This is a genomic window from Virgibacillus sp. W0181 (assembly GCF_051846915.1).
GTDB lineage: Bacteria > Bacillota > Bacilli > Bacillales > Amphibacillaceae > JBPYCR01.
In genome coordinates, this window is the sequence record NZ_JBPYCR010000022.1 from 1 (window position 1) to 48,539 (window position 48,539).

Below are 48,539 nucleotides of genomic sequence, written 5' to 3' on the forward strand. Positions count from 1 at the left end.
TTTGTCGCCATGAGTATTGTGGGAATGAAAGGTGCGATTATAACAACTAATATCCATTTTTTTCAAAAAGAGAAGGATGGCTTATTAAGTGCACCCTTCTACATTAAATTTCGTTCCTATACCATTTAAAATGTTATTGATAAATCATAAATAAAATGAAATTCTAAGAAAAACAAAGAAAACAGGCGAACAAGTTAGTATATAGAGGGAGTATAATTTTTGCGCGTAGGTGTCTAGCTCTAGCGCCTACCCCCTCGAGGTCTTAAGCAAGAATTCCCTGTGGCAAAAACCACCACTGTGATTTCTTGCTTAAGCTTGTCGGGGGTGAGCAAGGTGCTTGCGCTTTTCTAAATGATCGTGAAAAATAATGATGCAAATGAGTAAAACGTGATATAGTAGATGATGGTTATACTTGGTCGTTAGGTCATAAAGTATAAATTATTGTTCAAAATAATGAATACAGATTTGGATATAGGGGTTTGCTTATGGAAAATGTATTTAAAAAAATGATTCTAATTACAATTGGTTCTTTTATTTTTGCCATCGGAATTAACTATTTTGCTATTCCGAATGGATTGGCAGAGGGTGGTATGATCGGTATAACGATTATACTTTACTATTTGTTCGGCTGGTCTCCCGGTATCATTAACTTTATATTAAATGCGATACTAGTTGCGATCGGTTTTAAATTGCTTCAGCGATCGGAAATGGTTTATACAATTAGTGTTATTATTTTATCCTCTTTTTTCATATGGCTGACTGAAGGTTGGGGAGCTCCGTTATCAACTGACTCGCTACTTGCACCATTGTATGCCGGGCTTTTAATAGGAATCGGCCTAGGGGTTATATTTCGAACTGGTTCGACGTCGGGTGGTACAACGATCATTGCACTTATTTTAAAGAAAAAATTTGGTTGGAGCATGTCCCAAGGGGTATTGCTCATGGATGTACTCGTTATCGCTGGTGGTTCATTTGTTATCGGACTGGAAAAGACACTGCTCACGCTTATTTCCGTTTATGTCACTTCAAAAGTAATAGATTATTTGGTTGACGGCTTGAACGTCCGAAAGGCGGTTACGATTATTTCGGAAGATGCCGATGAAGTACTGGCAAGTATTAATAAATATTTTAAACGAGGAGTAACTGTCTTTCCTGCAGAAGGTGGGTATACAAAGCTTGATAAAAAAGTATTGTATGCTGTGGTGGATAGACAAGAAATGGTGCGATTGCAACGTCTTGTGGAAAAAGTAGACGAAAATGCTTTTGTTGCCATTCATGATATTAAGAGTGCGTTTGGTGGCGGATTTAGATAATCTTGTAATATTGTATTCGGTGTAGCAAACAAATTAACTGAAAGCTAAAATCTACGCCAAATAAAACTTGCTATGTAAAATCTCATCTTTGACACCTGAAACCGCCATAAATGCTGATTGTACAGTGTTTATGGCGGTTTTTTAAATGGCTAAAACTGCGTACTATTTTCCTTTTTTGGTTTGCTTAAAAATTTTTTTCATATTTTTTTGGGTAACGATCTCAAAATCAGTCCTAAAGCCAAATGCATCATGCAATGCATCCGTGATTTTTGTTCGAGTAAAAGTTGGTATGTATCCTTCTCCATCCAATTCGCGCATGGTCATGTTCCTCAATGTGCTGACTAAATCAGGGCAGGTAAAACGTTCATCCAATTTTTTCTCCAAAATGCGGTACATCAATAAGGATAAAAAGCATGTTAAAAAGTGTGCTTTAATTCTAGTTTCTCTTTGTAAATATACAGGCCGTGCTTGAAATTCACTTTTTAATATCCGGAACGTTTCCTCAATTTCCCATCTTCCTTGGTTAATTTTAATTATTTCTTCAATTGGTGAGTCCAGATTGGTACATACTGCATAAAATCCATCATACATGGATTCTTTATCAATTTGTTCTTGATTCAAAACCGCCTGGGTTTTGTCCGCAATCTCCCCATTTTCCGTCACATGAGTGGATTTAATAAATCTTTTTGGATCATTTTGGTTCGGTTTATTCAGTGAGCTCGGTTGGTCTATTTTTTTAATCGCCCGTTCAATCTGTTTTTCCCGAATGGACGATTGGTACCGCTGGTAACCAGGTGAATAGGTGACAATTAATTTTTGTTCCAAGTCATTTTCCTTTATCCGTCGCTCTTTGTAATACGTCCTTGTATCATTTTCGAGATGGCGAATATCATCCAAATTAACTTTTTGATTACTCCCGGGTAATCGCCAACCTTTGGGATCTAGAGCCCATTCCTTCAGGAATTTTTTTAGCTTTTTGATCGATTGTGTGGTGACAAATGCGCGTTCACCATACGTATTGTATAACCGATTCTTGTTCGAGGAAAGACCGGCGTCCGTGCATACGACAAACTTCGAAAGATTAAAGTCTTTCAAAATGCGTTTCTCCAAGGGTTTTAATGTTGGTTGTTCATTGGAGCTTCCGGGTGTCATGCTGAAAGCTAGTGGAAGACCGGAACCATCCATAAATAACCCCATTTGAACGATTGGATTCGGGCGATTTTCTTTGGAAACGCCATATTCCCTAAAATCATCCTCCTCTTCAACCTCAAAGAAGAAGTTTGTACAGTCATAATAAAGAACTTGTGTGTTTCGCTCCATCACATTCAAGCTATTTTTATAAACTTTCTCCTCAATAAAATCGGATTGTTCGGCGATGACGCTGAGTGCTCGGTATATCTGATGCGACTGAAAATGTGCAGGTTCCAATAAGTCCTTTGCGTGTTCAAATGTCCCTTTTTTAGAAGTGGGATGCAGAATGCGCAAATAGAGAAGACGCGAAAGAATCTCATTTAAATCATAGTTAAATCCATATTTTTTTGAAACTTCCTGACAAATTTTATCCAGTTTTAGTTCGTGATAAATCGATTGTAAAAAAAGATACCCCGTATTGAAGAGCGTTTGTTTATCTAGTCCTATTTGCTTGCTAGGATTGTATTTCGCAATGATTTTGTGGTTATTTTCTTTTTCTTCAAGGGTTAACTTTTTGGCATATTCTTTAGCCCAAGTGTAGGGATCCGTACCGGGATGTCTTTTTAAAATGTCCTCGTGATTTCCCAAGGATTCAACCACTTTGGATGTTCTTTTATTGTCCCGATAAATATCCTTAATCACAAAATAGGATATAGAGTTTTTAGAACGGCTTACTTTAATACGCATCGAATCGCTCCTCGCAACACCTTTAATTACTTATATTATATTATATCATGTTACGAAATATTACGAAAGAATAAAATGGAAAAATTGACAAAAAAATTAAGCCATATCAAGGCTTATGTCCATTTTAAAAGTTTTAAACTGTCAAACTCCCGTGCGTTTGGTGGCGGATTTAGATAATCTTGTAATATTGTATTCGGTGTAGCAAACAAATTAACTGAAAGCTAAAATCTACGCCAAATAAAACTTGCTATGTAAAATAAAACTATGCTAAAGTATAGAATAGAGGATTTGGGTGTTACAGGAGGTGGCGGTTTACATGAGCGGTATAATTAATACGTTATTGATTATTGATGCACTTATTATGATCGTTTTTATATTATTGCAATCAGGTAAAAGTGAAGGATTATCAGGAGCAATTTCCGGCGGTGCAGAGCAACTATTTGGTAAACAAAAAGCGAGAGGACTGGATTTAGTGCTTCATCGAGGCACGGTGGTTACGGCAACCTTGTTTTTTGTATTGGCCTTTACAAGTGCATATATTATATAATTACATGGTCCCTTATCACAAAACGTGGTAAGGGTCTTTTCACATGGTCAAAAATATAAAATTTTATGTATTGCTGTCTAGCTTAAGCGCCCAGCCCCTCGAGGTCTTAAGCAATAACTCTTCGTGGCATAGTCCGCCACTACGATTTCTTGCTTAAGCTATGCCTGAGGCTGACCAGGGCGCTTGCGCTTTTCTTATTAACGTTTAAGAAGGTATGTAATATGGGCAAAGTATACATAGTAGTCGTTAGGAGTGGATCAGCATGAAAATAAAACAACCGGAACCTTTTACGTTTGAGGCAGGCCCTCGAGCTGTTCTGTTACTGCATGGTTTTACCGGACATTCCGCAGATGTGCGAATGCTTGGGAGATTTTTGGAGAGTAACGGTTATACATCACATGCCCCAATTTACCGCGGCCATGGTAAAACACCGGAGCATATTATTGAGGCAACACCAGCTGATTGGTGGGAGGATGTAAGCGAGGCTTATGAACACTTACTGAAATTAGGTTATGAAGAAATTGCCATTGCAGGGTTATCAATGGGGGGAGCACTTGGATTAAAACTCGCGGCTAATAAACAAGTAAAAGCAGTTATTCCAATGTGCACTCCGATGTTTTTTGACAACAAAACGGAATTAACGAAAGCATTTACTGGTTATGCTAAACAGTATAAACAGCTGGAACAAAAGGACGAAAAGACGATTGAACATGAGGTAAATGAGCTTCTTCAAAATTCTACAAATATGTTTTCAGAACTCGGGCAATTTATTAATGATGTAAACAGTCAGGTTGATTTGATTTATACACCAACGATGGTTGTACAGGCGCGTAAAGACCAAATTATTAATCCGGAAAGTGCGGCGTATATTTATGATCACGTTGAAGCCGATCATAAATTGATCAAGTGGTATGAAGAATCCGGGCATGTTATTACACTTGATCAAGAAAAAGAACAACTCCATGAAGATATATTGCAGTTTTTGGAATCACTCGATTGGGTAAAGTAGTATATAGAAAAATGGGGTACTCGGAAAAAGTGTGGAAGAAATATAGTTCTTACATTCCCACTCTTGGAATATACTCGCTTTCAGCGGGCGAGTGGTGAGCCTCCTCGTGCTACGCACTGCGGGGTCTCACCGATCTCATACTTCCCGCTGGAGTCTCGCATATTCCAATCGCTATAATTGTGCATCATTTTTAACTTTTCACGCGATATTCCGAAGTACCGAAAAATGTCTGAAAGAGGTGAATAGGATGAGTGAGCAGATGAAAGAAAATGTAAAACAGTTTTTTAAGGAAAATGGAACACGCCCTTTATCCATTGCAGAATTGGAAGAAGTACTTGAAATTGAATCATCGGTTGATTTTAAAGAGTTAGTAGTATCATTAAATGAACTTGAAGATACGGGTGAGCTTGTTCGTACGCGTAAAAACAGATTTGGACTTCCGGAAAAAATGAATTTAATTCGTGGTAAAATTCAAATGCATAAAAAAGGTTTTGCTTTCTTACTTCCGGATGATGAAGAGCAGTCTGATGTGTATATTAACCCGACGGATTTGAATGGAGCAATGAATAACGATAAAGTGCTTGTTCGACTTGAAAGAAGAGCGGGCAATGATAGTCGTCCAGAGGGGACAGTTATTCGCATATTAGAGCGTGCCGTTCTTCAAGTAGTGGGAACGTTTGAAGATAATCGTTCTTTCGGATTTGTTATTCCAGATGATAAGCGAATTCCAAATGATGTATTTATACCGAAAAATAGTACAGGCGGCGCAATTAGTGGCCATAAAGTAATTGTACATATCACGAAGTATCCGGAAGGCAGAAAAAGTGCAGAAGGTGAAGTTATCCATATCCTTGGTCATAAGAATGACCCCGGAATTGATATTGTATCCATTATTTATAAACACGGCATAAAGCTAGATTTTCCGGAAGAAGTAATGGACCAAGCAGCGAAAGTACCGGAAACTATTAAGGATGAAGAGCTAAAAGGTCGTCGTGATTTGCGCGAGGAAGTTATTGTTACTATTGACGGGGCAGATGCAAAAGACCTTGATGACGCGGTGACTGTAAAACAGCTCGATAACGGCAATTATAAATTAGGTGTTTATATTGCTGATGTGAGCTATTATATGCAAGCAGATTCACCGATGGATAAAGAAGCATTTGAAAGAGGGACAAGTGTTTATTTAGTGGACCGGGTAATCCCAATGATTCCACACCGTCTTTCCAATGGTATATGTTCATTAAATCCGCAAGTCGATCGCTTAACGCTTGGTTGTGAAATGGAAATTAATGCTTCAGGCGAAATTGTTGGTCATTCGATTTTTGAAAGTGTTATACGAACAACAGAAAGAATGACTTACACTGATGTTAATAAAATTTTAGTTGATAAGGATGAACAAACACGGGCTAAATATGAAAACCTTGTACCGATGTTTGAACAGATGGAAGAACTGGCTGCCATTTTACGCAAAAAACGATTTAATCGAGGAGCAATCGATTTTGACTTTAAAGAAGCTCAAGTCATTGCTGGTGAAAACAATAAAGTAGAAGATATTGTTATCCGTGAGCGGTCTGTTGGAGAAAAGCTCATTGAAGAGTTTATGTTGGCTGCAAACGAAACCGTTGCAGAGCACTTTCATTGGATGGATGTTCCATTTATTCACCGAATTCATGAAGAGCCGGACCAGGGCAAACTAGAGCACTTTTTTAACTTCCTCGGTGGGCTTGGTTATCGTATTAAGGGACGTGTCGAAGAAATTCATCCGCTGGAACTTCAAAAGGTATTAGAAAACATGAAGGACAAGCCGGAAGAAATGATTGTTTCAAAGCTTATGCTACGCTCGATGAAGCAAGCGAAATACGATCCGCAAAGTATCGGTCATTTTGGATTGTCGACGGAATTTTATACGCACTTCACATCTCCAATCCGCCGGTATCCGGATTTAATTGTCCATCGATTAATTCGTACGTATTTATTGGAAAATAAAATGGATCATAAAACGATCAGTAAATGGAAAGACAAGCTTCCTGAAATTGCGAGACATACATCGGACAGGGAACGTACGGCTGTTGATGCAGAAAGAGAAGTTGATGATTTGAAAAAGGCAGAGTTCATGCAGGACAAAATCGGGGAAGAATATACCGGTGCGATCAGCTCTGTTACTAATTTCGGGTTGTTCGTTGAATTAGAAAACACAGTGGAAGGCCTTGTCCACGTGAGCTATATGACGGATGATTATTATCATTTCGATGAACGAAGCTACGCAATGATTGGGGAAAGAACCGGTAATGTTTATCGAATTGGGGAAGAGGTTGAAGTAAGAGTAATTAGTGTGAACTTGGATGAACGTGTAGTTGATTTTGAGCTTGTATAATAGATAACAATTTAACATTTTCCGAATTAAAAAGAGAAGGTACTCATCCACCATGTTTTTTCGCAAGTCAAATACATGATGGGGAGAGTCCTTCTCTTGTCAAAAAAACTACTACAGATGTGATTAAGTGTTGCGTTTCCACTGATTATTATACTAAATAAACTCAGATGGATAAGTCCTAATAAGTCAATGGTGCGACGTTCAATTCATTAATGATCAGCTACAATTACTTTCGCATCTTTATTAAAAGGGTTAACAACTACATGGGGTACGTCATCAGGAATAATGAATGCGTCTCCTTCATTCCATTCTGAAATTTCTTCACCCAATTTAATTTTAATAGCTCCTTCAGCTACATAAAAGGCATGTCCATCATAACACGTATGATCTGCTTCATATCCTGTTGGATAGATAACGACGCGTAACCGTTGATTGTCTGTTTCCAACCACCGTGATAGCGCACCAGTGGAATCTTTATCAGGTGTAAATTGTTCATTGCCTTTACTAATATGTACTTTTGATAGATTTTGTGACATATTATATTCACTCCTTATATGATGTTAACGCCTCTTCTTTATTATAGGACACAACACCCCCTTATTGGAAATAATTGAATAAGTCTGAAAAGGGAAATGGACGGAAACCTTTATATGGAGTATGTTATAGAATATATTATCGGAAAATGTCTTAGGAAAAATGGATGGTATAAAATTTGGTTCAGTTATACTAGACACCATAATTGGCATAATTGTTCGTTTTTGATAAGATAAGGTTCACGAAGTAGTAGGAGGAAGTTTACGATGGCAAAAGGATTTGACAAACCACTTGCACAAAACAGAAAAGCATCCCATGATTATTTCATTGAGGACACGTACGAAGCAGGTCTTGTCTTAAAAGGGACTGAAATAAAGTCCATTCGTGCAGGCAGGGTCAACTTAAAAGATTCGCATGTTCGCATTATAAATGGGGAAGCGATGCTTGTTAACATGCACATTTCACCATATGAACAAGGAAATCGGTTTAACCACGATCCAACCCGCTCGAGAAAACTACTGTTACACCGAAAGCAAATTGATAAACTTATTGGCGTAACTCAGCAGCAAGGATACGCGCTTATTCCGTTAAAAATTTATATTAAAAATGGCTTTGCAAAAGTCTTAGTCGGTCTTGGAAAAGGGAAAAAGAAATATGATAAACGGGAAGATTTAAAACAAAAGCAATTGAAGCGTGATATTGACCGGGCAATGAAGGAAGTAAATAGATAGCCTCTACTCAACAGCTGTCGTAGGATTGATTGCACATAGAGCGTTAAGCGATAAGTTTTGTAATTATTTCCAGCGGTTGAATATTTCCTTCAATATGCTATAATAGTATTTGCAGTCAGATGAACGATTCTGCATGATAATACTCAATTTACCGAGCGTTTCTCTATTTAAGGGGACGTTACGGATTCGACAGGGATAGGTTGAGCTTTGATTGCGCGTCGAGGTTACGTCTCGTAAAACGTTAAACGCCTATAATAACTGGCAAAGAAAACAATTACTCTTTAGCTGCTGCATAAGCAGTGCTAAAGGACTCTTCCTGTTATCTCCCGTGTAACAGATAAAGAGTCTCACTGAAGCGGGATAAACGTTCATCCACCGTCTGAGGATAGAGCGTTGAAACCAATCAGACTAGCTGCCTTGTAGCCCGTTGGCAGGCCTAGAGGTTAGCGAAATATAATATGTCAACTACACGCGTAGATATCTAAGTGTCGATATCCTTGGACGTGGGTTCGATTAGTAAATAGTCGCCTTTTGTGGCAACACAAAAGTGAAAATTCGGCTTTATCGGTGAAACCTAAGTTGCTTTTCAGTAAGAAACGACCTGTAAGCAATACGGCAATGCCGAGCGGTATGTGGAGTGATCCAACAGCCGTGTATCGACTTATAGGCTGCCCGTTTGTTGGTAGTACTAGGATACGAAATCCTGCCTGTTATCAGGTAAATATACATTTCGTATAAGACGCCGAAGAACCTAAGTAAGTGGTTCAAGATATAGTCAGTGCCATGACGAAAGCATGGAAGAGCATGTCCCACCGTCTCCATATATGAATTGTATACGATTTTCAAAAGTGTCAAAACCCTTGATATATGAGGGTTTTTTCTTTTTGTAATTTTATTTGTTTACACTAGGTATCAAACAACCATAGTCATTTATTTCAGGAATCACCTTTAGGATTAAGGTAATTTTCAAATTTCAGTACTGCTTCCTCTTTTGCTTGTTCAGTAAGGTGCGTGTAAATGTCCATCGTTGTTTTAATATTTGTGTGGCCTACTCGATCTTGCACTTCTTTTATCGTTGTTAAGCGCATTTCAAATCGTGCCGGAATTAACAAGGCAATTCATCCACACCAATTACGGCATAGTTATGCTACACACATGGTTGATGATGGTGCGCCTTTGGAAGTGATCCAAAGCCTGCTTGGTCATGAAAAGAGTGAAATGACAAGAATTTATGCCCATCTTAGTAGTAAATTAAGGTATGACTTTTATAACAAATATTTTTGATAAGCTACTTAAGTTAAAAATGTATGAGCATTTATGTTACTAAGATAATAATGTATAATAAGGATACAGCATAATGGAGGTGTGACGTATGTCTATTCCTGAAAAAATTATAAAAGAAATTGATATGTTGAGTGAACAAGAAAGACAAAAGGTACTTGATAAAATAAAGGAAAAATATATGACTCCCGATGTAATTTTGTTAGGGGAAAACTACTCCTGGTGGGATAATGAGGAGGATGACATATATAATGAGCAATAACCTGAAGCAGGGCGAGGTTTGGTTGGCAGATGTTAGTTTTAAAGGCGCATCAAATCAAACAACGCCCTGTTATTATTGTTGGAAATGAGTTGGCGGCTAAGTGGTTAAATCACCACAACGTTATCAAACGTAGTCAAAACCGAAGTCAAAATTTATAATGACGGTTGAAACCTCTTTAAAACACTGCTGTAACAGCATTCTCAGAAAAAGAAGTTCAACCCCCGCCATCTCCATCAACTTTAAATGTTGGTGGTTTTTTGTGTTTATAGTTAAACATCAAGAATTTAATTAAAAAAGGGTATTTTTTGTCTTAACATATCGTTACTGTACTTTCCATTTTTAAAAATCTATGCAGCACGTTTTCTTTTTTGTTGCTACTTCCATGGCTTTAGCTCGTTCATAGTTGTCCCATCCATGATAATTAAACGATCGTCATTTGTTTTAATGGCGCTTAACGTTTGAGTCTACCCCTATATGGGAACAGCCATCAGTGAGTAAATAAACGATATTTGTATGGTACAGGAAAACATCTAATGCATATTATAGCTGACTTATTGAAAATTAAGATAAAAAAAATGAAGTAGAAATGGGAAGTTTATACTTCTTGGCTACCCAGTATGAAACCTTGGTAATAGGATAGAAGAGGTGAATTAATTGGATCAACGTAAAAAAATTACAAAACAAGCGGAAGAACTGAAAGATGATTTAGTCAGTTGGAGAAGAAGGTTTCATAAACACCCTGAATTAAGTTTTAAAGAACATAATACTTCTTCGTTTGTAGAAGAGCAATTGAATAACATTGAAGGAATGAAGGTAGAAACTGGAATTGCAGGAGCAACTGGTGTTTTGGGTACACTAACTTCAGGAGAAGGACCGACTATTGCAGTACGGGCTGATATGGATGCATTACCAATCACAGAACAAAGTAAGAAAGATTATTCCTCTCAGAACAGGGGGGTCATCCACGCTTGCGGACATGATGCGCACACTGCTATTTTGTTAGGCGTAGCAAATGTGCTGGGAGAAAAATTTCAGCAAAATGATATAAAAGGAACTGTGAAGCTGCTTTTTCAACCTGCTGAGGAAAACCCTGATAATCAAGGGAATACGGGGTCGAAATATGTGGTAAGTGAAGGAGTGTTAGACGAAGCTGATGCGGCTTTCGCACTTCATATGTGTCCTTGGCTGGAAGCGGGAGAAGCACAAGTAAATGCTGGATACAGTATGGCGAATAACGATATGTTTAAAGGAACTATCACAGGCAGTAGTGGTCATGGAGCTTACCCGCAACAGAGTTGGGATCCGATTTGGATGACCGGACCTGTCATGCAAGCACTTTATGGTATTATCGCAAGACGGGTTTCTCCGCTAAAAGCTGGTGTAGTAACGGTCGGTAAGATTCACAGCGGCTCTTCTACAAACGTCATTCCGGAAAAAGCAGAAATCGAAGGAACGATACGCAGTTACGATCCTCAGATTCAACATTTTTTAACGGATAAAGTGAAACAGGCATTTTCGGTAGCAGATTCTTTAGGCGGGCAATCGAACGTAGAAATAACGCATGACGAGCCTGCTTTACAAAATAATCCTGATGTCATTGATTGGTTAAAACAAACCATTCAAGATATTTATCCGGATTTTTCTATTTATGAAGGGCCGTATGGATTGGGAAGTGAAGATTTTAGTTATGTGACACAGGAAATGCCGGGAGCAATGTTTTTCCTTGGCTGTAAAATAGAAGGGGATAAAGAACGGGACTTGCATACATCAGATTTTGACATTGATGAAGCTTGTCTCCCTTATGGCGTTTCCATTTTAGCTGAAACAGCTTTAAGGTATCTGGACGGCACTTACACTTTAAAAACTAAGAAAAAACAACAAAATAAAACAAAGCAAAAGAAACAGAATTAATAGGCAACAGTTTCTGTAAAAGATTACGAATAGATACAGAAGAGGTGATAAAGGAATGACGATGGAAAAGTTAATTGAAAAGATGTTAATCGGTGGAGAATGGACAAGTAAATCTGAAAAAATTGAAGTATTTAACCCGGAAACAAATCAAGTCATCGGTACAATACCGAATAGTACAGGTGAAGATATGGAAAAAGCCATTCAAAAGGCGAAAGAAGCCAAAGAAAAAAATGGTATGTTGCCTGTTCATCGACGGATAGACATTTTACAAAAAGCGGCTGACTTGGTAAACGATAGAAGTGAATCATTTGCAAACATAATAGCGTTGGAAGGGAGCAAAACAATAACAGAAGCTCGTGCTGAAGTAGGACGTACTGTACGCATTTTACAAATGAGTGCAGAAGAGGCAAGGCGAATCAATGGAGAAACGATTTCTTTTGACCAAGTACCGGGAAGTGAGAATAGAGAAGGGTACTACAAGTATTACCCAGTTGGTATCATTGGTGCTATTACTGCTTTTAACGACCCGCTCAATCTTGTCGCCCATAAAATAGGGCCTGCCTTAGCTGCTAGCAACTATATTATTGTTAAACCGACATCAAAAACCCCGTACAGTGCGCTTCATCTGGCAGAAGTTCTTCTGGAAGCAGGGCTTCCTCCAAGTATGCTATCCGTTGTTACGGGAAGCGGAAACGAGTTAGGTGAGCCTCTCGTTAATTCCCCGGATATAGGAATGATTGTATTTACTGGCGGTCTGGAAACGGGGGAACAAATAGCCGATCAAGGCGGAATTACGAAATTACAAATGGAATTAGGTTCCAATTCCCCTGTTATTGTTGCAAAAGACGCAAAAATAGAAAACGCTGTAGCAAGCAGTGTTGACGGAGCATTTGCCGCTGCCGGACAAAACTGCAATGGGGTTCAACGTATTTATGTTCATGAGGATATTTTTGAAAACTATACCAAAAAATTCGTTGAACAAACGAAAAAATTGAAGATGGGCGAGAAAATGTCTGAAGACACTGATTTAGGTCCACTGATAAGTGAGGATGCGGCGAAACGCATTGAATCATGGGTAGAAGAAGCGAAAGAAGGCGGGGCAGAAATACATTGCGGTGGAGAACGCGATGGCGCATACTACGCCCCGACAGTATTAACGAATGTACCGATAGATTGTAAAATTGTGCACGAAGAGGCATTTGGCCCGGTTGTCTCCTTGTTTCCTGTTGCTAATTTTAAAGAGGCGATTGAAAGAGCTAATGCGGTGAATTACGGTCTTCAGGCCGGAGTGTTTACACAAGATATTGACAAAGCGCACGAAGCCATTGATAAATTAGTCGTCGGCGGAGTAATGATTAACGACAGTAGCGATTATCGTATCGACTCTATGCCTTTTGGTGGTCGTAAAGGTTCCGGTATTGGACGCGAAGGAATTAAGTATGCGGTCGAATCTATGTCCGAGAAAAAAGTGGTTTGTTTTAATCTGGAAAAATAAATGGGTAATGGAGATAACAGTGACGCTCATCTGTTTAGCGGGAAGAAGTTGAATGTTTCTTCAAAGTTTAGCTAAAGGATTGTTCTGTTTTTGACTGTTATAAAGCGGAATATTCCTAAGAACCTGACGACGAATCAGAGATGACCTATTGATGTGGTCTTTTAAACTTAAAACACATCATTTAAGTATGATTTAACGGAGGTATTAAAATACTATGGCACTTAATAACAACAATTCTAACCAAGATATGGACATTATTAAAAAGCATGAATCACAAGTACGAAGTTACAGCCGTAACTTTCCTGCAGTCTTACAGAAATCTAAAGGCTATAAAATATGGGATAAAGAAGGCAATGAGTATATTGATTTCTTTGCTGGTGCTGGTGTTTTAAATTATGGACATAATAATGACAAAATAAAGCAAGCTTTACTTGATTACTTTGAAAACGATTATATCGTGCATAGTTTAGATATGTTTACGGAACTCCGAGCGAATTTTTTACAAAAATTTAATGAAACGATACTAGCTCCTAGAGGCTTAGATTATAAAGCAATGTTTGCAGGGCCTACAGGAACAGACGCAGTGGAAGGTGCTTTAAAGCTTGCCCGTAAAGTAACTGGACGGACAACCATTATGAACTTCACTAATGGATTTCACGGTGTTACCTTAGGATCGCTCGCAGCAACAGGAAACATCGGAAAGCGACAAGGTGCTGGAGTTCCTCTTTCAAACACCGTTTCTATGCCTTATGACGGATACTTGCCTACGCAAAAATCTTTAGATTTGGTTGAACGCTATATCAAAGATGGTGGAACTGGTGTTGAACGTCCTGCTGCGATGATTTTTGAAACGGTTCAAGGTGAAGGTGGAATTCATGCAGCAAGTATGGAGTGGATTAAAGGAATCGCACATATTGCGAAAAAATATGATATTCTGTTAATTGTCGATGATATCCAAGCAGGGAATGGACGTACCGGGACATTTTTCAGTTTCGAACCGGCAGGGATATATCCGGATATCGTAACCGTCTCTAAATCAATTGGTGGTTATGGTATGCCACTGTCTTTCACGCTTTTCAAAGAAGAATTGGACATTTGGGAACCGGGTGAACACAACGGTACTTCCGTGGATTTAATCCTGCGTTCATTGCAGCGACAGAAGCTTTATCCTATTGGGAGAATGACGATTTAGCCAATCATGTGAAAGAAAACGCTAGATTGCTTTCTAATTTCACGAAAAAAGTAGAAAAAGAGTATCCTAAATTACAAGCAGAAGCTCGTGGACGTGGTATGTTCCAAGGAGTCGCCTGTGGTTTAGACGGTGCGGCTACCGAAATTATTAAAGAATGCTTCAACCGTGGTCTTGTGATGGAAACATCAGGACCGAATGATGAAGTATTTAAATTTCTGGCCCCGTTGATAATTGATCAAGAAGGATTAGAAAAAGGTTTTGCAATCATTGAAGAAAGCATTCAAACTGTTTTAGCAAACTATTAAAATGGTTGAAGCAAAGAGAAATGAGGAAATACCCTTCCTCTCTTCATTTCTCTGAAGCTTTTGTTGTGACATTTGAAATTATTTATTAGCGATACGGATAGCGGTTCAACTCCTATTTTCTTCATCAACTTTAAATGTTGGTGCTTTTTTATATTCAAAACAAAATCTTGTTAAAACTACAATATCGTCCGCATTTCCAGTTATTATGCTAGTTCTTCTATTAACTATTTTTGCATCCGCAATAGCATTATTGCCATCCTCATCAATAACTCCTTCTATACAAAGCCGGATCACACTAGTTCATTACATTTAAGGCAATTGTTCTTGTAATATAGTAATTTCTCTATTTTTTAAAAAATAGTCCACAAAACATTTAATTGTGATAACGTATAGAAGTAGATGAATTAAGTAAATAGCTAAATAACTACAGATGAAACCTTTTACAAATTGTTCTATGAAGGTTAAAGCAAATTCCTATACACTTGAAATTTCTTTTTTTACCGAAATAATAGATATTAATGGATATATTTATATTAAAGGAGTATTTACATATTATATGAAACTATCATTAAGGCATTTAATATTATTTGTCGCATTACTTGCCGTTTTAATAACTCTATTCAGCAGCATTTCTTCGGGATATCGGGTTAATCAGGAAGCGCTTGTTGAATCGACACTTGAAACGAATCAGGCATATTCGGAAAAATTAGCCGATACAACGGAAATGTTCTTAAGCCAAACAATGAATTCATTGGAGAGAAGTGCGGATAGTATTTTAACACAATGGGGTCGTGAAGACAGAAAAACTAAATTTTTGCAAGAAGCAGAGCGGGTAAAGGTAATTAATGAATTTAATTCCGTTGTAATAGCAGATAAGGATGGAATAATTTTAGCAACTTCCCCACAAGCATTAAATCTCAAGGGGGAAAAATTAACTTCACCAGGTGGAAAAGAAGCACTACAGGAAAGGGTGCCCCTCATTTCAAAACCTTATACTTCCCTAACAGACCGATTAATTATTTTTATATCTCATCCAATTATTGATTCGGCAGGTAATTATCTTGGGCTCGTCGGCGGAACTATTTATTTAGAGGAGAAAAACAAATTAAACGACTTGCTTGGTCAACATTTTTACCAAGACGGGTCTTACGTTTATGTAGTGGATAATGACGCGAGAATTATATATCATCAAGACCGAGAGAGAATTAATGATATAGTCCCAAATAACCCAGCTGTTCAAGAAGTGTTACAAGAGAAAAATGGGGCTGCACAAATTGTAAATTCAAAAGATGTAAATATGCTAGCTGGTTATGCCCATGTGCCGATAGCAAACTGGGGGATTGTTTCTCAACGTTCCACTGAAAGTGCTCTCGCTTCGTCTGATGAAATGCTGAAAGAGATGATTGTAAAGGCATTACCTTATTTAATACTTTCCATATTAATTATATTGCTATTATCCAGTTTTATTGCATCCCCACTTCAGAAATTGGCCAACTATGCAGAGGCAAGTACAAACAATCACCTGAATGAAGAAGATGAAATTACGAAAGTGTCAGCATGGTATTATGAGGCAATTGAATTGAAGACAGCTTTAGTAAATAGCGTTCATTTTTTCAAGGATAAGGTTAATCATTTCATGTATCAATCCGCCACTGACCCGCTTACTAACTTAGCGAACCGGCGAACGATGGATAATTATTTAGAAACGTGGACAGAAAATGATATGGACTATTCGCTTATTTTACTCGATATTGATCACTTTAAACGGGTGAATGATACATATGGACATTCGGTTGGGGATGATGTCTTAAAATACTTAGCGAAAGAAATGAAAAAGGCTGTACGTAAAGAGGATATTTGCTGTCGCTATGGAGGGGAAGAGTTTGTTATTTTACTCCCTGAAACGGAGATAAGTGACGCATGGTATATTGCTGAAAAGCTACGTATAAAACTAGAGGCAATAAATAGTCCGAGTGGAAAACCAATCACAATTTCAGCTGGTATAGCGAATAACCCGGTTCATGCACAGACAACTGATGAGATCATTCAATTCGCCGATGAAGCGTTATATAAAGCAAAGCAAACTGGTAGAAATAAAAGTGTAGTATATCACGAGAAAACAGGAGCCGTTCTATAAAATAAGTAGTTCAGTTTAGTGGTACAAAATATCAAATTGTACACCGAATTGAACTGCTTTTTCCATCTTAATTCACAGTATAATTGAACATAAAATTACATATTAATTTACACACGAACTCACACATTAAAATGTAGATGGATATTCCCATTATTTTTAAGTTTAAATCGGATAATTAAAAACATAATGTTACACTGTATTTATAGTGTTAAAAAGGATATTCAACAATCGGGCCATTTTGTTTAAGACAAACAGGAAAAACGATAGATAAAAGAGGGGGGGTATAATATTTGAAGAAACATCTAAGGAATAACATTGTTTTACTAATTGTGCTAATCCTATCTGCAATTTTATTTATCTTACTTGATGATAAATTTACTGTACATAACCGAGGTATAAATAGTATCTTTTTCATTATTGCAACCTTTATTGTAACGATGACGATATATATACTCTTAAAGACCATTATTCAAAAACACCCTAGATTTTTGGAAGAAGGTATTTGGAAAAACCCCTTGAACACGCTATTTATAGGGACTTTTTCTTTGTTCGTTTTCGTGTTAATTTTTGTTTTGGCATCAAATAACTTAGAACCAACTCCGATTATGAATAAGATAATGACATTTATTATGGCTTACCCTGTTTCCTTCGTATTAGTTTTGATGGTAGACGCATTTTATAAACGTATATTTAATGTGGATAGGGAAAAAAGGTTATTTATTAGTGCTATGTCCATCGTGTTAGGACTGGCTGTGATGATTTTGATTGGGCTATTAGGTACAAGGTAAAATTCCACAAAAGGGCGCGATAAACTAATAACTTTGAGCGTCAATCGAGCCAGATGGAGGAGAAATTTATAAAGAAAAATGAAGGTGGGATGACATATAATGGGTGCTGGTTGGCTTAACCTCGGCAGTTTGATGCTTGGTTTAATAGCTTGGATAATACCTTTTATTAATCTTGCGGTAGGTAAAAAACAGATGAATATAAAATGGATTGCTCTTACCATTATCAGTTTTAGCGTTTGCGCTATCGCAATATGTTTTCAAATTTTTTACAACCTTTACTTGGTAAAAGTTGAAGACTTTGCTGCTCTGGCAGATACAATGCGCGGTGTAGCTGTTGCTTCAACGGTACTTGTCATAGTTACCATTTTGTTAAATGCACTTACGTTGCGTTTATATCGCGAAAGAAGCGCATTATAAAGCAATCGGAGCGCAATTCTCGAACAAGGATATGTGCCCTGTATTGCAGAATTGCATCATTTAACGTAGTAAATGAGGTGTCTATGTAGTGATTTTGATAATACCCTTGCTTACAGTATTATTTATGATTTTGCTATTTTGTTTTTTATTATACTTAATGTATGACATTATACGGAAACCAAAAAAACCTTATTCGTGGGTTCTATTGACTTCAATTCTTGCCATATTTACTTTTATGATATGGGTATCTCTTGAATACTACAATATCGTTTAGCTTCTTAAATTGATTTGGTTAATGGTGTTATTCAAGAAAGGGAGCGCGATTATTTAATAAGAAATTATAGTTTAGGGCTTGGGTATTCTCAAGCTCTTTTTCTTTTGTGCACGTTTAATTATTACTAATTGTTCATTAAATTTCATTGAAATTGCATCTTATATTGTCAATTAGATTACACATAATTAAAAACCTTAATTACAGTCATTCAATATTTTTTGAACACTTGTGTAACTGCTAAACTAAAATGGACAGTTTTTGCTGGATAGAATTGAACACTTTCTAGCCCAAAATACTCCCAATTTCAGTTAAACTTAGTATAAAAATAACTGAACTTATGGGGGAACGAGAAGGTGTTTAAATTAGAATTGATCGTGCAAGTGCATCAACTAAAAAGGCAAGGGTTCAAGGTTGCGGCTATTGCTAGAAAGTGCAACTTATCGAGGACAACTGTTTATGATTATTTAGAAAAAGATTTTGAAGAAGCTTGTAGGTGGGTGGAAGTTTTGAGAAAAAGAAAGAGAAAACTAGATCCTTATCAGGATTATATTCTGGGATGGTTAAAAGAGCACCCGGATTTATCGGCTTCACAAATTTCAGATTGGTTAGAAGAACGTTGTTCTTTTACGGATGTTGGTGGTAGTACTGTCCGCAACTATGTTAGAGAATTACGTGAAAAATATCATATACCCAAAACACTTACTTTCCGGAGTTATGAGGCATTGGAGGAATTACCCAAAGGTGAACAAATGCAGGTTGATTTTGGTGAAATGAAAGCTCTAACGTTTGAAGGAAAGTGGCAGAAGCTGTATGCCATTGCCTTTGTGCTTTCCCACTCTCGTTATAAATATTCCGAGTGGCAAGACCGCCCTTTTACGACGCGTGATGTTTTGCGTAGTCATGAAAATGCATTCGAGTATTATGGGGGGAGGACAGAAGAAATTGTATATGACCAGGATAAGTTAATGACAGTAAGTGAAAATGGGGGCGATATTATATATACAGAAGAGTTTCAGGCTTATAAACGACAGAGAGGATTTTCCGTTTATTTATGCAGGGCAGCAGATCCAGAATCTAAAGGGAAAGTTGAAAATGTGGTGAAGTTCATTAAACAAAATTTCGCTAAAAATCGCGTGTTTCATCAAATAGAAACCTGGAATGAACAATGTTTGGCATGGCTCGAAAGAAAAGGAAATTTTCAAGTGCACAATACAATAAAAAAGAGACCCGTCGAAGTGTTTGCCCTAGAAAAGCCACACTTGCGAAAAGTCTCTTACCTACTCTCTTTCGAGAGTAACCATGGATTAAGTATAACAAGAACTGTGCATAAGGACAATATTATTAAATATCAATCGAACCGTTATTCCGTTCCACTTGGAACGTATAAACCGCATGGTGATAATACTGTCTATATTAGAATTGCAGATGAAGAGCTTGTTATCGAAAAGACACCGGGGGGTGCACCGATAGCTGCTCATGCCCTTTCCAAAGGAAAGGGCCAATTAATCAAGAATACCAATCATTCCAGAGACAGGTCAAAAGGAATTAAAGCCTATATGAATACTGTAAAATCTTCTTTTGAAGATCAGCACAAGATCCAATTATTTCTAGAGGAAGTTTATAATCGGTATCCCAGGTATATACGGGACCAACTACAAATCGTACAACGAGCAGTAAAAGATTTTAGCCCATTTATTCAACCAGCTTTGGATATTTGTATTGAACAAACCTTATGGAGTGCCAATGATTTTCATGATGTCGTAAAACATCTTTCAAGAATGAAAGAACATGAAGATAAAGCTTTACTAGCCGATATTCCAACTACAGATACGTCCCTCGTCTTCCAAGAAAAAGCATCATTAAGGGAACTGGATAGCTACCTTGAAATTTTAGGAGGGGTATAAGTTGGAATACTCAGTGGAAAGTTTACAACGGCAGCTTCAGAACTTAAGACTGTCAGAGACATCAAAAGAATTACCGACTTTCTTAAGAAAAGCAGAGTCTCATTCGTGGACCTATCAAGAATTTTTACGTGAACTGCTTACGTACGAAGAAAAACGGCGTGAGGAAAAAACGATTGAAAAACATTTAAAGTGGGCGAAGTTTCCTTATCAAAAAACGCTAGGTGAGTTCGACATTCAAGAACTACCATCACTTAGCGAGAGACAATTGAGGCAGTTACAAGAACTAAATTGGTTGGAGGAGTCATTTAATCTAATATTTTTAGGTCCGCCAGGAGTGGGGAAAACGCATATAGCTATTGGTTTAGGGTTAGAAGCGATTTATAAAAGCCAACGTGTATCGTTCATCCCTATGGGTGAATTGGTTCCCTTATTAAAAACAGAAGAATTCCTACGGAAATCACAACTTAAAATGAAACGCATTAGAGAGGCTGACCTGGTTATAATAGACGACCTTATGTACATGGCTATGGATCAAAACGAAGCCAATTTATTTTTTCATCTTATTAATCATCTGTATGAACGAAGTTCTATCATACTCACATCTAATAAAGGACCAGAAGAATGGGGAGGATTACTAGGCGATCAGGGTATCACGACCGCAATTTTAGATCGCCTTCTTCACCGTGCTGAAGTAGTACATTTTGATGGAGCAAGTCATAGGATTAAATATCGTCAATCTGTCTTTCAAGCTAAAAGTGTTCAAAATTAATGAGCAAAAAGTGTTCAAAACTACTTGACGGTTACAACTTGTTATTTTAAATGCAATTCCATATGCAATTTCAACAACAAAACCCCTATAAATACTATTATAGCAATAAAAAAAAGAACACCAAATTCAGTTGCAATTTGATGTTCATATTTGCGTGTATTTTCACATTTTGTACTCTGGAAGTAAGTACTTATCTATAAAACGGCTCCTGTTTATAACATGGGGTGTTTATTGCTTATAGATTATTTGCAACTCAAGATAATCAGTTCTTGACCCATTTGCGCCCTTATAATCGTTAAAGAATGAATCATGCGGATCAATCACTTCTCCTTTGTTGAAGACGCCTTTTTCCATATGCATGGCAGCAATCACATCTTATTGCTGGCTACTTAAAAAATGAGATGAGCAATTAAAGCGATAATTGGCAGAGAGATTAAAGTTCTTTGAATAAATATAACGAATAAATGTCCGATATGGACCGGTATTTTTGAAATAATAAGTAATGTACCCATTTCTGTTAAGTAGATGATTTGAACTAATGATAGAGCCCCGATTACAAATCTGGTCATTTCCGTTTCAATTCCGGATGCTAAGATCGCTGGCATAAACATGTCAATAAAGCCTACGATAGTCGAAGGAGCAGCGGCTTGAGCTTCAGGAATTTGCAAAAGGTTTAAAATAGGAATCATCGGCTGAGAAATAATTGTAAAAAATGGTGTATATTCCGCTATAATAAGCGCGATCGTACCAATTGCCATCACTTGCGGTATTAATACGAACGCTATACCCATAAATATTTCATTTCCTTGTTTAACTTGGTCTTTTAAAGATCCGGATTTTTCCGCCCGACTGACAGCTTGACGAAGCGCCCATTTCATTTTGGAAATATTCTCAGGCACATCTTCTTGAATGCTGCTTTGTGTATAATACGTATCCGAAACTTTTGATAATGGAGGTATTCTTGGGATGACAATAGCACAGACAATTCCGGAAATGATGACGGTTAAATAAAAAACAGGAAACAAATGATCTACTTCGAGCGCTCTAGCGATAACGAGACAGAATGGTAATGACACAGTAGAAAATCCGGTTGCAATCGCGGCTGCCTCTCGGCCTGTGTAATAACCTTTCACATATTGTTCCCGTGTTAGAACAACACCGACATTCACGTTACCAATCCAGGAGGACAGCAAATCAATTGCGGAACGTCCTGGCAATGTGAATAGCGGTCTAATGACGGTTCGAAGCAATGTTCCGGTAAACTCCATAATTCCAAAGTTAATTAAGTAAGGCATTAAAAAGGAAGCAACAAAAAACCAAACAATCAATGTAGTAAGCAACCCGAACATAACTCCACCGGTGATTTCAGAGTTTACTAGACTCCATCCAAATTGATGAAATGTCATTAAAGCGAACACTGTTCCTACAGTTCTTGTAATAGTCCAAAAGATGGAAACGTGAAAAATAGATTTTAAAGATTCGGATTTCATAACAAAAGCGGGTTTGAAGATGAGTGATATAAATGTTAATAGAGTTGATATGACCATTGTATAGGTAACGATAAAAGGTAAGTAATTTTCTAACAGGTCAATGAAGAATTCCGTAATAATACCTAGTGGAATATTAAATGTCGTACCATCGTAAATTGGCAATAAAAAGATGATTCCACCGAATAACGAAGGAAGTATAAATCTCCATAAACTTTTTCTGTTTAATGACTTATTATTTTCATCTCCAGATTGTGTATTATGCTTCATTGGATGTCCTCCTTTATCAATTTTTAAATAGCAATTCTATTACGTTTTTATTGGAATATTTAAAGAGGGAATAATTCCCAAACTTTACTATTTAATCACAAATGATAAACTATGAATATAATTTTGTAAATAAAAAAATGAAAATGTAGTAGGAAAAGGAGCAACTTAAGATATGATTTATCACCTGCTTGTAGAACGCCTCGGGAAGGCTAAAGTGAGTAATAACGAAACTGTACGTGAACGCCATAGCCATGATGAGTCACCACATCAACCAGTCAAGCCGGACGTTGTTTGTTTTCCTTCATGTCGCGAAGATGTTGAAACGATTATGGAAATTGCTCGTTCGAAAAAAATCCCTGTAACCCCATTTGGAATTGGATCAGGATTGGAAGGTCAGGCAATTCCTCTTCGAAAGGGGATCTCGATTAGTTTTGAACAAATGAATCAGGTCGTCGATTTCTCACCTGAAGATATGACGGTTATCGTTGAACCGGGAATAACACGAACGGCATTGAATAAGATCATCAATAGGCATGGCCTTATGTTTCCAATTGATCCAGGAGCGGAAGCAACAATCGGGGGAATGGCTGCGACGAATGCAAGTGGCACTACTGCCGTTCGTTATGGATCCATGCGGGAGCAAATATTGGACTTAGAGGTCGTTTTAGCAGATGGAGCGGTTATACATACTGGAAGCCGAGCAAAAAAGTCATCTTCAGGCTATCATTTAACCGGTTTATTCACTGGCTCAGAGGGTACGCTTGGAATCATTACGAAAATAACGTTGCGATTGCATGGCATTCCCGAACAAACTGCTGTTGCAAGCTGTACATTTTCCGATATTAAGGACTGTGCGGAAGCTGCGCAGTTAATTTTACAAAGTGGTATTGATGTAATGCGAATGGAATTTGTCGATCAAGACAGTATTGAACAAGTTAATAAATATGGAAACTATCGATTTCCGGTTGCCCATTCTCTGTTTTTAGAATTAGCTGGTACGAATATAACAGTGGATGAAGAAATGGAACGTACAAGAGAACTAATGGAAGAGGTTGGTTGTTCCAATTGGAAGGTGGCAACTGATTCATCCGAAAAAAAAGAAATTTGGAAAGCAAGGCATGAGCTATCATATGCCTATACTCATACAAAAGGAATGAAGGATACAGGTGCGGATGTATGTGTACCTATTTCCCGTTTGCCAGATCTGATTGTTTTTGCTCGCAAATTGCTTGATGAAAGTGGTCTTATAGGCGGTGTTTTAGGTCATATCGGGGATGGGAACTTTCATACGATAGTTTTGTTCAATCCGGAGAAGCCTGGCGAGAGAGAAATAGCTGAAAAAACCAATGAAGAACTTACGTCGAAAGCGATCGAGGTCGGGGGTACGTGTACTGGTGAACACGGTGTAGGTCTCGGGAAAATGAAGTTTCAGGAAAGAGAACATGGAGCAGCATTATCCATAATGAAAAACATTAAAAAGATAATGGACCCCGAAGGACTATTAAACCCGGGTAAGATTTTTTACACGTAGTAATATAATGAGACCCTCTATCCCGACTAGACAAGCCGGTGTAGAGGGTGTTTTTAATTACTGGATTGAAGCGCAATTCTGCTTTTTTTTGGCAAGCGCGTTCTGTTTGCGTCCATGCGCTGATAAATATTGTTGGCAATAATCATGCTGCATACGAGAGTGACACCAATAAATTCATACATTGTAATACGGTGGCCTTGGATAAGCTGAATAATTAATGTCGTGACCGGTGCAAAATTAATAAACAGAATGGCATTGATCGGCTTTAATATACTGACGCCTTTATTCCAGCCAATAAGTGCGATCAACCCGGGTACAAAAATCATAAACAGCATATCGTAGCGAACGTGATATAGTACGGTCATTGTCGGTACTTCGATAAACCCCATCATGCTGCCAATTATAACGACTATGGAAGCAGTTAAAGTACCATACAAACAGCTTAAAGTTGAGTATCTTAAAACAGACCAACGCGGGAAATGTCCGCCTCCAATTGTATAGCACGCCCAACCTAGAGCTGCAAGTAGAAGCAAAAATAAAGGGAATAAACGATTTTCTCCAACCAGAAGGCCTAGATTCCCGTTGGAAACGACAAGGAAAACACCGATAAATGCGCCAATAATGGAAATTAAAGTAACCCATTTTGGGCTATTTTTATGAATGATCCACAAAACGAATACCGATAAAATAGGGGCAAGTGCCTCCATTATAGATGCCAAAAGAACACCTGGCTCCCCAAGCAAATCTTGGCCAACAAAAATTAATAAATTGTATACGACAAATCCCATTGTTCCGAAAAACCATAAAACGAGTCCGTTTCCTTCCAGTTTGAAAGCTTTTTTACCTTCCACTAGTAAGAGTGCAATGATTAGAATAAGGCTTACTGGTACATAGCGCACAATTGTAAACCAGAACGGGTCAATATATTGAAATGCATGATTCGCAACCGGAAACATCGCACCCCACGACGCGCTGGCGATTAAACAAAGCAATGCACCCCATAAAACATTTTTTTGCATCACGATCTTCCTCCAATAAATAATTATAAAGGAACGTTATCTACTTTCTATTTAACTACATATTTATCATCATGTAAAATGATTGTTAATGATATCATCCATCATTATTTGTGATACAATAAAAAATGAGTATAAGGGAGTGTTTTAATATGAATATGAAAGATCTGCTAATATTTGAAACGGTCGCGAATACAGGGAGCATTAGTGGGGCAGCTGAAAAACTGAATTATGTCCAATCCAATGTTACATCACGAATTCGGAAGCTGGAATCTGATTTAAATACAACGTTATTTCACCGTCATAAGCGTGGAGTAACTTTAACACCAGAAGGAAAAAAAGCAATTATCTATGCGCAAAAAATTGTTTCGTTAATGAATGAAATGAAAGTAGTGACAGGAAATAATAAAACGCCTTCCGGAAAACTGGATATCGCATCTGTAGAAACGGTTATTAAATTGCCGCTTATTTTATCAAAGTATAATAAGCAGTATACAGATGTCGACTTAACCCTTTCTACCGGTGTCACGGCCGAACTGAGGGATGCTGTTTTAAATTATCAAATTGATGGCGCCTTTGTTACGAAAAACCATAGTACGAATCATGCGGATTTGCGAGAAGTGGAAGTTTTTCAGGAAAAACTTGTTCTTATTTCTGACCAAACATCTACTAATATGGAAGATTTATTGGAAAAGCCAATTCTCGGTTTCAGTGATGGGTGCGGGTATCGGGCAAAGTTGAATGAATGGCTTACCGATCAGCAAATTACTCCGACCAAAGTGATGGAACTCGGTACACTGGAAACGACATTGGGCAGTGTTATTTCGGGTTTGGGGGTTGCTTATGTGCCGTATTCGGCAATCCAGCATTATGAAAAAACCGGCTTGATCCGTTGTCATGATTTGCCTGGAAAATATAGCGATATTACGACTATATTTATTTACCGAAAAGCTGATCATATCACGCCAGCATTAGGAAAGTTTATCGAAACGATTGAACAACACCGTGATGATGTCATATCTCCTTTTTTTAATATGGACGGGGTGAAGGAATAGAAGTTTTTGGTGATTGCTGAAGCGTCGGGTGCATGCCTGATGTGCACTTTTTAGTCATTGACGAGTGTTCCTTTACCATTCACGAGCGTTCCCGCGTCAAAGACGAGTGTTCCTCAACCGTTGACGAGCGTTCCTCCGTAAAAGATGAGTGTTCCTTTACCGATAACGAGCGTTCCTCCGTCAAAGACGGGCGTTCCTCTACCATTCACGGCTATTCCCAGGCTTTAGGACTTTAAAAATAGTGTAGCTTATTTGACGCTTCTTAATCAATTGCGATACACTTTCTCTTAGCCGTTATAGTTGCTTTTCAACTTTACGGCTTAATGAGCAATTACGGATGGAAAATGAATAAATTTACATGAAATGAAAATTGGATACAACCATTATTCATCATGAATGATACGTTACATTTCCAAAACAGACAAAACTACTTGAAAAGTAGAACAAGCTGTTCGTAAATCAATAAAAAGTATGGAATGAATAATGGAGGAATTTACTATGTCTTTAGGTTCACAGCAGATAAGGGATCGAGAAAAGGGCAGATTTTTATTATTAATTGGAATTTTATTATTTGCATCTAATCTGCGCGCTCCCTTAACATCTATTGGTTCATTAGTACCGATTATTCGTGATAGCTTAGAAGTAAGTAATACCGTTATTGGTTCGATTACGACATTACCGCTTCTCGCTTTTGCATTACTCTCTCCTTTTGCACCGAAAATAGCGAATCGTTTAGGGATGGAAAAGACAATTATTCTATCGTTAGTTGTCCTTGGAATAGGAATACTTATACGATCTATTGTCGGTGTCAGCACATTGTTTATCGGTACTGCTTTAATAGGTATAGCCATATCTTTCGGGAATGTGTTATTGCCTGGTTTTATTAAAATGAGTTTTCCTTTAAAGATTGGTATAATGACTGGTCTTTATGCAGTTTGCATGAATATTTTTGGAGCGTTAGCATCTGGGCTGAGTGTTTCATTATCAAATATTAACGGTTTTGGATGGCCAGGAGCATTAGGTGTATGGGTCGTTTTAGTAATTATTACCCTTTTTATTTGGTACCCTCAAATTAAAAAACCGGCCCAGCAGCCTAAATATGATGAAGACAGCTCAAGAAATAAAACAAATATGTGGACTTCTTTCACAGCTTGGCAAGTAACGATTTTTATGGGGTTACAGTCGCTTATGTATTATACGTGTTTGACGTGGATTGCAGATATTTTACAATTAAATGGCTATTCTTCAAGCGAGGCAGGATGGATGCTTTCCTTAATGTTATTCGCTATTATTCCAACAACTTTTTTTATACCGGTAATAGCGGATAAACTAAAGAACCAGATTTTTTTGGGAGGCGCCACAGGTACTGCATTTTTGCTCGGGATATTAGGATTACTAAGCGGTCATCCCGGTTTAAGTATTATAGCCATTATCGTATTGGGAATTGGATGCGGCAGTGGATTCAGTCTATCAATGATGTTTTTTACTTTGCGAACCAAAGACGGATATGACGCCTCAGAGCTTTCAGGTATGGCACAAGCTTTTGGTTATTTGCTAGCTGCACTTGGACCGGTTGTTTTTGGCGGATTGCACGATGTTACGGGAAGCTGGACTCCGCCATTACTGATGCTCGTATTTCTTTCGATCGTTATACTTATAGTTGGGATTCTTGCAGGCAGACGAACAATAATAAATGAATAAATGTTAAAATATTTAAAAAGGGCACAGGATGTATTCGATACATCTTTTGCTCTTTTTTGCAGTAAAAATGAAATTTTCTGGTAGCATCATCACATAAGTCCCGCATTATCAGAAATACTCCCCTAATCCAGACCAGAATTTTTTTAAGTTCCCCTTGTCTTTATAACCCACTGTTTGACAATAAAGACCTAATCGAATTACGCCTCCAGACCTAGTTGAAAATATAGCTTAGGCTCATTACGGAAAAATTTAATTACAAGTAACATAGAACTAGATCGAAACAAGGAAGGAGGCATTATCCGTGAAAAAATTCCTATTATTTATTGCGGGACTGATCGCACTGTTAATTTTGTTGGCAAATCTTGGACCGATGATTCTGCTTGGAGTTAGTGTGTGGCTGCTGTATATCATCTTCAAAAAGTTTTTAAAAAGCGATTCAACTACTGGCAAAGTTGGCTGGGTCATTATCGGATTGCTTGTATTAAGTGTGGCGCTATCGAATATTTATGCCGTTATAGGATTAGCGGCAATTTATGGGTTATACCTGATTATGAAAAATTGGAAAAACAGTCCATCTGAAGAAAAATCACCACAACATGATCCATTTCAAAATTTCGAGAAAGAGTGGGCTGAACTTAATAATTATTAATAATAGTGCATGTTTGAAAAGACGGATTAAAACGAGTATCGAAACGATTTTTACCGCACTTCTCGAACAACCTCGAATAACTTAAATAAGGAGAGATTTATTATGACAAACATATTCACACGTATTAAAGATTCTATTTCGGCAGATCTACATCATTTAATGGATGACAGAGAACAAAAAAACCCGATCAAAGCGTTAAATCAATACTTACGGGAAAGTGAACAGGAAAAAGAAAAGGTTAGAAAGCTCGTGGAAAGGCAGTACCGTCTAAAAGAAGAATTTTCGAAAGAATATTTCAAAGCCCAAGACCTAGCTGAAAAAAGACTAAGACAAGCAAATATTGCCCAAAAAGCCGGAGAAGAAGAAATGCATGCTTATGCAATGATAGAATACGAAGAATATCAGCTGCGTGCAGACCGAATGAAAGCATCACGCGAAGAAGCAATCGAACAGCTGGAAATAGTCGAACAAAAATATGAAAAAATGAAACACAAATTAAAAGATATGCATTTACGGCGTATGGAGCTGATGGGCCGGGAAAACATAGCCCGGGCGAATGGACAGATGAACCGGGTTATTGATGAAACAACGGATAAACCATATTCTCGCTTCCATGAGCTAGAACAATTTATTGAAAATCTGGAATACAAGGTAAACAGTTCATATTACCGTAATACATTTGATAGTAAAATGGACCGGCTTGAAAAGGAAATGAGGAAAAATAAACAGGAACAGGAAGAGATTAGTTAATTATTTGTCTCCTGCTACTAATGGTTGGCACTTGTGTCCCAGCCCCGTAAAAAGCATGGTATACTCATACAGACGCAATTGTTATGCGCGTCTGTTTTTCTTCTTTTTATAATAAAGGAAAAATGATAGAAATGCTTGTATAATGTAAGAGAAGGAGGTCCCACATGTTTAAGCGCATCGATACAGATTTAATTAATAACATTATAATAATAGGGGTTATCCTTTTCGTTGTTGAAATTACATTTTTTAATGGCGGCCTCATTTTTTCTGCATTATTTTCCGGGTTACTCATTTATATAGGTTGGAAAAATTATTCCCATTTATGGGGAAAAGTATGTTTTTGGATTGGGCTTATTAGTATTATCTTCAGTATATTAAATATGATGGCTATTCGTTTTTTTATTATAGTAGGGATTGTTTTTTTTCTATTGCATTATTTTAGGTCCAAAAATGAAAATGAACATATCACACCGGAATTACCGCTTCCGGGAGGTCAATCGGAAACCGGTGAAACGATATATAAAATTGATCCATTATTTGATAAAAACTTTTTTAGTGATCAAAAAACAAGCGACTCAGCCTATTCATGGCGGGATGTGAACATCCATGGTGCTTTTGGAGACCGGACGATCGATTTAAGCAATACGGTGCTGCCTAATGATACAGCCGTTATCTCTATCCGGCACTTTATTGGCAATATTGTTATATATGTTCCGTATGAAGTGGAAATTAGCATTCATCATAGCTCTATATTTGGTAAAGCTACTATTTTAAATCATGAACATCGTAAACTCTTAAACCAAACGCTATCCTATCAAACGAGCAAATATAATTCCAACAATCCGCGCGTAAAAATCATTACCTCCTTACTGTCCGGTGATATTGAGGTGAAGCGAATATGAAGATGATGATACGCTATGTTGTTGTTGGTATTGTATTTAGTGTTTTAGTTGCCTTATTGATGATCGGCACAACGCTGCTAGCATTCCCGCCGGATGACTGGGCTGATTTATTATCGAGGAAGCTGTTTGATGTATCCTACTATTGGCTCGCTGGAGGAATCCCCCTTGCCATTGGTGCAATCATCGGGATTTCGGTCGGTTGGTATTGGCGACAGCATTTACGGAAAATAGATCGGCAATTAAAAGAACTTGTCAAAGGTCAGACAGTTACCGGAATGGCGGAACAAGACATTGAATTGGAAAAGATAAATGAAAGTATCGAACAATTACAAGAAAAATGGAATAAACTGACGGAAATATCCCAAAAGCAAGCTTCGGAACGTGCACAGGAACGAGAAAAAAGTTTGCAGGAAGTTGTCGTTCAGGAACGAAATCGATTAGCACGTGAGCTTCATGATTCCGTCAGTCAGCAATTATTCGCCGCTTCCATGATGATGTCAGCCATTAATGAGGCGAATACAATGAAAGATGATGGGTTGAAAAATCAGTTATCCATGGTGGAAAAAATGATTCACCAATCCCAATTGGAAATGCGTGCATTGTTGCTTCACTTAAGGCCTGCAGCTCTAAAAGGTAAGTCGTTACAAGAAGGGATAGCGGAGTTATTAAACGAATTGTTGGAAAAAGTACCGATGGAAGTACAATCTAAACTGGAAACCTTCCCCATTGATATGGGGATTGAGGACCATTTATTTCGAATTGTTCAAGAATCCATTTCCAATACACTCCGGCATGCACAGGCGACATCACTTGAAGTGATGCTAATCGAACGGGATGGAATGATTATTTTACGTATCGTCGATAATGGGGTTGGATTTGATATGGAAGCTGTTCGTACAAGCTCTTATGGATTGGAAAATATGCAAGAACGTACGTATGAGGTTGGAGGGAACTTTAAAGCAATAAGTTTACCGAATCAAGGGACACGAATCGAAGTAAAAATACCAAAAGTAAAGAGTGGGGATGAACATAATGATTAAAGTGTTATTTGCTGATGATCATGAGATGGTACGAATTGGTGTGTCCGCATACCTTTCTTCCCAGCCGGATATTGAAGTCATCGCTGAAGCAAGTGATGGAGGAGAAGCGGTAGAAAAAGCATTAGTGCTCAAGCCGGATATTATATTAATGGATCTCGTAATGATTGAAATGGATGGAATTGAGGCGACGAAACAAATTATTGCATCATGGCCAGAAGCAAAGATTATTATTGTGACAAGTTTTATTGATGATGAAAAAGTATATCCGGCACTTGAAGCAGGTGCGACGAGCTATATGCTGAAAACATCAAAAGCTAGCGATATTGCCGAGGCTATCCGATCTACATATGATGGTCAATCGATTCTTGAGCCGGAAGTCACTGGGAAAATTATGACGAAAATGCGTAAACAACAAGAGCGTCATCTGCACGATACATTAACAGAACGTGAAATGGAAATATTACTATTAATAGCAGAAGGAAATAACAATAAAGATATAGCTGAACAATTATTTATTGCCCAGAAAACAGTTAAAGTACATGTAAGCAATATTTTGGGAAAACTGGAAGTGAAGGACCGGACACAAGCGGTTATTTATGCTTTCAAGCATGAATTAATGGAATCTTGAGTGACATTTTCATCTTAGAAATAAAAGCGAGGGATAATAATGAAGTTAAGCATATTGGATCAAGCACCTATTTCGACCGGAAAAACAGCTTATGACGCATTACAGTCCTCTGTAAAGTTAGCACAGCTCGGTGAAAGGCTTGGTTATACACGCTTTTGGATTGCGGAACATCATGATTTATTCGGTCTTGCGTGCCCTAACCCGGATGTCATGCTTGGTATTATTGGCGCGCAAACAAGCAGGATACGAATTGGAGCAGGAGCTGTTCTAATTCCATATTATAAACCGTTTCGCGTGGCAGAAACATACAATCTCCTTGCGACAATGTTTCCAAACAGAATTGATTTGGGACTTGGACGAGCACCGGGTGGATCTGCTGAAGTGTCCATGGCGCTTTCAGATAATTACTTAGAGCAAGTACGACTTTTTCCAAATAGCGTTGACGAACTATTACAATTCCTAAAGAGCACGTTTCCGAAAGATCATTTATATTCAAAAATAACTCCTACCCCTATCCCTCAAGAGCCACCACAGGTTTGGTTATTAGGAACGAGTGAAAAAAGTGCCGCTTTAGCTGCTGAAAAGGGCATGGCGTATGCATTTGGACATTTTATGTCAGGAGGAAATGGGCCGGAGATTGTCGAAAAGTACCGTCAATCATTTACAGAAAAAAGGCATCAAAAAGCCCCATACGTAATCGTAGCTGTATCTGTTATTTGTGCGGAAACAACGGAGGAAGCGAACGATCTTGCGATGAGTAACATCGTTTGGGCAGTGAAGCAGGATACGGGTGAGAGTGCAGCAGGCGTACCTTCAGTCAAAGAAGCGAAGGCATACCCACTTTCACCGGAAGCAGAAGAAAAGGTGCGTAAAATAAAACAAAACAGCATAATTGGAAATCCGGTTGAAGTAAAGAAAAGGCTTCATCAGATAAAAACTCAATATAAAGCAGATGAAATTATGGTCGTATCGATTATACATGACGAAATGATGAAGTTTCTTTCCTATCAACTGCTGGCAGATCAACTTTTGCGCTAACCTGGCCATGTAATAATGATTATTTAGTTGCGGCGATATGATCATCGTAAAAATGACTGACAAGGTTGTATAAAGACAGTAATTCATAAAGCAAAATTAATTTAGGCGGTAAAAGTGTTTCCGTATAAATATTATTTGAAGTCATGTCATCATCATGTGAAAATAAGTTCATTAGCATTTTCAACTGTTCAAGATGCGTTTCTGATTCATAGTTTGTATGTCTTTTCATGCTGAACGATAGTTTTTGAACGGCAGTTGAAATTATGGTATGCCCTTTTTCGGAAAAAGATATTTCAGTTAATGGTGTATTTAATAGATTTGATAGATGATAATGCATAAATCGCAAATGCTTGATTTTTTCCTGCATCTTATTAAATTCAGCTTCCTTGCTTCCAACAAATGGATGCAATTTAGCCTCATCTTTCTGAAACCGGATCAAGGTCTCTGTCCGGTGTATTTTTTTGTCCAGTTCATTGACCATCAGATTTAATCTTTCCTCGTTTTTATCCTTATACTCTAGCTTATGTATAAAAACACGTTGTATAGAATTTCCCATGGATTCGCAGATTTTATGTATATTTTCATTAATTTCTTTCGTGTAATCAGGTGGAAGAATAAGCAGATTGACAAAAGTGGAAACGACTAAACCGGTTGTCGTTGTCCCCAGTCGAATGAAAAAGGATAACAAGTAATTGCCATGAATAACCTCCACCATTGCAACAGACGTAAGTGTTGCTACGAGAAGTCCGGCATGTAATTTTAATTTAAAGCAAGTGACAATTGTAAATACGGCAGCAAGTGTGTATGTAAGTGGAGAATTCCCAAATAATGCAATAAAAAGTACGGCGTATGCCGAACCAATTGCTGATGCTGGAAAACGGATGATGCCTTTTTTTATTGAATCAGAAACAGTTGGTTCAAGTGTAACAATTGCGGTAATAACTGCAAATACCGGCGGCCAATTCAACAGTTCACAAATAAAAGCAGTTAAAAAAATGGCTACACCTGTTTTGACAACGCGGGTACCCGCAAATGGAAATCGTTTCATTACTTACTTCTCCTAAATCCCCAATGTAATGGGTTTATAATGTGAATGGTTGATTACAACCTTGTTTAACATACTTATTATAACAGTGTTCGTCTTTCATTTCATCGGTAAGCCGATTTGGTCGCCTTTTGTACCGTATATTGTTGTAAAATATGGCTTAGAGAAACGCAAGAATAGGCTAATCGGGTCATTATTCACTTCAAAATGACCAAAAATTCGTTCGATTTCAAGGATGTTTTAGAAAAAAATGTAAAATAGTAAGAGAAAAAGTCCTATTTGAAATACAATTGTAACATTATTAAAATACGCATGTCATTTTCAAATGTTATACTTCATATATTGAAAATTTAATAGAGAAATTTAATAGATTACATAGAAGCTTTGTTGAACATTCATATTTAGAAAGTTTGCTTACATAATATACGAGAATTTAACGGATCGAAAAAGCACTTGCAACATATAGAGATAATTTTTAAGCAGGGGAGCGGGAAATAAAAATGAAAAAAACAATAATGGCGATGGCTACGGTTACCGTAGTCGGACTTAGCGGTGTGTTTTTTACGGACACGATTCATGCAGCGGGTGATTTAAAGGAAATTAAAGACGAACGCTCGGAAATTAAAGAAAACCTGACTGATGCTGAATCGAAAATTGCTGATGTGCTAATTGACCTAAAAGAAATAAATGAAGAAATCAAACAGTCTGAAGCCTCTTTACAAGCCAATCAGGAAGCAACGGAAGACGTACAATCAGAAATGGACGAGTTAAATAAAGAAATTGATGTGCTAGAAGATGCCATTGAAGAGCGATTTGATATTTTGAAAGAGCGGGCAAAGTCGTATCAGAGAAGCGGTGGAAACATTGCGTACCTGGATGTAATTTTAGGATCAAGCAGCTTCGGTGAGTTTATCAGTCGTGTAAGTGCCGTCTCAAAGATTGCAGATTCGGATGCGGAATTGATTGAACAACAAGAAGCAGATAAAGCAGAAGTTGAGCAGAAATTATCTGAGCTAAACGATCTTAAAGAAGAATTAAAAGAGATGGAACAATTAATTTTAGAACAAAAAGAAGCAAATGAACAAAGGAAGAAAGAGTTAAAAGGAAAAGAAAAAGAGTTAAAACAATTGAAATCTAAATTACAAGTTAAAGATAAAAAGCTTGCTGCATTAGAATCGGAAATCTATGCAAGTATGCAACCTGCAAAAACTACTACGGCATCTAAAGGGTCTGGTGGATCGAGCAAGGCATCTGCACCCGACCGTTCAGTAACGGGCGGCGGAGCACTCGGTTGGCCTACACAAGGCGGATACATATCAAGTCATATGGGCACTCGTGGAGGCAGAATGCATAAAGGAATGGATATTGCGCGAACAGACCGTAGTACAAGCCCACCAATATTTGCGGCAGATGGTGGTACGGTTGCATCTGCAGGCCACTCTGGTGCTTATGGAAATAAAGTCGTTATTAACCATAATAATGGAATGAAAACAGTGTATGCACACTTGTCATCAATTAATGTAAGTGCCGGGCAAAGTGTTTCAAGAGGAACAAAGATTGGTATCATGGGTAGAACCGGAAGATCTACCGGAATCCATTTACACTTCGAAGTATATGTAAATGGCGCACTGCAAAATCCGGCAAAATACTTTTAATTAAAAACAAATGAGGCTAATCCTGAGATTTATCAGGGTTAGCCTTTTGCCTTTTTTACAAGATAAGAATGTATATAATTTTGTGCATAGCTGTCTAGCTTCGACGTACAGGATGTTCTAGTGCAGGCGGAGCCACAGGACGTGGCGTTCTAAGCCTGCTAGCCCAGAAACTAGGCGACTTCCTGCAGCGCCTTGCGATAAAGAAGACTTGCCGATGGCTTTAGCCAGAGACTTAGTCGCCCTTATGCCCTTGGGTGAAAGTCATCATCGATTCGGTAAGACAAATGAGGGCCAACTAAATACGGCCTCCCGCGCCAACGTTGGCATACCCCTTTTGCAGGGGCATGATTCCTTTATCTTAAGATGTTTATGGAATGTTCGATTAAAACCGCCACTTTGCGTGGCTACATCGAACCACCAGCTTTGAGCTGGCGCAGTCGTTACGTTTCTAGGCAGGGCGCTTGCGCTTTTCTTTAGTCTGCGCTGTTTATTCATTGGTTAATTGGGTAAATTATATGTATGAATAACTGGTATATATAAACTAGTACTTGTTAATGTTTTGCTTTTTCTAAAAAAATTAGTTCAGTATAACTACTTAAGGAGGTGGGCTCCTCAGCATTGGAGGAAATAAATGATTACGATTAAATTATTGATGGTACTTATACTCATCTTAATGACCGCATTTTTTGTAGCGACTGAATTTGCGATTGTTAAAGTTCGAACAACACGGATTGACCATTTAATTGAGGCAGGAAATAAAAAAGCGGTGAACGCTAAAAAGATCCTCAGTAATCTTGATGGCTATTTGTCTGCATGCCAATTGGGGATTACTGTTACCGCATTAGGATTGGGTTGGCTGGGAGAACCGACTGTCGGCAGATTGTTAACCCCGTTATTTGAAACGTTACATGTCAGTGAAGCGATCATACCAATATTATCCGTATCCATCGCTTTTGCTATCATTACATTTTTGCATGTCGTTGTCGGCGAACTTGCACCGAAAACAATTGCCATTCAAAAAGCAGAAGCTACTACGTTATTGCTGGCAAAACCGCTTATACTCTTTTATAAGATCATGTATCCATTTATTTGGCTTCTAAATGGTTCCGCAAGATTGTTCATCCGTTTATTCGGATTTCGTCCGGTAAAAGAACATGAAGTAGCTCACACGGAAGAAGAATTGCGTCTAATTCTTTCAGAAAGCTATAAAAGTGGTGAAATTAATCAATCAGAAATGACGTATGTAAATAATATTTTTGAGTTTGATGATCGGTTGACGAAAGAGATAATGATTCCGCGAACGGAAATGATCTGTTTTTTTATAGAAGATTCGTGGGAGGAAAATATCGAAGTAATCCGAAAAGATCAATTTACAAGATACCCAGTTGCTGAAGGAGATAAAGATCATATTATCGGGCTCGTAAATATAAAAAATATTTTAACAGAGCACTTATCAAGAGATGAGCAGACAGTAAAACCATATATTCGCCCGATTATGCATGTTTCCGAAGCAACGCCAATTAAACAGGTTCTTCTTAAAATGCAAATGGAACGGATACATATGGCTATTGTCATTGATGAGTATGGGGGAACAGCAGGGCTCGTAACAGTAGAAGATATACTTGAAGAAATTGTTGGTGAAATACAAGATGAATTTGATGCAAATGAAAAACCGATGATAGAAAAACTTGAAAATGATGAACTGATTGTCGATGGAAAATTGTTAATCGATGGTGTTAACGAAATGCTGGATATAAAAATAGAGGATGCAGAAGTAGACACTATCGGAGGGTGGATGATTACGCATAATCTTGATGCTACCAGTGGTACCTCCGTCGAATTTGCAGGATATCAATTTATAATAGAAGAGATGGACGGATATCAGGTTAAAAAAATAAAAATAATAAAAATCTAACCGAACTTTTCCCATCTCGGTATTTTAGCACATTGTCGGTTACTCTAAATGTGGATTATTAGATGTTTAATTACAGCGTAAAGCGGAAAAACAAAAATAAGAAACATTCTAGAGAGGGGCATAATTAATGGAAATAAATAAAACGATTAAACAATTGAAACAAATCAATCAAGAAAATACGAGTGATAAAGTATTTACGATGTATTTAAATACGGACCCATCCGACCCGGAGCAACAAGGAGGAAAATGGAGAATTAGTTTTAAAAACGGCTTGCGTAATTTTGAATCGTATTTAACAGAATCCGGAAAAGAGGACGAATTAAAAAATTTTAAAATCGTCAAGGAAAAGGTGACCAATTTTGTCCATGAAAATGAAAAAAATCTACGACGAGGAATTATCGTATTTGCAACTGCAGCGTCAGATGTTTGGTACTCCTATTTTCCTCAAATGCGCTTAACGACTAAAATGTTTTGGCAGGACACGCCAGTATTAGATCAATTACAACAGCTGGAAGAACAATTTCCGGAAACGGGCATCATTCTTGTTCAAAAGAATCAAGTAAAAGTAATGGAAACACACTTAAACGAAGTGCAGGAAACATCTTACTACGAACTTGATTTGGATACGGATGATTGGAGGGAGATGGAAGGCCCACAGCCAGCTCATACTCCTCAAGGACAAGCTTCAGGTAATGTTCAGACGGATAATTTCGAAGAGCGTTACAATGCAAATAGACACCGTTGGTATAAAAGTATTGCTAAAAAGATGGACAAAATGGCTAAAAATCACGATTGGAAACAAATCTATGTTATTGGAGAAAGTGACTATTCAACAGAGTTAAAAAAGCAAATGGATACTTCGGTTCAGCATGTTGTTCACAAAAATATGCTGGAACATAAAGAAGATCAAATTTTAAAAGAAGTTGCAGGTTAAATGGAAAATAATAAGCTTGGGTGACCTCAAACAGGTTCCCAAGCTTTCATGCTTATAGAGGTTGTTCAAAAGTCCGGTAAAAATCGCTTTGATCAAGGGGAACTTCGACTAAGTATCGACACGTCCTGGGACTGTAGCTACGCTTTCGTCCCACCGTAAAAATTTGTGTCGAACGTCGAAATCCCCACATTCTGTGGAAGCGCGTTGGCTTGCTTTTTCGTTCCTCATGTATTTAAGGTAAGGTACTTCTACTAAAACCGCCCACGTCGTGTGGGCAACGTAGAAGTCAATACCTCCTGTACAAGCCCGGTACTCAAAGCTGCGCCGCCTTGAATATTCGACGCACAGGAAGTGCTAGTGTCGGCGTTGCGACAGGACGTCGCGTTTTTAGCCGACGTTGCGCTTTTTATCCTCTTTTTTGAACACGCACTTAAAACGATAATATAAGAAAAACGAACAAGAGAGAAATACTGAACGAGCTTGCAATATATAATCCAGCATGAAAATAATGTTTTTTTATAAGTAATTGAATAGTTTCATAGCCGAATGTGGAGAAGGTTGTATAAGCTCCGCAAAATCCAATTCCGGAAAAGAGCCATATTGCGTTTGATATGTATCCATCCGAATGCAGACGAACGATGACAGCGAGCAATAAAGAGCCTGTAATATTAGCAATCCATGTACCGATAAACGGTCTCTGGATGGAGGATGATAAATAGACGCGAAAGATACTACCGAAAAATCCTCCGCATGCGACAAATAAGAAACCCATATTACACCCTTCTTCCTTGAGCTAATTTTACTCCGGTATAAGCCATCAATACTCCACCGAACAGGCTTAATAACGTATAAACCAACGCCGCTGTTGTATTTTGTGCCCATAAATTAACTATTTCAATTGTCACAGTTGAAAAGGTTGTAAAAGATCCAATCACGCCAACCGTTATGACACGGTAAACTAACTCTGGAATCCGGTTGTTTTTTATATTTGGATGATGGAATATAAAACCGAGCAGAAAGCACCCTGTTAAATTGATAAGTAAGGTCGCGAATGGGAAGTAAGAATATTGATCATCGAATAATAATGAAACGCCATATCGTAAAGCTGCACCGATCATTCCGCCTGCACCGATAGCGGCATAATACGTTGCGTTCATTTTCATGACGCGTTCTGACATACCGGACACAACCCATAAATCTCAAATTTATGGTCTTCTACTAGATAATCGTGTAAGAGATTTTCTACTTCATGCATGGGACATATATTTATATTCTTGGTTTTACCACAATCACTGCATATAAAATGGTGATGATGATGGTCGCCGCACTTTAGGCGAAAATGCTTCTCTGAACGCAATTCAGTTGCTTCCAAAATCCCCAGGTCATGGTAAAGGTGCAAGTTTCGGTAAACAGTATCAAAACTGATCCCTTCGTACATGGATTCCATATAATCGTTCAATTCTTTCGCTGTTCGGTAACCATCTGCATTCGCAAAATAGTTCAGTATATCTTTACGTCGCTTCGTTGTTTTATATCCCTTATTATTCAGCAGACGAATAGCTTCTTTTTTATCCATTCGAATTCTCCTTTTCACTCAACCTGAAGGGTTTACGATTGATACTGATTGATAAAAGTAAGATAACTAATGAAATCATGACAATTGTTCCGCCAGGAGGGATGCTTAAATAGTATCCGCTTATGAGTCCGACAATGACAGCGAGTTCGCCAAAAATGACGGACAGAAAGATTAGCTGTTTAAAGCTTTTTGCATAGCGCATAGCCGCCGCAACCGGCAACGTCATTAAAGCGGAGACGAGCAATACACCTACGATACGAATCGATGAAGCAATTACAAGTGCCGTTAAAATAATGAATATAAAATGAATGCGTTTTGCATGGATGCCCGAAACGACTGCATGTTCTTCATCAAAAGAGAGAGTAACGAGTTCTTTATAAAATAAACCGATGACAATTATAATGAACAGCGAAATACTTAAGATTGTCAATAAATCGCCTTTACTAACTGCCGAAACAGACCCGAATAAATAGTTAAACAAATCGGTATTAAAACCGTTGGCGAGGGAAATGAAAATAACACTTAAGCCGACGCCCCCAGTTAGTATTATCGGTATACCAAGTTCCTGATACGATTTGTATACAGTTCGCAACTTTTCAATTAAAATCGAGCCGACGACCGAAAACACCATTCCGCTGTATAGCGGTGTAATGAATGAAACAACGATATTTTTTTCCAGTAATAAACCAAATGCGATACCGGACAATGTTACGTGTGATAGTGCATCAGCCAAAAGGGACAACCTTCTGACAACGAGAAATGTTCCAAGTAATGGTGCAATAATTCCAATTAAAATGCCTGTTAGAAATGTATTTCGCAAAAAATCAAATTCGATAAAATCTGCTATCATGGGAGTTCCTCCAACTTTAATGATCGTGGACTACAATTTGTACTGGATGTCCATAAATTTTAGACAAATCTTGCTCAGATAACGATGTATATTCTTCGGATTTTCCATGAAAGTGCAACGTCTTATTTAAGCAGATTACATCTGTAACATACTTGGTCATTGCCCCTGTATCATGCGTAACGAGCAGCAAGCTTAAGTTTTTTTCTTTATTGAGCCGGTAAAGCAGTTCGTAAAATCGCCGAACATTGTCATAGTCAACACCAACGGTCGGTTCATCCAATATAAGCAATTCAGGATCAGCTACTAATGAACGAGCGATAAACACACGCTGCTGCTGGCCACCGGATAACTGGCCGATGTTATGGTGGGCATAATCTTGCATGTCAACAAGTTGAAGTGCCTCCATAACTTTTTCTTTGTCTTTTTTTGAAAAGAATTTAAAGTAGCCGACTTTTGCAGTTAACCCCATCGAAACCACTTCATATACAGTAGCAGGGAATCCTTTATTAAAAGAGCTTGCTTTTTGTGAAACAAATCCGATCCTATTCCAGTTCTTAAAAGAGTCAATCGGCTCGTTTAAAATGGAAATGGAGCCACTGTCAGGCTTGAGCAGTCCTAAGATAATTTTGATTAGCGTCGTTTTCCCGCCTCCGTTTGGACCGACCATTCCCATAAAAGCACCGGGCTTGATGCTTAAATTTATATTATTCAACACTTCTTTTTGTCCATAGGAAAAATGGATGTCTTTTAAAGATATTACAGAATCACTCATTATTTCACCTCTATTTATTCAGTCGCTTGATCCAGTACTTCAAGGTTTTTACGCATTAATGTTAAATAATTTTCATTATGATCTATATCGTCCTCGGTTAATACTTCCAGATTATGAATGTATAAGGCTTCAGCATCAATATGTTGCTGAATAATCTGCGTCACACGATCTGAGCCGGTTTGTTCAAAGATAACATATTTCATGTTATTTTCCTTTGCCTGTTCGGCTATTGTTGTTAACTCTTTCTGGGAAGGCTCCTCACCTGAGGAACGACCACTTACGGCGATTTGTTCAATGTCATAGCGTTCTTCCCAATAACTATACGCAGCATGTGCGACAATAATTTTTTTGTTCGTTTTATTATTTAGTGTTGTTTTAAATTGTTGATCAAGTTCAAACATCTCTTTTTTCATTTTAGAGAAGTTTTCCTCCAGTGTTTGTTCTTGATCAGGAAGTATTTGTATAAGTTCGTCCTTAATAATTGCTGCCATTTCTACCATACGTAGTGGATCAAGCCAAATATGTGGATCCATTCCTCCATGATCATGCGCATGCTCATTATCTGTACGATCATTCGCTTGTTCATGGTTATTGGCAGCAGCAAATAAGGTTTCATGTTCGGCAAGTTCAATAAACGAAATATCCCTAGATTCCAACGCTTCTGCAGCAAGATTTGTAAAACCTTCAAGTCCTGCACCAAGATAAACGAACATATCCCCATTAGCCATGCCAGTTATTTCTTTTGATGTAGGTTCATATGTGTGGGCATCAACTCCCGGCGGGTAGATCGATTCAACAACAGCCAAATCACCGGCAACTTGCTCTGCGACATATTGAATAGGGTAGATCGAAGTGTATATCATTAATTGGTCGTCATTTTTATAATTGGAATTTGTCGGGCTGCAACTGGAAAAAACTAATAATAAAATAAATAGACAACCAATGGTAAGTGCTTTTTTTCTGAACATCATGTCCTCCCGGATAAATAAATTGTAGAGCGATTATATCGTAACGGTTACGATTTGTAAATAAGAAACATTCCGATTTACATCTACATTGGAAGATTTTTAACAGATTTCCATTGGTTGTAGAGGAGCGCTCTATGTATTTGTAAATTCAAACAATTTTATTGCGAAAAGTCAGAATATAATTTATAGTAAATATATACATGTGTATTAAATTTCTGTATGCTTCTCATATAATGAATGAATACTCATTCAAAACGAACAGGAGGGTAACACTTGAACAAAAGCATTAAACGAGCTGCCGTAATAGGAAGTGGTGTGATGGGCGCTCAAATTGCTGCCCACTTAACAAATGTCGGTATACCGGTCATGATGTTCGATATTGTCCCTGATGAATTAACGGAATCCGAAAAACAAAAAGGTTTAACGTTGAAAGACCGTATCGTTCGTAATCGGATTGCAACGAATAATAAACAAGCTTTGTTAAAACAAAGACCTTCTCCTTTAACGGACAAACGAAACTTGGATTTACTGACGGTTGGAAATTTAACCGATGATTTGGAAAAATTATCTGGAGTAGATTGGATTATTGAAGTCGTGGTCGAAAATCTAGAAGTGAAGAAACAAGTGCTCAAACAGGTTGATGCGTATCGAGAAAAGGGGACAATTGTTTCGACTAACACATCAGGAGTTTCTGTAGAGAAAATGATTGAAGGAAGTTCAGAAGATCTTAGAAAACACTTTTTAGGAACCCATTTTTTTAATCCACCACGGTATTTAAAATTACTTGAAGTGATTCCGACGAAAGATACAAAACCGGAAGTGCTAGCCTTTATGAAGGCGTTTGCGGAAAATGCACTCGGAAAAGGAGTAGTAGAAGCGAAAGATACCCCCAATTTTATTGCAAATCGTATTGGCACGTATGGGCTTCTCGTAACTGTAAAGGAAATGATAGAAAACGGCTATAGTGTTGGAGAAGTGGATTCGGTTACCGGCAGCTTAATTGGGAGACCGAAAAGTGCTACATTTCGTACGCTAGATGTTGTTGGCTTGGACACCTTTATCCATGTAGCAAATAATGTACACGATCAAGTCGAAGGGCCAGAAAAAACGACGTTTAACATTCCGGAATTTATGAATGACATGCTGGAAAAGGGATGGATTGGCGCTAAAAGCGGGCAAGGTTTTTATATAAAGAAAAAAGATAAAGAAGGAAGTACAATTTTTGAGCTGAATCCGCACACAATGAAATATGAAAAGCAAAAAAAGTTACGATCTCCTGCAGTGGAAATGGCTAAAAATGAAAAAACGGTGGAACGAAAATTGAAAACATTGATTAAGGCGAGGGGAGATCGTGCCGGAGATCTTGTCTGGTCCACTCTCAAATCAGTGCTTCTTTATTCCGCTCACTTACTTGGGGATATTGCAGATGATATTGTTTCAATTGATGAGGCAATGAAATGGGGATTTGGATGGCAATTAGGTCCTTTTGAACTTTGGGATGCAATTGATGTTCAACAATCAGTTGGGAGAATGAAGGAAGAAGGGGAGCAGATTCCTGATTGGGTGGAAAAATTCCTTGAGGACGGTAATGAAACATTTTACAAAAAAGAAAATGGTAATGTTTATTATTACCAAGAAGGAAAGTATATAGAACAGCAGTTTAATAGAAAAGAAATCCATTTGAATCTCGTAAAAGAAAAGAAGCAAGTTATTAAGAAAAATTCAGGTGCGAGTTTAATAGATATTGGAGACGGTGTCGCTGTCCTTGAATTTCATTCAGCGAACAACGCAATCGGACTTGATGTTATTCAAATGGTCAATTTTGCACTGGAGGAAGTTGCCAAAAACTACGAAGGCCTTGTTATCGGTAACCAAGGGAAGAATTTCTGTGTAGGAGCTAATCTTGCGCTTATGTTAATGGAAGCGCAGGATGATAATTTCTTTGAACTGGATATGGTTGTAAGGCAGTTTCAGAAAATGGCAATGAGTATAAAGTATGCTGAAAAACCAGTTGTTACAGCACCATTTGGAATGACCCTTGGCGGAGGAGCAGAAGTTACTTTGCCTGCCGCTTCTGTGCAAGCTTCCGTTGAAACGTATATTGGGCTCGTTGAATTCGGTGTCGGACTCATCCCGGGTGGGGGCGGAACGAAAGAACTGTACTTAAAAATGCTACGGAGTGTGCCACGGGACATCTCTTTTGACCGATTAAAAATAGCGAATGATGTATTTGAAAAAATAGCAATGGCGAAAGTGTCAACGTCAGCATCGGAAGCTTTCAATTTAGGTTATTTTGGTCCTTCTGATTCTATTAGTGTGAATCCGGATCACCTGTTACATGATGCGAAGCAGAAAGTGCTCGCGTTGGCAGAAGCAGATTACAAGCCACCAGAAAGAGAAAAAATTCCCGTTGTCGGTGATGCTGGTTATGGCGCAATGTTGCTCGGGGCAAAAACATTGCAATATGGGGGTTACGCTTCCGATCATGATATTAAAATTGCCGAAAAACTCGCATATGTCTTATCCGGAGGACGGATTAGAGAAGGAACTTATATCGATGAGCAAGTGATGCTGGATTTGGAAAGGGAAGCGTTTTTAAGCCTGATCGGGGAACCAAAAACGCAAGCGCGCATGCAACACATGTTGCTGAAAGGAAAACCGTTAAGAAATTAAGCTGAAGGAGGAATTGTCTTGAAAGAAGCAGTTATTGTTGCAGGAGCCAGAACAGCCGTTGGTAAAGCAAAAAAAGGGTCTTTGGCAAACATGAGACCGGATGATTTAGCGGCTATTACGATTAAAGAAACGCTAGCTCGTGCCGGAAACTATAACGGTAATATAGATGATGTCATTATCGGCTGTGCCATGCCTGAAGCAGAACAGGGAATGAATATGGCCCGAAATATTGCCGGTCTCGCAGGATTAGAAAAAGACGTACCAGGCGTAACCGTTAACCGCTATTGTTCATCGGGGCTCCAAACAATCGCTTATGCTGCTGAGCGCATTATGCTTGGGGCAAGTGATTCTATTATTGCCGGCGGTACGGAATCAATGAGCCTGATTCCAATGGGCGGGCATGTTATTAAACCGAATCCGAAGCTTGTTCAGGATGCTCCCGGCTATTATATGGCGATGGGACATACGGCGGAAGAAGTGGCGAACCGCTTTTCCATATCCCGAAGCGAGCAGGACGCATTTGCTGTAGAAAGTCACAAACGGGCGGCAAAAGCATTAAAGGAAGGAAAGTTTCAAGATGAAATCGTTCCTGTCAAAGTAACGGAACGCAAAGTGGGAGAAAACAATAAAATTGAAGAAGCGTCATTTCAATTTGACCAAGATGAAGGAGTGCGTCCGGATACGACAGCTGACATACTGGCAACTCTTCGGCCTGCATTTGCGGTAACAGGGACTGTGACCGCAGGGAATTCTTCTCAAATGAGTGATGGAGCTGCATCTGTACTTGTGATGGAGCGGGAAAAAGCAAAGGCAGAAGGACTGACCCCAATTGTAAAATTCCGTTCGTTTGCAGTTGCCGGGGTAGAACCGGAAATTATGGGAGTCGGCCCAGTTGAAGCAATTCCGAAAGCAGTGAAGCTGGCTGGCTTACAACAATCAGATATTGGTCTATTTGAGTTGAACGAAGCTTTTGCCTCTCAAGCAGTTCGGGTAATTCAGGCACTTGATATCGATCCGGAAATTGTTAATGTTAATGGCGGCGCTATTGCACTTGGCCATCCGCTTGGGTGCACCGGAACGAAATTAACATTAAGTCTAATTCATGAAATGAAGCGTCGCCAGGTACAATTTGGAGTTGTAACGATGTGTATCGGTGGTGGAATGGGAGCAGCCGGCGTATTTGAGTTGTTGTAAATGAAATGAAGGGCATTTGAATTATCGTGTGGAAAATTAGGTGTGATGGAGGACACTAGCGAATGGAATATGCGAGACTCCTGCGGGAGGAAAGAGGAGGCTGCTGAAAAAGTCCTTATAAAATAGCTCACAATCCGGAAAGTTAGTTTATAATAGACTTATTATATTTAAAAGTGGGGATTTCCAATGTTAGAACGACAACCGTCATTACCATTAAGCGCACACGACGAACTTTACGATATGTTGATTCCGAAAGATAACTTCCTTCGTCAAATGAAAGAGTTAGTGGATTTCAGCTTTATTGAAGAGGAGCTAAAAGACAAATACTGTTTAGATAATGGAAGAAATGCCGAGCCGCCTGTTCGAATGTTTAAGTATCTTCTTCTGAAACAAATCTATGATTTGTCGGATGCAGACTTAGTAGAGCGCGCTAGGTATGACTTGTCTTTTAAATATTTTTTGGATCTCGTTCCGGAAGCTTCTGTCATCCACTCAAGCTCTCTAACCAAATTCCGCAGACTACGTTTGAAGGATAAAAACTTAATGGATCTGCTTGTGGATAAGACGGTTGAGTTAGCCCTGCAACATGAGGTGTTGGCGAGTAATACGATTATTGTAGACGCCACGCATACGACATCCCGTTTCCATGCGAAAATGGCTAAAGAATATGTCCAAGAAAAATCTAAATTATTGCGTAAGACGGTCTATAAACACCAGGCATCCATTAAAGGAAAGTTCCCAGCCAAGCCAACTACTAATTCGCTGGAAGAGGAACTGGCGTATACGAATACCGTAATCGATGTCATAGAAAAAGAGGAACCATTAAAACAATTGCCGGTCGTTAAAGAAAAAATCAATATGGTAAAGGAAATCATAGATGATATTCAAGAAGAAGCGAATTACGGTGGAGATCCCGATGCTCGAAAAGGCTATAAAGCGACTGATTATTCATTTTTAGGTTATAAAACGCATATCGCAATGTCCGATGAACGTATCATTACGGCAGCGGTAGTTACTTCAGGTGAAAAAAGTGATACAAAATATCTAAAGGAATTAGTGGAGACTAGCGAGAAAAATGGCATGACAGTGGATACGGTGATTGGAGATACTGCCTATTCGGGTAAAGATAATCTAAAATATATGAAAAAAAGAGAAAAACAATTTATTTCCCGCTTACACCCTGTTATTACGAATGGAAAGCGTGAAAGAGGAAAGGAATTCGAATTTAATAAAGACGCAAATATGTATGTATGCCCAGCAGGGCATTTAGCGGTAAAAAAATCAGTCAAAAAAAGAAAAGATGATTCATCAAAAAATACGCAGTTAAAATATTATTTTGATGTAGAAAAGTGTAAGGTATGTCCACTGCGTGATGGTTGTTACAAAAATGGAGCAAAAACAAAAACCTATTCGGTAACAATTAAATCGACTGAACATATTGCTCAGGAGGCATTCCAAGAAACAGAAGCATTCAAACGATTAGCGAAAGAGCGTTATAAAATTGAAGCTAAAAACAGCGAATTAAAACACAGACACGGGTATGTAAAAGCCAATTCCTCGGGTCTGATTGGCATGAAAATTCAAGGAGCCGCCACCGTATTCGTGGCTAATATGAAAAGGATCACCAAGTTAATAAATCAAAAATAGGTGAATAAAACACCTGTGAAATAGAAAAAAAGAAGTATTTTCTGATCATAATCATGAAAATTTACTCCTTTTTTCTTACACCTTTTTATTTTTTAAATAAAGCCAACTTTTTCAGCAGCCTC

General features: G+C 38.1%; 42 protein-coding genes, 1 other RNA gene and 1 pseudogene. 31 read left to right on the forward strand and 13 right to left on the reverse strand.

Translation table 11 applies throughout. The features are described from left to right. Nucleotides 1-485 precede the first annotated feature (485 nt). Entirely contained in the window at nucleotides 486-1,313 is an 828-nt protein-coding gene (locus ACLIBG_RS10445) for a YitT family protein (RefSeq protein ID WP_439312706.1), read from the forward strand. A 162-nt stretch (nucleotides 1,314-1,475) separates the two neighbouring features. Here the strand turns inward: ACLIBG_RS10445 and ACLIBG_RS10450 are convergent, their stop codons facing one another. Continuing rightward, nucleotides 1,476-3,191 (reverse strand): IS1634 family transposase, encoded by a 1,716-nt coding sequence (locus tag ACLIBG_RS10450; protein ID WP_439312707.1) that lies wholly within the window; start codon nucleotides 3,189-3,191, stop codon nucleotides 1,476-1,478. A gap of 316 nt (nucleotides 3,192-3,507) precedes the next feature. Here ACLIBG_RS10450 and secG point away from each other — a divergent pair, with 316 nt between their 5' ends. The 3 genes from secG to rnr all read left to right on the forward strand — a co-directional run bounded on the left by secG (nucleotide 3,508) and on the right by rnr (nucleotide 7,121). Then, nucleotides 3,508-3,738 (forward strand): preprotein translocase subunit SecG, encoded by a 231-nt coding sequence (gene secG / locus ACLIBG_RS10455; protein WP_439312708.1) that lies wholly within the window; start codon nucleotides 3,508-3,510, stop codon nucleotides 3,736-3,738. Nucleotides 3,739-4,000: 262 nt separating this feature from the next. Continuing rightward, nucleotides 4,001-4,747 carry an alpha/beta hydrolase gene (locus tag ACLIBG_RS10460; RefSeq protein ID WP_439312709.1) on the forward strand — a complete coding sequence of 249 codons (747 nt, stop codon included), beginning with the start codon at nucleotides 4,001-4,003 and terminating at the stop codon, nucleotides 4,745-4,747. 247 nt (nucleotides 4,748-4,994) lie between these two features. Beyond that, nucleotides 4,995-7,121 (forward strand): ribonuclease R, encoded by a 2,127-nt coding sequence (rnr, locus tag ACLIBG_RS10465; RefSeq protein WP_439312710.1) that lies wholly within the window; start codon nucleotides 4,995-4,997, stop codon nucleotides 7,119-7,121. A gap of 209 nt (nucleotides 7,122-7,330) precedes the next feature. Here rnr and ACLIBG_RS10470 read toward each other — a convergent pair whose 3' ends face one another. After that, nucleotides 7,331-7,657, reverse strand: a complete 327-nt coding sequence (locus tag ACLIBG_RS10470) for a cupin domain-containing protein (protein WP_439312711.1) — start codon at nucleotides 7,655-7,657, stop codon at nucleotides 7,331-7,333. A gap of 264 nt (nucleotides 7,658-7,921) precedes the next feature. Here ACLIBG_RS10470 and smpB point away from each other — a divergent pair, with 264 nt between their 5' ends. Together smpB and ssrA are read left to right on the forward strand one after the other, a co-directional pair. Continuing rightward, nucleotides 7,922-8,386: an SsrA-binding protein SmpB gene (gene smpB / locus ACLIBG_RS10475; protein WP_439312712.1), complete on the forward strand. Its 465-nt coding sequence runs from the start codon at nucleotides 7,922-7,924 to the stop codon at nucleotides 8,384-8,386. Between the two features lie 179 nt (nucleotides 8,387-8,565). Continuing rightward, nucleotides 8,566-8,902: a transfer-messenger RNA gene (gene ssrA, locus ACLIBG_RS10480) on the forward strand. Nucleotides 8,903-9,321: 419 nt separating this feature from the next. Here the strand turns inward: ssrA and ACLIBG_RS10485 are convergent. Continuing rightward, nucleotides 9,322-9,498, reverse strand: coding sequence for a hypothetical protein (locus ACLIBG_RS10485; RefSeq protein WP_439312745.1), 177 nt, complete (start codon nucleotides 9,496-9,498; stop codon nucleotides 9,322-9,324). Here ACLIBG_RS10485 and ACLIBG_RS10490 point away from each other — a divergent pair. The 10 genes and pseudogenes from ACLIBG_RS10490 to istB all read left to right on the forward strand — a co-directional run bounded on the left by ACLIBG_RS10490 (nucleotide 9,428) and on the right by istB (nucleotide 21,121). Continuing rightward, entirely contained in the window at nucleotides 9,428-9,670 is a 243-nt protein-coding gene (locus ACLIBG_RS10490; RefSeq protein WP_439312743.1) for a tyrosine-type recombinase/integrase, read from the forward strand. The genes ACLIBG_RS10485 and ACLIBG_RS10490 overlap by 71 nt on opposite strands. 88 nt (nucleotides 9,671-9,758) lie before the next feature. Further along, nucleotides 9,759-9,929: a hypothetical protein gene (locus ACLIBG_RS10495; RefSeq protein WP_186278675.1), complete on the forward strand. Its 171-nt coding sequence runs from the start codon at nucleotides 9,759-9,761 to the stop codon at nucleotides 9,927-9,929. A gap of 654 nt (nucleotides 9,930-10,583) precedes the next feature. Next, entirely contained in the window at nucleotides 10,584-11,840 is a 1,257-nt protein-coding gene (locus ACLIBG_RS10500) for a M20 metallopeptidase family protein (protein WP_439312713.1), read from the forward strand. 55 nt (nucleotides 11,841-11,895) lie between these two features. After that, nucleotides 11,896-13,335, forward strand: a complete 1,440-nt coding sequence (locus ACLIBG_RS10505; RefSeq protein ID WP_439312714.1) for an aldehyde dehydrogenase family protein — start codon at nucleotides 11,896-11,898, stop codon at nucleotides 13,333-13,335. A 214-nt stretch (nucleotides 13,336-13,549) separates the two neighbouring features. After that, nucleotides 13,550-14,832, forward strand: a pseudogene (gene ectB / locus ACLIBG_RS10510) (diaminobutyrate--2-oxoglutarate transaminase). Between the two features lie 556 nt (nucleotides 14,833-15,388). Further along, the gene (locus ACLIBG_RS10515) at nucleotides 15,389-16,969 is read left to right on the forward strand and encodes a sensor domain-containing diguanylate cyclase (protein WP_439312715.1); all 1,581 of its coding nucleotides are present in this window, start codon (nucleotides 15,389-15,391) and stop codon (nucleotides 16,967-16,969) included. A 290-nt stretch (nucleotides 16,970-17,259) separates the two neighbouring features. Then, a complete protein-coding gene (locus ACLIBG_RS10520; protein ID WP_439312716.1) occupies nucleotides 17,260-17,757 on the forward strand; it encodes a hypothetical protein in 498 nt (165 codons plus the stop codon). A 99-nt stretch (nucleotides 17,758-17,856) separates the two neighbouring features. Continuing rightward, the gene (locus ACLIBG_RS10525; protein ID WP_439312717.1) at nucleotides 17,857-18,174 is read left to right on the forward strand and encodes a hypothetical protein; all 318 of its coding nucleotides are present in this window, start codon (nucleotides 17,857-17,859) and stop codon (nucleotides 18,172-18,174) included. Nucleotides 18,175-18,801: 627 nt separating this feature from the next. Beyond that, entirely contained in the window at nucleotides 18,802-20,352 is a 1,551-nt protein-coding gene (gene istA / locus ACLIBG_RS10530; protein WP_439312718.1) for an IS21 family transposase, read from the forward strand. A 1-nt stretch (nucleotide 20,353) separates the two neighbouring features. Beyond that, nucleotides 20,354-21,121 carry an IS21-like element helper ATPase IstB gene (gene istB / locus ACLIBG_RS10535; protein ID WP_439312719.1) on the forward strand — a complete coding sequence of 256 codons (768 nt, stop codon included), beginning with the start codon at nucleotides 20,354-20,356 and terminating at the stop codon, nucleotides 21,119-21,121. A 228-nt stretch (nucleotides 21,122-21,349) separates the two neighbouring features. On the opposite strand, the gene ACLIBG_RS10540 is transcribed toward istB, so the two are convergent. Further along, on the reverse strand, nucleotides 21,350-21,481 hold the full coding sequence (locus ACLIBG_RS10540; RefSeq protein WP_439312720.1) for a hypothetical protein: 132 nt from the start codon (nucleotides 21,479-21,481) through the stop codon (nucleotides 21,350-21,352). Nucleotides 21,482-21,510: 29 nt separating this feature from the next. Continuing rightward, nucleotides 21,511-22,878, reverse strand: coding sequence for a YjiH family protein (locus ACLIBG_RS10545; RefSeq protein WP_439312721.1), 1,368 nt, complete (start codon nucleotides 22,876-22,878; stop codon nucleotides 21,511-21,513). A gap of 172 nt (nucleotides 22,879-23,050) precedes the next feature. On the opposite strand from ACLIBG_RS10545, the gene ACLIBG_RS10550 reads away from it, so the two are divergent. Then, nucleotides 23,051-24,409, forward strand: coding sequence for an FAD-binding oxidoreductase (locus ACLIBG_RS10550; RefSeq protein WP_439312722.1), 1,359 nt, complete (start codon nucleotides 23,051-23,053; stop codon nucleotides 24,407-24,409). A 53-nt stretch (nucleotides 24,410-24,462) separates the two neighbouring features. On the opposite strand, the gene ACLIBG_RS10555 is transcribed toward ACLIBG_RS10550, so the two are convergent. Continuing rightward, nucleotides 24,463-25,428 (reverse strand): DMT family transporter, encoded by a 966-nt coding sequence (locus tag ACLIBG_RS10555; RefSeq protein WP_439312744.1) that lies wholly within the window; start codon nucleotides 25,426-25,428, stop codon nucleotides 24,463-24,465. Between the two features lie 149 nt (nucleotides 25,429-25,577). Here ACLIBG_RS10555 and ACLIBG_RS10560 point away from each other — a divergent pair, with 149 nt between their 5' ends. From ACLIBG_RS10560 to ACLIBG_RS10595, 8 genes are all read left to right on the forward strand, one after another. Further along, complete coding sequence (locus tag ACLIBG_RS10560) at nucleotides 25,578-26,480, forward strand: LysR family transcriptional regulator (protein ID WP_439312723.1); 903 nt, start codon at nucleotides 25,578-25,580, stop codon at nucleotides 26,478-26,480. A 498-nt stretch (nucleotides 26,481-26,978) separates the two neighbouring features. Then, on the forward strand, nucleotides 26,979-28,181 hold the full coding sequence (locus tag ACLIBG_RS10565; RefSeq protein ID WP_439312724.1) for a CynX/NimT family MFS transporter: 1,203 nt from the start codon (nucleotides 26,979-26,981) through the stop codon (nucleotides 28,179-28,181). A 301-nt stretch (nucleotides 28,182-28,482) separates the two neighbouring features. Beyond that, nucleotides 28,483-28,830 (forward strand): lmo0954 family membrane protein, encoded by a 348-nt coding sequence (locus tag ACLIBG_RS10570; RefSeq protein WP_439312725.1) that lies wholly within the window; start codon nucleotides 28,483-28,485, stop codon nucleotides 28,828-28,830. Between the two features lie 102 nt (nucleotides 28,831-28,932). Next, a complete protein-coding gene (locus tag ACLIBG_RS10575) occupies nucleotides 28,933-29,580 on the forward strand; it encodes a PspA/IM30 family protein (RefSeq protein ID WP_439312726.1) in 648 nt (215 codons plus the stop codon). Nucleotides 29,581-29,744: 164 nt separating this feature from the next. Beyond that, nucleotides 29,745-30,482 (forward strand): cell wall-active antibiotics response protein LiaF, encoded by a 738-nt coding sequence (gene liaF / locus ACLIBG_RS10580; RefSeq protein ID WP_439312727.1) that lies wholly within the window; start codon nucleotides 29,745-29,747, stop codon nucleotides 30,480-30,482. Next, nucleotides 30,479-31,522 (forward strand): sensor histidine kinase, encoded by a 1,044-nt coding sequence (locus ACLIBG_RS10585; protein WP_439312728.1) that lies wholly within the window; start codon nucleotides 30,479-30,481, stop codon nucleotides 31,520-31,522. The genes liaF and ACLIBG_RS10585 overlap by 4 nt, the downstream gene beginning before the upstream one ends. After that, nucleotides 31,515-32,150, forward strand: a complete 636-nt coding sequence (locus ACLIBG_RS10590) for a LuxR C-terminal-related transcriptional regulator (RefSeq protein WP_439312729.1) — start codon at nucleotides 31,515-31,517, stop codon at nucleotides 32,148-32,150. The genes ACLIBG_RS10585 and ACLIBG_RS10590 overlap by 8 nt, the downstream gene beginning before the upstream one ends. 39 nt (nucleotides 32,151-32,189) lie before the next feature. After that, on the forward strand, nucleotides 32,190-33,188 hold the full coding sequence (locus ACLIBG_RS10595; protein WP_439312730.1) for an LLM class flavin-dependent oxidoreductase: 999 nt from the start codon (nucleotides 32,190-32,192) through the stop codon (nucleotides 33,186-33,188). A gap of 19 nt (nucleotides 33,189-33,207) precedes the next feature. On the opposite strand, the gene ACLIBG_RS10600 is transcribed toward ACLIBG_RS10595, so the two are convergent. After that, a complete protein-coding gene (locus ACLIBG_RS10600) occupies nucleotides 33,208-34,236 on the reverse strand; it encodes an FUSC family protein (RefSeq protein ID WP_439312731.1) in 1,029 nt (342 codons plus the stop codon). Nucleotides 34,237-34,733: 497 nt separating this feature from the next. Between ACLIBG_RS10600 and ACLIBG_RS10605 the strand changes: the two genes are divergently transcribed. The 3 genes from ACLIBG_RS10605 to ACLIBG_RS10615 all read left to right on the forward strand — a co-directional run bounded on the left by ACLIBG_RS10605 (nucleotide 34,734) and on the right by ACLIBG_RS10615 (nucleotide 38,737). Continuing rightward, nucleotides 34,734-35,888, forward strand: a complete 1,155-nt coding sequence (locus tag ACLIBG_RS10605) for a murein hydrolase activator EnvC family protein (protein ID WP_439312732.1) — start codon at nucleotides 34,734-34,736, stop codon at nucleotides 35,886-35,888. A gap of 631 nt (nucleotides 35,889-36,519) precedes the next feature. Next, nucleotides 36,520-37,803 carry a hemolysin family protein gene (locus tag ACLIBG_RS10610; protein WP_439312733.1) on the forward strand — a complete coding sequence of 428 codons (1,284 nt, stop codon included), beginning with the start codon at nucleotides 36,520-36,522 and terminating at the stop codon, nucleotides 37,801-37,803. A 127-nt stretch (nucleotides 37,804-37,930) separates the two neighbouring features. Then, on the forward strand, nucleotides 37,931-38,737 hold the full coding sequence (locus ACLIBG_RS10615) for a VLRF1 family aeRF1-type release factor (RefSeq protein WP_439312734.1): 807 nt from the start codon (nucleotides 37,931-37,933) through the stop codon (nucleotides 38,735-38,737). A gap of 430 nt (nucleotides 38,738-39,167) precedes the next feature. On the opposite strand, the gene ACLIBG_RS10620 is transcribed toward ACLIBG_RS10615, so the two are convergent. The 6 genes from ACLIBG_RS10620 to ACLIBG_RS10645 are packed head-to-tail and all read right to left on the reverse strand — an operon-like array spanning nucleotide 39,168 to nucleotide 42,903. Next, nucleotides 39,168-39,509 (reverse strand): fluoride efflux transporter FluC, encoded by a 342-nt coding sequence (locus ACLIBG_RS10620; RefSeq protein WP_439312735.1) that lies wholly within the window; start codon nucleotides 39,507-39,509, stop codon nucleotides 39,168-39,170. 1 nt (nucleotide 39,510) lies between these two features. Further along, nucleotides 39,511-39,915, reverse strand: a complete 405-nt coding sequence (locus ACLIBG_RS10625; protein ID WP_439312736.1) for a fluoride efflux transporter FluC — start codon at nucleotides 39,913-39,915, stop codon at nucleotides 39,511-39,513. Next, nucleotides 39,897-40,313 (reverse strand): Fur family transcriptional regulator, encoded by a 417-nt coding sequence (locus ACLIBG_RS10630; RefSeq protein ID WP_439312737.1) that lies wholly within the window; start codon nucleotides 40,311-40,313, stop codon nucleotides 39,897-39,899. The genes ACLIBG_RS10625 and ACLIBG_RS10630 overlap by 19 nt, the downstream gene beginning before the upstream one ends. Beyond that, nucleotides 40,306-41,163, reverse strand: a complete 858-nt coding sequence (locus tag ACLIBG_RS10635) for a metal ABC transporter permease (RefSeq protein ID WP_439312738.1) — start codon at nucleotides 41,161-41,163, stop codon at nucleotides 40,306-40,308. Before ACLIBG_RS10635 ends, ACLIBG_RS10630 begins: the two co-directional genes overlap by 8 nt. Before the next feature lie 16 nt (nucleotides 41,164-41,179). Further along, complete coding sequence (locus ACLIBG_RS10640) at nucleotides 41,180-41,935, reverse strand: metal ABC transporter ATP-binding protein (RefSeq protein ID WP_439312739.1); 756 nt, start codon at nucleotides 41,933-41,935, stop codon at nucleotides 41,180-41,182. Nucleotides 41,936-41,949: 14 nt separating this feature from the next. Beyond that, nucleotides 41,950-42,903 (reverse strand): metal ABC transporter solute-binding protein, Zn/Mn family, encoded by a 954-nt coding sequence (locus ACLIBG_RS10645; RefSeq protein ID WP_439312740.1) that lies wholly within the window; start codon nucleotides 42,901-42,903, stop codon nucleotides 41,950-41,952. A gap of 273 nt (nucleotides 42,904-43,176) precedes the next feature. Here ACLIBG_RS10645 and ACLIBG_RS10650 point away from each other — a divergent pair, with 273 nt between their 5' ends. The 3 genes from ACLIBG_RS10650 to ACLIBG_RS10660 all read left to right on the forward strand — a co-directional run bounded on the left by ACLIBG_RS10650 (nucleotide 43,177) and on the right by ACLIBG_RS10660 (nucleotide 48,417). Continuing rightward, a complete protein-coding gene (locus tag ACLIBG_RS10650; protein WP_439312741.1) occupies nucleotides 43,177-45,576 on the forward strand; it encodes a 3-hydroxyacyl-CoA dehydrogenase/enoyl-CoA hydratase family protein in 2,400 nt (799 codons plus the stop codon). Nucleotides 45,577-45,594: 18 nt separating this feature from the next. Further along, on the forward strand, nucleotides 45,595-46,770 hold the full coding sequence (locus tag ACLIBG_RS10655) for an acetyl-CoA C-acetyltransferase (protein ID WP_439312742.1): 1,176 nt from the start codon (nucleotides 45,595-45,597) through the stop codon (nucleotides 46,768-46,770). 186 nt (nucleotides 46,771-46,956) lie between these two features. Beyond that, complete coding sequence (locus ACLIBG_RS10660) at nucleotides 46,957-48,417, forward strand: IS1182 family transposase (RefSeq protein WP_439311245.1); 1,461 nt, start codon at nucleotides 46,957-46,959, stop codon at nucleotides 48,415-48,417. The last annotated feature ends 122 nt before the right edge of the window (nucleotides 48,418-48,539 follow it).

What these genes read in the sequence shown, in the direction of transcription:
- ACLIBG_RS10595 (WP_439312730.1), top strand. Translation starts at nt 32,190, where the DNA reads ATGAAGTTAAGCATATTGGATCAAGCACCTATTTCGACCGGAAAAACA.
- ACLIBG_RS10545 (WP_439312721.1), bottom strand. Translation starts at nt 22,878, where the DNA reads ATGAAGCATAATACACAATCTGGAGATGAAAATAATAAGTCATTAAAC.
- ACLIBG_RS10565 (WP_439312724.1), top strand. Translation starts at nt 26,979, where the DNA reads ATGTCTTTAGGTTCACAGCAGATAAGGGATCGAGAAAAGGGCAGATTT.
- ACLIBG_RS10540 (WP_439312720.1), bottom strand. Translation starts at nt 21,481, where the DNA reads ATGCATATGGAAAAAGGCGTCTTCAACAAAGGAGAAGTGATTGATCCG.
- secG (WP_439312708.1), top strand. Translation starts at nt 3,508, where the DNA reads ATGAGCGGTATAATTAATACGTTATTGATTATTGATGCACTTATTATG.
- ACLIBG_RS10620 (WP_439312735.1), bottom strand. Translation starts at nt 39,509, where the DNA reads ATGGGTTTCTTATTTGTCGCATGCGGAGGATTTTTCGGTAGTATCTTT.
- ACLIBG_RS10610 (WP_439312733.1), top strand. Translation starts at nt 36,520, where the DNA reads ATGATTACGATTAAATTATTGATGGTACTTATACTCATCTTAATGACC.
- smpB (WP_439312712.1), top strand. Translation starts at nt 7,922, where the DNA reads ATGGCAAAAGGATTTGACAAACCACTTGCACAAAACAGAAAAGCATCC.
- ACLIBG_RS10460 (WP_439312709.1), top strand. Translation starts at nt 4,001, where the DNA reads ATGAAAATAAAACAACCGGAACCTTTTACGTTTGAGGCAGGCCCTCGA.
- liaF (WP_439312727.1), top strand. Translation starts at nt 29,745, where the DNA reads ATGTTTAAGCGCATCGATACAGATTTAATTAATAACATTATAATAATA.
- ACLIBG_RS10575 (WP_439312726.1), top strand. Translation starts at nt 28,933, where the DNA reads ATGACAAACATATTCACACGTATTAAAGATTCTATTTCGGCAGATCTA.
- ACLIBG_RS10550 (WP_439312722.1), top strand. Translation starts at nt 23,051, where the DNA reads ATGATTTATCACCTGCTTGTAGAACGCCTCGGGAAGGCTAAAGTGAGT.
- ACLIBG_RS10515 (WP_439312715.1), top strand. Translation starts at nt 15,389, where the DNA reads ATGAAACTATCATTAAGGCATTTAATATTATTTGTCGCATTACTTGCC.
- rnr (WP_439312710.1), top strand. Translation starts at nt 4,995, where the DNA reads ATGAGTGAGCAGATGAAAGAAAATGTAAAACAGTTTTTTAAGGAAAAT.
- ACLIBG_RS10635 (WP_439312738.1), bottom strand. Translation starts at nt 41,163, where the DNA reads ATGATAGCAGATTTTATCGAATTTGATTTTTTGCGAAATACATTTCTA.
- ACLIBG_RS10470 (WP_439312711.1), bottom strand. Translation starts at nt 7,657, where the DNA reads ATGTCACAAAATCTATCAAAAGTACATATTAGTAAAGGCAATGAACAA.
- ACLIBG_RS10450 (WP_439312707.1), bottom strand. Translation starts at nt 3,191, where the DNA reads ATGCGTATTAAAGTAAGCCGTTCTAAAAACTCTATATCCTATTTTGTG.
- ACLIBG_RS10525 (WP_439312717.1), top strand. Translation starts at nt 17,857, where the DNA reads ATGGGTGCTGGTTGGCTTAACCTCGGCAGTTTGATGCTTGGTTTAATA.
- ACLIBG_RS10555 (WP_439312744.1), bottom strand. Translation starts at nt 25,428, where the DNA reads ATGCAAAAAAATGTTTTATGGGGTGCATTGCTTTGTTTAATCGCCAGC.
- ACLIBG_RS10560 (WP_439312723.1), top strand. Translation starts at nt 25,578, where the DNA reads ATGAATATGAAAGATCTGCTAATATTTGAAACGGTCGCGAATACAGGG.
- ACLIBG_RS10505 (WP_439312714.1), top strand. Translation starts at nt 11,896, where the DNA reads ATGACGATGGAAAAGTTAATTGAAAAGATGTTAATCGGTGGAGAATGG.
- ACLIBG_RS10645 (WP_439312740.1), bottom strand. Translation starts at nt 42,903, where the DNA reads ATGTTCAGAAAAAAAGCACTTACCATTGGTTGTCTATTTATTTTATTA.
- ACLIBG_RS10600 (WP_439312731.1), bottom strand. Translation starts at nt 34,236, where the DNA reads ATGAAACGATTTCCATTTGCGGGTACCCGCGTTGTCAAAACAGGTGTA.
- ACLIBG_RS10590 (WP_439312729.1), top strand. Translation starts at nt 31,515, where the DNA reads ATGATTAAAGTGTTATTTGCTGATGATCATGAGATGGTACGAATTGGT.
- ACLIBG_RS10605 (WP_439312732.1), top strand. Translation starts at nt 34,734, where the DNA reads ATGAAAAAAACAATAATGGCGATGGCTACGGTTACCGTAGTCGGACTT.
- ACLIBG_RS10585 (WP_439312728.1), top strand. Translation starts at nt 30,479, where the DNA reads ATGAAGATGATGATACGCTATGTTGTTGTTGGTATTGTATTTAGTGTT.
- ACLIBG_RS10445 (WP_439312706.1), top strand. Translation starts at nt 486, where the DNA reads ATGGAAAATGTATTTAAAAAAATGATTCTAATTACAATTGGTTCTTTT.
- ACLIBG_RS10615 (WP_439312734.1), top strand. Translation starts at nt 37,931, where the DNA reads ATGGAAATAAATAAAACGATTAAACAATTGAAACAAATCAATCAAGAA.
- ACLIBG_RS10660 (WP_439311245.1), top strand. Translation starts at nt 46,957, where the DNA reads ATGTTAGAACGACAACCGTCATTACCATTAAGCGCACACGACGAACTT.
- ACLIBG_RS10495 (WP_186278675.1), top strand. Translation starts at nt 9,759, where the DNA reads ATGTCTATTCCTGAAAAAATTATAAAAGAAATTGATATGTTGAGTGAA.
- ACLIBG_RS10625 (WP_439312736.1), bottom strand. Translation starts at nt 39,915, where the DNA reads ATGTCAGAACGCGTCATGAAAATGAACGCAACGTATTATGCCGCTATC.
- ACLIBG_RS10640 (WP_439312739.1), bottom strand. Translation starts at nt 41,935, where the DNA reads ATGAGTGATTCTGTAATATCTTTAAAAGACATCCATTTTTCCTATGGA.
- ACLIBG_RS10630 (WP_439312737.1), bottom strand. Translation starts at nt 40,313, where the DNA reads ATGGATAAAAAAGAAGCTATTCGTCTGCTGAATAATAAGGGATATAAA.